This window comes from Allobosea sp. FW305-C-101 (assembly GCF_058783685.1).
On record NZ_JBYSYT010000002.1, the window covers coordinates 218,541 to 272,949 of the forward strand.

Genomic DNA, 54,409 nt, shown 5'->3' on the forward strand with positions numbered 1-54,409 from the left:
TCGTGACGTTGGTGTTGCCGACCGGCGTCATCGTGTCGACACGGGCGTTCAGCGTCGCCCAGTTGGACGTCAGCGGAAGGACCTCCGCGAGCGAGGTCTGGCCGCACCAGGTCGCGGGATATTGCTGCGCGCTGGCCGCATAGGAGCCCGCATCCGACACGTCGTAGTTCTGGTCGCGGTCAGCGATGCAGCCATGGCTCTGCGCCCAGACGGCCTTGGTTAGCGCCTCGGTGCAGGTCCTCACGCCCTTATTGCTGGTCTTACAGCCTGTGAGTGAAGGATCCGGTTCAGCGACACCGCCCGACGTCTTGCAGTTCGCGCCGTTCTTGTCGCAGGTCATCGTCGCCGATCGCGTCATGCCGTAACGGATCCACTGCTCGTCCTTGAGCCCGCGGTCGATGCGGACCTGGGTGTTGAACGGCACGATCGAGATCTTGATCTGGTCGGCATCGAGCGACGCATCCTTCATGATCTGGATCAGATCCTTGGACGCCTGCTTCAACGCCGTCATCTTGCCCGATGACGACATCGAACCGGTATTGTCGAGCACGAGGGCGAGCTCGATCTTGTTGGTTCCCCAGGTCGACTGGCTGTTGGAAGAGACGGGAATCTGGTCGTTGCCGAGCACGCGGGCAATGGTCGTCGGCACATTGGCATTCGCAGCGATCTTGATCGTTCGCGCCGTCCGGTCGATCGTCACGGTGGCGGCCGAGAACTGGTCTTTCACATCGGCCGGCAGGTTGTCGCGGATCCAGGCGTTGATGCGGGCAGTCACCTGCGCGTCCGTCAGCTTCTGGGCATCGCGTGCCGCCATCAGCGCGGCGGAGTCGATCGCCGAACTGAGTGCCTGGCGGGCATTGCTGGCGCGGGAGTAATCGACGGCGACGCCGACGACGCCCATCAGCGGAACAAGCGCGAGCCCGAACATCATCAGGAAGTTGCCGCGCTGATCCTGCCGGAAGCGCCGCATCATCTCAGGCAGGGAACCGAACGTCATCATGTGCCTCATCCAGGGCCGAATTGCCGCATTCGACCCTGGAAGCGTTGGCGGCGGGAGCTTACGAATTGCTAAAACCGATTTGCGGAAGTCGGGCCTATCTGCACATTTTGAATGGAATCTCTCTGCCGTTACGTCATCCTGCGTTTGCCGCAGCAGAAATACAACCAATAAGTGTATCTATGGTTTCTTGCCCGGAAACGATGCTATTTCCGAAACGGAACAAGTGATCGTCATTTTTTCCGGATTTTGCAAAGCACGATTTCACGGAATGATGGCCTCAACCTGATCGGAGAACCATCCATGTCGGACACCCCCACCCTCGCCCTGCCGGCCGGCGTCGTCGTCAAGGGCGCCCTGCAGCCCGGCTTCGACCAAATCCTTTCCACCGAGGCGCTCGCCTTCGTCGCCGACCTGCACCGTCGCTTCAACGAGACGCGCAAGCGCCTGCTCGCGCTCCGTGCCGAGCGGCAGAAGCGCTTCGACGCCGGCGAGACGCCCGACTTCCTGGCCGAGACCAAGCATATCCGCGAAGGCGACTGGAGCGTCGCGCCGATCCCGGCCGATCTGCTGGATCGCCGCGTCGAGATCACCGGCCCGGTCGACCGCAAGATGATCGTCAACGCGCTGAACTCCGGCGCCAAGGTCTTCATGGCCGATTTCGAGGATGCCTCCTCCCCGGTCTGGGCCAATATGATCGAAGGCCAGATCAACCTCCGCGACCGCTGGGCGAACAGGATCGACTTCACCGATCCGACGAACGGCAAGGACTACAAGCTCAAGGACAAGCCTGCCGTCCTGATCATCCGCCCGCGCGGCTGGCATCTGCCGGAGCGGCACATCATCATCGACGGAGAGGAGGCTTCGGGCTCCCTGGTCGATTTCGGCCTCTATGTCTTCCATAACGCCAAGGCGGCGCTGGCCGCCGGCTCGGGCCCGTATTTCTACCTGCCGAAGCTGGAGAGCCATCTCGAGGCCCGCCTCTGGAACGACGTCTTCGTCGCCGCCCAATCGGCGCTCGGCCTGAAGACCGGCACGATCAAGGCCACCGTCCTGATCGAGACCCTGCCCGCTGCCTTCGAGATGGACGAGATCCTCTACGAACTGCGCGAGCACATGGCCGGCCTGAATTGCGGCCGCTGGGACTACATCTTCTCCTTCATCAAGAAGCTCGCCCGCAACAAGGCCTATGTCCTGCCGGACCGCTCGCAGGTCGTGATGTCCAAGGCTTTCCTGCGCGCCTATTCGCTGCTGCTGATCAAGACCTGCCACAAGCGCGGTGCCTTCGCGATGGGCGGCATGGCGGCACAGATCCCGGTCAAGAACAATCCGGAGGCCAATGCCGCCGCCTTCGCCAAGGTCAAGGCCGACAAGGAGCGCGAGGCCGGCGACGGCCATGACGGCACCTGGGTCGCGCATCCCGACCTCGTCCCGGTCGCGATGGAGGTGTTCGACCGGCTGATGCCGCAGACCAACCAGCTCGACAAGAAGCGCGACGATGTCTCGATCGGCGCGAAGGACCTGCTGGAGGTCCACCAAGGTACGCGCACCGAGGAAGGCTTCCGCGAGAACATCCGCGTCGGCGTCCAGTATATCGAGGCCTGGCTGCGCGGCCGCGGCGCGGTGCCGATCTACAACATGATGGAGGATGCCGCGACCGCCGAGATCAGCCGCGCCCAGATCTGGCAGTTCTGCCAGTACGGCGTCGATCTCGAAGGCGGGATCAAGGCCGATGCCGCGCTGTTCAAGCGCTGCCTGCCGGAAGAGATGGAGCGCGTGAAGGGCGAGCTCGGCGCGGAGAACTATGCCAAGGGCCGCTTCCCCGAGGCGATCGCGCTGTTCGAGACGCTCTCGCTGGCGCCGAACTTCGAGGACTTCCTCACCGTTCCCGCCTACGCCAAGCTGAACTGAACCAGGTCGGATCGATGCTCCGAAGGGCGCCGCGGTATCGCGGCGCCCTTTTCATTTGCACGGCTCAGTGTAGATGCCACCAGACCCGCGCGCCGATGAGAATGGCGAGCAGGACGACCGACCCGAACAGATGCAGCAGGTCGGCCTTCCAGCCGCCGGCCGATGTCCGGGGAACGGATCGGTAGATCGCTTCCCTGCGGCGGCGATAGGTCCCGATTGCGGTCATGAAAACCTCCATCCGGTTCGTGGCGGGCGCAGCCGCGCCCGCTCTGGATTCAAAGCCTGCGGGCTGCCGCCACGCCGTTGCCCGTTGGCTTCGTCGCCATGCCGACAAGCGGATGCGGCAGATCCTCGATGGCGTCGCAAAGCAGGGGCACGCATTCCGGGCGCGGAGGCGCGAGCGGCGCGCGGCAGGCAGCGCCAACCTCCGGATGCAGCATCGACAGCGCGAGCTTGATCAGGACCGGATCAGGCTCGCGCGCGAGCAAATCGAGCAGCGGAACCAGCCGCCGCTGCAGGATCTGCGCCTGCCCGTAGAATTCGGAGCGAGCCGCGCTGTCCAGCCGCGCCAGCCAATGCGGCGCGAGATTGCCGACGCTGGTGATCGCCCCGCAGCCGCCCGCGAGCAGATAGGAAGGAATCGTCTCGGCCGCGCCGGTCAGGCGCATGAAACGGCGGTCGCGCGCGCGGGCGATCCGGTCGCAGCGGACCAGATCGCCCCGCCGCTCGAGGATGCCGACGATGTTCGGCGCCCCTTCCAGCATCTGCAGCGTCTCCAGCGCGATCTCGACGCCGCAGCGATCCGGGTCGTTGTCGAGGATGATCTCGAGCCCGGTCGCCTGCGCCGCCGCCAGCGCATGAGCCGCGAGCCCGGCCTGCGTCGGCCGGTTGTAATAGGGCATGCGCAACAGCAGGGCCGAGGCGCCGGCCTTCTCAGCGGCGGCGATCTCGGCGACGGTCCCGGCAGTCGAATAGCTGCCGACGGCGGCGATCACCGGGTAATGCCGGCCGGCGATACGACGGGCGGCGGCACAAAGCGCCTCCCGCTCCGCGCCACTCAGCGTCGGGCTCTCTCCCGTGGCGGTGCCGACCACGATGCCGTCGGCGCCCTGCGCGATCTGCCAGAGAATGAGGCGTTCCAGCGCGCCATAGTCGATCCCGTCCTCGTCGAAAGGCGTGACCAGCGCGGTGAACATGCCGTGAAGCCAGTGGTTCATGGCATGGCCTCAGAGCAGCGAGAGCGTCTTGGCGGTCACCCGGACCGCGCGCGCCCGGTGTCCGGTCTCGAACACGGCATAGCGGAGCGCGGCACTGCGATCGCAGAAAATGCCGCCGCCACGCCCATGCGTCTCGACGGCGAGCCAATGGCCTTCCGCATCGCGCCCGACCAGGAACTGGAGCGGGCCGCCGAAGGATTTGCGAGGGATACTGAACATCATCCTGTTTCCCGAACGGCCTTCAAGGGCCGCCCGGACAAGCTAGGGGCCGCGCCATAGGCGTTCGAGACGACGCAAGGGGCGATACCATCAAGATTCCATAGGGATCGCGCGCCACGCGCTTTGACATCCAGCAGCCGGACGGGCTCAATCCGCGCCCCTCCTTCCGGATTCGCCCGATGCGGTACCGCCTCTTCGCCACCCTCGTCGCAACCAGCCTGCTGGGCGCCTCTATCGCTCAAGCCGCAACGCTCGCACCGGAGCAGCGCTTCAGAACGCTCGGGGATTTCTCCGCGAAGAAGGCGGGCAAGCCGGCGCGCGATGTCAGCGGCCTCGCCTGCATGCCGGCGGCCAACGGCACGCAGCGCTGCCTGCTGATCAATGACGAAGGCTCCTTCGCGCAATTCGCCCGCATCGCCGAGAATCGCATCACCCCGGATGCGACCATGCCCATCATCGGCGCGGATGCCTCGCCCGATACGCTCGGCCAGCCGCCGCAAGGCATCTGCAAGATGCCCGGCCGCTTCGCCGAGCTCGATGGCGAGGCCGTCGCCTATGCCGACGGCGCCTTCTACATCGCCGGTTCGCATGGCTGCTCGCGCAAGAAGGGCGAGTTCCGCCTCTCCTCCTTCCACCTCGCCCGGATCAAGGTCGATGCGGAAGGCTCGCCCGCAGGCAAGGTCGAGCTCACCTACCGCCTGAGCGACATGCTGCGCGCCGCCGGCTCGGCCGCGCCCTTCTTCGGCCGGGGCCTGATGGACGATAACGGCCTGAACATCGAAGGCATCGCGGTCGTCGGCGACACGCTCTGGGCCGGCCTGCGCGCGCCTTCGCTCGGCAATCGCGGCTTCCTCGTCGGCGCCTCGCTCAAGGCCCTGTTCGCGCCGGGCCATGCACCGGCGACGGAGGCGCCGCGCGTCTTCGAACTAGCGGCCGGCAGCAACCGTGGCATCCGCGACCTCGCGCCCCTGCCTGACGGCCGCCTGCTCGCCCTGCTCGGCCCGGCACAGGAACAGGCCCTGCCCTATTCCCTGATGCTGATCGACCCCGCCAGGCCCGATGTCTCAACCTCTCTGGGCGATCTGCCCGGCCGCGGCGGCGACAAGGCCGAATCCCTGACCGTCCTGGGGCAAGACGCCAAGGGCCTCGCGGTCCTCGTCGGCTATGACGGCCCGAAGAACGGCCATTTCGAATCCTACCGCCTGCCGCTTGGACCGCGCTGACCCCATGGATTTCCGCAACGACCTGTTCCGCCTCGTCGAGCGTTATCGCGCCGAGGTCGCCGGCCCGCACGAGCATCTCGCCCTGCTGCGCTGGCAGATGACTGAGGACCACGCGCTCGACCGGCGCGACACTTTCCCAGGTCATCTCACCACCAGCGCCTTCGTGCTCTCGCCCGATCATGCGCAGGTCCTGCTGATCGACCATGTCGTGATCGGCCGCTGGCTCCAGCCCGGCGGCCATTGGGAGGAAGCCGAGCACTTCCATCTCTCGGCGGCGCGTGAGGCGATCGAGGAAACCGGCGTGCAGGACCTTGTCCTGCATCCCTGGCATCAGGGCGGCGACCTGCCCTTCACCATCGACAGCCATGACGTGCCCGGCAAGCCGTCGCGCGGCGAGCCGGCCCATATCCATCACGACCTGCAATATCTCTTCCTGGCCGATCCGATCCTGCCGCTCGCCGCCCAGATCGAGGAGGTCCATGCCGCCGCATGGAAGCCGATCGACGCACTGGCCGGGATCGCGCCGCGCGCGCTGGAGCGATTGTCGAAACTGCCGAAGCCCTGACTGTTGCGGCGCAACAACAGCGGGGCGGATTGCGGAAACGGCTATGGCTCTTTTATCGCGGCAGGGTCAGGCTCCCGACATGGTTCAGTTGAGGATGAAATAGTTATTGCAATTGATTTGCATTAGCGTATCAATCCGAGACCTCCCCGGAGCACACCTATGTCTTCGAAAGCCATCGCTCTCGCCCTGATCGCCGCTGCCCTCTCGGCCCCCGCCATCGCCGCCGACCTCTCGTCCCGCAAGGGCGCGCCCGTTGCACCGCCCCCCGTCGTCTCTGCCTGCACGGAAAGCGAGGGCATCCCGACCGACGCCTTCGGCTTCACCACCGGCTCGGATGTCGCCGATACCGGCTCCTTCGGGACCAGTTTGACCTATGGCGGCGGCTTCGGCACCCGCGGCGGCAGCTCGAACAGCCATGGCTTGACCCTGCAGGGCTCCTACGGCCTCTTCCCCTGCTTCGAGATCGGCCCCTACGTGCTCGGCAACATCACCAGCGCCTCGGCTGGCGGCGTCAGCGCCGACTCGCGCGCCTTCGGCGCCGGCGTCGAGATGAAGTACAAGCTGCTCGGGCGCGACATGCACGGGCTCGGCCTGACTCTGGTCATCGACCCCAGCCTGAACCGCACCGATCCGGACGGCGCCGGCCGCTTCACCACCTACAATACCGGCATCCGCATCTTCGCCGACAAGACGCTGATCCCGAATACGCTCTATGCCGCAATGAACGTGTCGCATGACCTGACCTGGACCGGCCCCTCGCCCTATCAGCGCTCCTCCACCTTCACGGTCGGTGGCTCGCTCGCCTGGCAGGTGCAGGAAGGCCTCTATCTCAGCGGCGAAGTGCGCCATATGCGTGCCCATAACGAGCTCGGCTTCGGCAACGAGGCGGGCTACGCCACCTTCGTTGGCCCCGGCGTGTTCTGGCAGGCGACGAAGCAGCTCGCCCTGTCCGCCGCTTACAACATCCAGGTCTCCGGCAAGGCCAAGGGCGAGGCTGGCAATCTCGACCTCACCAATTTCAGCCAGCATCTCGTCAAGGTGAAGCTCGGCTACAGTTTCTGACCCTCTCCTGACGACACATCGATGAAAGAGCGGCAGCGGCGACGCTGCCGCTCTCTGCGTTTCAGCGCGCCTTGCGCGTTGACATACTCCCCCTCAGTACCATAGCGTCGCGGCAACCGGAGCCTCGGTGCCCATGCCTCACACGCCCGAAGAGAAGAAGCGCGCCGTCACGCGGCTGCGCCGGATCAGGGGCCAGACCGACGCCCTGATCGCCGCCGTCGAACGCGGCGAGGAGTGCGGTGCTCTGCTCCAGCAGCTCGCGGCCCTGCGCGGCGCCGCGACCGGGCTGATGGCCGAAGTGCTGGAAAGCCATCTGCGCGAGACCATGACCCGACCGTCCGAGGCAGCGCCGGCAGAGGACAACGACGAGATCGCCGCGATCATGCGGGTCATCCGCCCCTATCTGAAATGAACGCTCGAAAAGAAGGAAACACCCGATGAAGACCCGCGCCGCCGTCGCCTGGGAAGCCGGCAAGCCCCTCACCATCGAGACCATCGAGATCGGCGGCCCCAAGGCCGGCGAGGTCCTGGTCGAGGTCATGGCGACCGGCATTTGCCACACCGATGCCTACACGCTCTCGGGGCTGGATTCGGAGGGCAAATTTCCCGCGATCCTCGGCCATGAGGGGGCGGGTATCGTGCGCGAGGTCGGCGCCGGCGTGACCTCACTGAAGCCCGGCGACCATGTCATCCCGCTCTACACGCCGGAATGCCGCAGCTGCAAATCCTGCCTGTCGCGCCGGACCAATCTCTGCACCTCGATCCGCGCCACCCAGGGCCAGGGCGTCATGCCGGACGGCACCTCGCGCTTCTCCTGCGACGGCGGCGAAGTGTTCCATTACATGGGCTGCTCGACCTTCGCGAACTTCACGGTGCTGCCCGAGATCGCGCTCGCCAAGGTCCGCGAGGACGCTCCCTTCGACAAGATCTGCTATATCGGCTGCGGCGTGACCACCGGCATCGGCGCGGTGATCTATACGGCCAAGGTCTGGCCGGGCGCCAATGTCGTGGTCTTCGGCCTCGGCGGCATCGGCCTCAACGTCATCCAGGGCGCCCGCATGGTCGGCGCCGACAAGATCATCGGCGTCGACATCAATCCGGCCAAGCAGGAGATGGCGCGCAAGTTCGGCATGACCGACTTCATCAACCCGAGCGAGATCGGCAACGACAAGGTCGTGCAGGCCATCGTCGACCTCACGGGTGGCGGTGCCGACTTCTCCTTCGACGCGACCGGCAACACCAATGTCATGCGCCAGGCACTGGAGTGCTGCCATCGCGGCTGGGGCGAGTCGATCGTCATCGGCGTCGCCGAGGCCGGCAAGGAAATCGCGACGCGCCCGTTCCAGCTCGTCACCGGCCGCGTCTGGAAGGGCACGGCCTTCGGCGGCGCGCGCGGGCGCACCGACGTGCCGAAGATCGTCGACTGGTACATGGAGGGCAAGATCAACATCGACGACCTGATCACCCACAAGCTCTCGCTCGACGAGATCAATACCGGCTTCGACCTGATGCATGAGGGCAAGTCGATCCGCAGCGTGGTCGTCTACTGAGCGGCCGTTCCACTGCCTCATTCGGCAGGCACTGAAGCACCACCTCTGTCATTCCGGGGCAGCGCAACGCGCTGAACCCGGAACCCACGACCGGGTACGACGCTTGAATAAGCCGACCGGGCAAAGGCTCACCCGGTCGTGGGTTCCGGGTTCGGCCTCTGGCCACCCCGGAATGACAAGCGTTATGCCAAGACTTTGAAGGACCCGCCCCATGGAACTGCTCTCCTCCTCCAAGGCCTTCGGCGGCTCGCAGCGCGTCTACCGGCATGACAGCGCGGCCTGCGCCTGCCCGATGACCTTCGCGATCTATCTGCCGCATCAGATCGAGGACGGGCCGGTTCCGCTGCTCTGGTATCTCTCGGGGCTGACCTGCACGCACCAGAACGTCATGGACAAGGGCGAGTATCGTGCCGCGGCAGCAGCCAACGGCATCGCCATCATCTGCCCCGATACGAGCCCGCGCGGCGAGGGCGTGCCGGACGAGCCGGAGAACTGGCAGTTCGGCGGCGGCGCCGGCTTCTATCTCGATGCGACGCAAGAGCCCTATGCGAAGAACTACCGCATGGAGACCTATATCCGCGACGAATTGCCGGAGCTGATCAGCCGGCATTTCCCGGTCGACATGAACCGGCAAGGCATCTTCGGCCATTCCATGGGCGGCCATGGCGCGATCACGCTCGCGCTGAAGAACCCGGACCGCTACCGCTCCGTGTCCGCCTTCGCACCGATCACCCAGCCCTCGACCGCCGGCTGGTCGCGCCCCGCCTTCGAGAAATACCTGGGCCCGGATGAGACAAGCTGGCGCGCCTATGACTCGACCCTGCTGATCGCCGACGGCCACCGTGTCCGTGACCTGCTGATCGACCAGGGCACGGCCGACGGCTTCCTCGAGGAGGGTCTGCGCCCGCAATTGCTCGATATCGCCTGCGCCGCTGCCGGCATCCCGCTCCAGCTGACCATGCGCGACGGCTACGACCACTCCTACAACTTCATCTCGACCTTCATGGCCCAGCACATCGCCTGGCACGCGGAGCGCCTGACTGCATAAAGCTCCTGATGCGGGAACGGCCACCGTCCCGGCCGCGTTGAGAGCAGCACAGCCTCAACCGGCACCGGGGGATCGTTCCATGGCCAAGCGCCGCATGCCGCAGAGCGACCGCTCACTGTTCACCCGCCTGTCGCAAGCCGTCTCGCATTGGGCTGGACGGCCGCAGACCTTCATCGGCGCGGCAGGGCTCATCGTGCTCTGGGCGCTCTCCGGCCCCTTCTTCGGCTATAACGACACCTGGCAATTGGTGGTGAACACCTCGACGACCATCGTCACCTTCCTGATGGTCTTCATCATCCAGAACAGCCAGAACCGCGACACCGCGGCGATGCAGATCAAGCTCGACGAACTGATCTGCCGACTGGAAGGCGCCCGCGAGGAATTGCTCGATCTCGAAGAGCTCGACGAGGACAAGCTCGAAGCCATCCGCAACGAATTCGAGGCGATGGCGGCCAGGGCCCGCAAGGGCGCCGGCGCGGCAGCAGGCGACAAGCCATCAGCTTAGAAGAGCGCTCTGCCGCCCTCTTCCCGCCGCTGGAGATGTCTGCTTCAGCCGTCGTTCAGTCCCCGGTAAGGTTATCGCTTAAGGTTAAGTGTCATTTAAGAAATCACTGCCATGGTCCTTCCCGTTGGTAACACGCGCGGGCTGCGTTCTCTGCGCCGCGCAAACGTGAAGGACACTGCCATGGGCAGCCTGAAAACTCTCGCGCTGGCGGGCGGCTTGGCCCTCGGCGTCTCCGCCGCGGCGCAGGCCGCGGACCTCAACTACGCTCCGCCTCCCCCGCCCGAGCCGCTCGGCCTCAAGGGCACAATCTCCAGCGGCATCTACCTGCGCGGCGATATCGGTGTCGGCGTCCAGAGCGTTGGCAAATATCATCAGGACGACGTCGCGCAGTTCGGCGGCACCTTCTTCGGCAAGAGCGACAACGCCGTCTTCTTCGGCGGCGTCGGTGTCGGCTATCGCTTCAACAACTGGCTGCGTTTCGACGTCACCGGCGAATATCGCGGCGGCGGCTCGATCGGGGTGAACGACATCGTCTTCAACCCGTTCAACAACGGCAACCAGACCAACACCTACAAAGGTAACCTGACCTCGCTGGTCACCCTGTTCAACGGCTATTTCGACCTCGGCACTTGGAACTGCCTGACGCCCTATATCGGCGCCGGTATCGGCTTCTCGCAGAACCGCATCAGCGGGCTGACCGACCAGGGCGCCCTGCTCGGCAACTTCGTCGGCCCGACGCTGGGCTATGCCAATACCGGCAGCAAGACCGACCTCGCCTGGGCCCTGATGGCCGGCGTCGGCTACGAGGTGAACAAGAACCTCACCCTCGAAGTCGGCTACCGCTACCTGAACCTCGGCGACGCCCAGTCGGGCCGTCTGGTCAACGCCTTCACCGGGCAGATCCAGGCTCCGCTCAAGGCCAAGGACATCGAGAGCCACGATTTCCGCATCGGCATGCGCTGGAACTTCGGCGACCCGAACTGCTGCGGCACGCCGGAGCCGGTCGCCTACGCACCGCCGCCGGTGGTGCGCAAGTACTGATCCGAGATATCGGAGAAGAATACGAAACGGCGCGGGTGCTCCCGCGCCGTTTTGCTTTGTCAGCGCAGCAGCGACTGCCCGGTCATCTCGGCCGGCTGCGCCAGCTCCATCAGCGCAAGCAGCGTCGGCGAGATATCGGCGAGGCGCCCATCGGCAAGACCCTTGCCCTGCCCGCCGACCAGCATCAATGGCACCGGATTGGTGGTGTGGGCGGTATGCGGCTTGCCCGTGACCGGATCGACCATAAGCTCGGCATTGCCATGGTCAGCGGTGACCAGCAGCGCCCCACCCTGGCGTCCGATCGCATCGGCAATGGCGCCGAGCCCGGCATCGACCGTCTCGACCGCCTTGATCGCGGCCGCGAGCACGCCGGTATGGCCGACCATGTCGGGATTGGCGAAGTTGAGCACGACGAGATCGTAGCGCCCCGAATCGATCGCCTCGACCGCCTTGGCGGTGAGTTCCGGCGCCGACATCTCCGGCTGCAGGTCATAGGTCGCGACCTTGGGCGAAGGCGCCATCACCCGGTCCTCGCCCGGATAGGGCGTCTCCTCGCCGCCATTGAAGAAATAGGTGACATGCGGATATTTCTCTGTCTCGGCCATGCGGACTTGGGTCCGCCCGGCCTTGGCGACCGTCTCGCCTAGCCCATTCGCCAGTGTCTGGGCTGCGAACAGCATCGGCATGACCTTGTCGAGCTCCGCGCTGTAGGAGGTCATGCTGACCGCCTTGACCAGCAGCGGCCGGCGCGGCCGGGCGAAGCCGGCGAAGTCCGGCTCCAGCACGGCGGCGAGGATCTCGCGGATACGGTCCGAGCGGAAATTGAAGCTGAGCAACCCGTCGCCATCCTTCATCCCGGCATAGGCGCCGATCGCGGCCGGCAGGATGAACTCGTCGGTGACATTCTGCGCATAGGCTGCAGCGATCGCAGCCTGCGCATCCGGGAAGCGCTCGCCCTCGCCCAGCACCATCGCGCGCCAGGCCTTCTCGACCCGCTCCCAGCGATTGTCGCGGTCCATCGCGTAATAGCGGCCGGAGACGCTGGCGATGGTCGCCCCGACAGGCAGCGCCGCGGCGAAGGCCTTCACATACTCGGCCGCCGATTGCGGCGGCGTATCGCGCCCATCGGTGAAGACATGGACATGCACCTGCACGCCCTGCGCGGTCAGGATGCGGGCAAGTGCCACCGCATGGTCCTGATGGGCATGGACGCCACCCGGCGAGACGAGGCCGAGCAGATGGCAGGCGCCGCCGCTAGCCTTCAGTCCCGCGACGAGGCCGGTCGCCTCCAGGGCTTTGGCGATCGAGCCGTCGGCGATCGCCTGGTTGATGCGCGGCAGGTCCTGCATCACCACGCGGCCGGCGCCGAGATTGAGATGGCCGACCTCGGAATTGCCCATCTGCCCCGGCGGCAACCCGACATCGAGCCCGGAGGTGTGCAGGAAGGCATGCGGGTTCGCCGCCCAGAGCCGGTCGAAATTGGGGGTGTTCGCCAGCCGGATCGCGTTATTCTCGCTCTCCTCACGCCAGCCCCAGCCATCGAGGATCATCAGCATCACGGGGCGAGGCGGCATCGGCTTGACCTGTCGGCAATGGTGAAAACTGCTTGTGCGGATACCACGCGCCACGCCGCCGATGCGAGTGTTAAGAGTCGACTCTGGAATTGGAGCCCTCATCCTGAGGAGCGCCGCAGGCGCGTCTCGAAGGATGCTCCAGGAGGCTCCGGAACCATCTGGAGCATCCTTCGAGACGCCGCTATCGCGGCTCCTCAGGATGAGAGCTGAGTTTGCGACGCAGCCGCAACGGAGGATGCCGATGTCGATCAAGGCGCTGGTTTTCGATGCCTATGGCACGCTCTTCGACGTCCAGTCGGTCGCCGCCGTCACCGACGCCGCCTTTCCCGGCCATGGCGCGACGATCACCCAGATCTGGCGGCTGAAACAGCTCGAATACACCTGGCTGCGCGCCCTGATGGATCGCTACGAGGACTTCTGGACGGTCACCCGCGACTCCCTCGATTTCACACTGCGGACGCTCGGCCTCGCCTCCTCTCCCGAACTCGTCGCCAGGATCGCGGCCGCCTATGACGCGCTGCTGCTCTATCCCGAGGCACGCGCCGCGCTCGAAGGCCTCGCCTCCCACCGCCTCGCCATCTTCTCGAATGGCAGCCCGGACATGCTGAAGCGGCTCGTCGCCCATGCGGGGATTACCGACCTCTTGGAGACCGTGATCAGCGTCGACGAGATCGGCGTCTACAAGCCCGATCCGCGCGGCTATGCCCATGTCGAGAAGCGGCTCGGCCTCGCCCGCGACGAGATACTCTTCGTCTCATCCAACGGCTTCGACATTGCCGGCGCCAAGGCGCATGGTTTCCATGTCGCCCGCATCGAGCGCGTGCCCGCCGGCCGGCTGCGCGGCGAGCTTGCCGCTGCCGCGACGATAGACCCGGCATTGATGTTCAAGGCGCTCAGGATGCAGCCGGAGCAGCTCGGTTTCCAGGCCGATGCGACCATTGCCGCGCTGACCGATCTCGTCTCCTATGTCGCCGGACTGAGACAGGCCTGACGCGCCTCGCGTGGAGACCCCGATGATCAAGCTCTACTACCACCCCTCGCCGAACCCGGCGAAGATCGCGCTCTTCCTGGAAGAAGCCGACCTGCCCTACGAGATGGTGCCGGTCGATACCCGCAAGGGCGACCAGTTCAAGCCGGAATTTCTCGCGATCAACCCCAATGCCAAGACGCCGGCCCTCACCGATGGCGACGTCACAATCTTCGATTCCAACGCGATCCTGCTCTATCTCGCCGAGAAGACCGGCCAGTTCCTGCCTGATGACACGCCGAAGGCCCGCGGCGAGATGCTGTCCTGGCTGATGTTCGTCGCGACCGGCATCGGCCCCTATTGCGGCCAGGCCGTGCATTTCAGCCGCTTCGCCCCGGAGAAGCTGCCCTATGCCATCAACCGCTATGCCCGCGAGGCCGAGCGGCACTGGGGCATCGTCAACGACCTGCTCGCAAGCCGCCGCTACATGCTGGGTGACCGCTACACGCTGGTCGACATGTCGATCTGGGGCTGGGCGACGCGGCTCTCCTTCGCCATCGGCGAGACCTGGCCGGAGATGTTCCCGCATGTGAAGCGTCATCTCGACGAGATCTCCGCCCGCCCCGCCGCGCAGCGCGCCGTCGCGCTGAAGGACCAGTTCGCCTTCAAGGCGGATTTCGACGCGGAAGCGCGGAAGTTCCTGTTCCCGCAGAACGCCCATCTCGCGAGCTGATCGCGACCCGGCACCGCCTGTGCATCATGCCTGCCCCGCCGGCGAAAGCGCTGGCGGTGGCGGGCTTTTCGGGCCAGTGTCCGCCCGGTTCCGTGCCTGGAAGGCGCGGGAGGGAATAGCCTCCGAGAGGACGAATGCCGACCGATATCGAGATCGCGCGCGTAGCCACGCTGCAGCCCATCGCCACGATCGCCGCAAAGGCGGGCATCCCCTCCGAGGCCCTGAATCCCTACGGCAAATACATCGCCAAGATCGATACCCACGCGATCCCCGGCTTCCAGGCGAAGCCGGACGGCAAGCTGATCCTCGTCACCGCGATTAGCCCGACGCCTGCCGGCGAAGGCAAGACCACGACGACAGTCGGCCTCGGCGACGGCCTCTCCCGCATCGGCAAGCGCGCGCTGATCGCTTTGCGCGAGCCCTCGCTCGGCCCGAGCTTCGGCATGAAGGGTGGCGCGGCCGGCGGCGGCTATGCGCAGGTCGTGCCGATGGAGCAGATCAACCTGCACTTCACCGGCGATTTCCACGCGATCACCAGCGCCCATAACCTGCTCGCGGCGATGATCGACAACCATGTCTACTGGGGCAACGCGCTCGGCCTCGACACCCGCCACATCGCCTGGCGGCGCGTCCTGGACATGAACGACCGGGCGCTGCGCCAGGTCGTCTCGTCACTGGGCGGCGCCAGCAACGGCTTCCCGCGCGAGGATGGCTTCGACATCACCGTCGCCTCCGAAATCATGGCGATCTTCTGCCTCGCCCGCGACGCCGCCGACCTGGAGGCGCGCCTCGGCCGCATCGTCATCGGCCGCACCCGCGACAAGCGCCTCGTCACCGCCGCCGAGATCAAGGCGACCGGCGCGATGAGCGTGCTGCTCAAGGACGCGCTGATGCCGAACCTCGTGCAGACGCTGGAGGGCACGCCGGCCTTCGTCCATGGCGGCCCCTTCGCCAATATCGCCCATGGCTGCAATTCCGTCATCGCGACCAAGGCCGCGCTGAAGCTCGCCGACTATGTCGTCACCGAGGCCGGCTTCGGGGCCGATCTCGGCGCCGAGAAGTTCTTCGACATCAAGTGCCGCAAGGCCGGGTTGAAGCCCGCCGCCGCCGTGGTCGTCGCCACCGTCCGCGCGCTCAAGATGCATGGCGGCCTCGCCAAGGACGCGCTCGGCCGCGAGGACCTGAAGGCGCTGGAGGCAGGGCTCTCGAACCTGACCCGCCATGTCAACAATATCAGGAAGTTCGGCGTGCCGCCGGTCGTCGCGATCAACCATTTCACGACGGATACCGCAGCCGAGCATGAGCTGATCCGCAACTACTGCCGCAACCACCTCGGCGTCGAGGCGATGATCTGCCGGCACTGGGCGGAAGGCGGCGCCGGCGCCGAGGAACTCGCCCGCAAGGTTGCGGCGCTCGCCGACGAGGGCGAGGCCGATTTCGCTCCGCTCTACCCCGATGCGATGCCGCTTCGGAAGAAGCTGGAGACGGTGGCGCGCGAGATCTACGGCGCCGAGGGCGTCAGCGTCGATGCCAAGCTGCAGGCGCGTTTCGCCGAGCTGGAGGAGGCGGGCTTCGGCGACCTTCCGGTCTGCGTCGCCAAGACCCAGTATTCCTTCTCGGCCGACCCGACGCTCCGCGGCGCCCCCTCCGGCCACATCGTCCCGCTGCGTGAGCTCAGGCTCTCTGCCGGCGCCGGCTTCGTCGTCGCGATCTGCGGGGACATCATGACCATGCCCGGCCTGCCGCGTGAGCCCGCCGCCGAGCGCATCCATATCGACGCGCAAGGACGCATCGAAGGACTGTTCTGAAGGCCGTCATTGTTCTGAAGGGCGTCTTCCCGTGCGCGCTGCAGCGTGAAACGCTGCCGCGCAGACACGGGACCGTCTCCCGGAAAAGGCGCCCTTCCTTCACGCGGTCCCGTGTCTGCGCAGCGGCACTTCGCGCCGCAGCGCGCACGGGATGACAGCTCTGCCTCAGGCGGAATACCGCTCATCCTTCAACGGGTTTCTTAAAGCTTACGCAACGGATCGGCCCCTACCTTGCGCCATCCCGCAAGGAAGCCGACCCGATGAGCCAGGCCGAAACCGGTCTGCCCCGCACACATAGCCTGAAGGCCCGGGTCATGGGCTGGACGCTCGCCATCCTGGTGGCGATCGCGATTCCGGCTGGCGCGGCCTTCCTGTGGATCGTCGACGCGACCGTGGTGAAGCTCGGCACGCTCGTCGCCGAGAAGCAGATCCTGTTCGATCGCTATCGCGGGCTGGAAGCCCTGATGCGTGAGGTCTCGCTGGCCGAGACCGTCGCCCGCGCCCCCGCCATCGTCGACTGGGCCGAGAACGAAGCCGATCCGGATAAGGCCGAGCGCGGCCTAGCCGAGCTGGAGCATTACCGCCAGTCCTTCCGGGACCGCAGCTATTTCACTGTGCTCGCCGGCTCGGGCAACTATTATTTCAACGACAAGGACAACAGCTACGAGCACGCGCGCAAGCGCTATACGCTCTCGGCTGCGAACCCGCGCGACGGCTGGTACTACAAGACGGCGGCGCTCGGCACAGGCTGCCACCTGAACGTCGACAACGACGACAATCTCCGCGTCACCAAGGTCTGGATCAACTGCATTATCCGCAAGGATGGCCGCGTGCTGGGCATCATCGGCACCGGTCTCGACCTGACGCAGTTCATCCGCGAGGTCGTCGATATCCCGCAGACCGGCGTGCAGAGCATGTTCGTCGATCGCAGCGGCGCCGTGCAGGCCCATCGCGACGCCAGCCTCGTCGACTTCCACAGCCTGACCAAGGACATCTCGTCCAAGAAGACGATCTACCAGATCATCGACAACGACCCGGACCGCAGCCTGCTCGGCCAGATGATCGCCCGCGTCGGGGCCGGCGACGACCTCGTGCAGTCGCGCTTCATGAACGTCGATGGCAAGCGCGTGCTCGTCGGCGTCGGTTATCTCGACCGCCTCGGCTGGTTCAACGTCACGGTGATGGATATCGACCGCATCATCGACCGCAGCCTGTTCCTGCCGCTCGGCCTGCTCTTCGGCGCGGTCCTGCTGGCGGCAGCGGCCCTGATGACGCTGCTGTTCAAGCGCGCGGTGCTCGACCGGCTTGCCCGCGTCGAGCATGCCGCCAGCCATGTCCGCGCCCGCGAGTTTCGCGCCGTCGCGATCGATGCCGGGCGCGACGAGATCGGACGGCTATCGCAGGCCTTCGGCACGATGGCGCGCAGCGTCGAGGAGAACACCGCCCGTCTCGAGGAGGCCGTGCGCGAGCGCACCGAGCAGCTTGAGCGCCTCGCCCACGCCGATCCACTGACCGGCGTCTTCAATCGCCGCGGTTTTGAGCGCGCCTTCGCGAAGAGCCGCAGCCGCGCCGGGCGCACCGGCCATCAGGCCGGCCTGCTGCTGGTCGATCTAGACAATCTCAAGCCGCTCAACGACCGCCATGGCCACCAGAGCGGCGACGAGGTCATCGCCGAGCTCGCCCGGCGCATGACGGCGCTGCTGCGCGACCGCGACATCTGCGCCCGCTGGGGCGGCGACGAGTTCATCCTGCTGCTCGACAACGTCGACCGCGACGGAGTGTCGAGCATCGCCGCCGCGATCGTGGCCGCCGCCGCGGAGCGCCCCGTTGCCCTGAGCAGCGGCGCGACCGTCCTGGTCACCACCAGCATCGGCGCGACCCTGCTGGAACCTTCCGACACGCTGAGCGAAGCCACGCGCCGCGCCGACGAGGCGCTCTATGTCGCCAAGCGCAACGGTCGCAACGGCTTCGCCATCAGCCCGCCAGAGGAGCTTCCGTTGCGCCGGCGCAGCAACGGCTGAAGCCGGTCATCCCGTGCGCGCTGCGGCATGGAATGCCGCTGCGCAGACACGGGACCGTCCTCAGAAAGAGGGGCCTTCTCGTCCTACGGTCCCGTGTCTGCACCGCGGCACTTCGCGCCGCAATGCGCACGGGATGACACGCTTCAAGCGAAGTCGAGCTGGACCTTGATCGCCTTCGACTTGTCGGCGGCGAGATCGAAGGCCTCGACCGCCCGGTCGACCGGGATCGACGCCGTGAGCAAAGGCGAGAGGTCGATCGAACCCGAGCCGATCATCGCCACCGCCCAGTCGAACTCCTCGTGGAAGCGGAAGGAGCCGCGCAGGTCGAATTCCTTGGCGACGACGACATTCATCGGCAGCGTGAACTGGCCGCCGACACCGATCTGGACGATGATCCCGCCCGGCCGAACCACGTCGAAGGCGCCGGTCAGCGCATGCTGATTGCCGGAGGCCTCGAACATCACGTCGAAGGCCCCCTTCTCCGCACCGTACTCGGCCTTCAGCCGCTCCGGCTCCGCCGCAACATTGACCGTCGCGGTCGCGCCCATCTTGCGTGCCACCGGCAAGGGCCCATCGACCACGTCGGTCGCGACGATCTCGGAAGCGCCGGCAGCCTTGGCCGCAAGGATGGTCAGCGCGCCGATAGGCCCCGCCCCCGTCACCAGCACGCGCTTGCCGAGCAGCGGCCCGGCGCGCTTGGCGGCATGGAGGCAGACCGAGAGCGGCTCGGCGAAGGCGGCCTCGGCCGCCGTGACACCAGGCGCCACCTTCACCGCCTGCCGCTCCTCGACCACGAGCACGTCGCGGAAGCCGCCCTGCACATGCGGGAAGCGCATCGCCGAGCCGTAGAACAGCATGTCGGTGCAGTGCTGCTGCAAACCCATCTGGCAATAGCGGCAATGGCCGCAGGCGCGGCTCGGGTTGACCGCGACGCGGTCACCCGGCTTCACGCGCGAGACCTCGCCGCCGATCGCCTCGACCCGGCCGGCGATCTCATGGCCGAGGATCATCGGCTCGCGCACGCGGATCGTGCCGAAGCCGCCATGCAGGTAGTAGTGCAGATCCGAGCCGCAGATGCCGCCGGCTTCGATCCGCACGCGCACGTCACGCGGCCCGAGCTCGGGCGCGGTGGTCGGTTCGACCCGCAGATCCTTCTCGGCATGAATCACGACGGCACGCATGGCACGCTCCCGAATTCGCCGCGCGATGGCGCGCGGCACCATTGTCTAATCGATTGAAACCTGCTTACCCAAGACAGCGCCCCCGGCGCAAACCGAAATCGCCGCATTCGGCATTTTGCGAGGATATGCCATGTCGCTGTCGCTGTTCAGTCTCGCCGGCAAGATCGCGCTCGTCACCGGCTCGGGCCAGGGCATCGGCCTCGCGCTGGCTGAAGGGCTCTCGGATGCCGGTGCCCATGTCGTGCTGAACGGCCGCGACAAGGCGAAGCTGGAGCGGGCGCAGCAGGCGCTGGCCGCGGCCGGTCGCAAGGCCTCCATCGCGCCCTTCGACGTCACCGACCACACGGCGGTCGAAGCCGGTGTCGCCATGATCGAGGCCGAGATCGGCCCGATCGATATCCTCATCAACAATGCCGGCATGCAGAAGCGCGCGCCGATCACCGAATTCCCCATCGAGGGCTGGCATGATGTGATCAACACCAACCTGCATTCGGTGTTCTATGTCACCCAGGCCGTGACCAAGCGCATGGTGCCGCGCAAGCGCGGCAAGATCATCAGCATCGGCTCGGTGATGAGCGAGCTCGGCCGCGCTACGATCATCCCCTATACGGCGTCGAAGGGCGCGGTGAAGATGATGACGCGGGGTCTCGCGGCCGAGCTCGGCAAGCACAACATCCAGGCCAATGCGATCGGTCCCGGCTATTTCGCGACCGAGATCAACGCTGCACTGATCGCCGACGAGACTTTTTCGAGCTGGGTCTGCAACCGCACGCCGGCCGGACGCTGGGGCGAGACGAAGGAGTTGGCCGGCGCCGCGATCTTCCTGTCTTCGGCAGCGAGCGATTACGTCAACGGCCACCTGCTGATGGTCGATGGCGGCCTGACCTCCGTGGTGTGAGGTCAAGCCGTCATTCTCGGGCGCAGCGAAGCGCGGACCCGAGAATCTCGTGACGAGAAAGCGCCGGAGCCTCCTCTGGCAAGAGATGCTCGGGTCAAGCCCGAGCATGACGCCCCTGATCAGGCCGCGGCCTTCGTTACCGCCTCGACGACATCGTCGACCGCGCGCTCGACCAGGTCGCGGTCGTCGCCCTCGGCCATGACGCGGATCACCGGCTCGGTGCCGGAGGGACGGATGACCAGGCGGCCGCTCTCGCCGAGAAACTGCCTGGCGGCCTCGATCGCGCTCACGACCGGCTTCTCCTCCAGCGGGCGTCCCTTCTTGTAGCGGACGTTCTTGAGGATCTGCGGCAGCGGCTCGAAGCAATGGCAGACCTCGGAGACCGGCTTGTCCATCCGCTTGACCACGGCGAGCAATTGCAGCGCCGCGACGAGTCCGTCGCCGGTCGTGCCGAAATCCGAGAGGATGATATGGCCGGATTGCTCGCCGCCCAGATTGAAGCCGTGGTTGCGCATGTGCTCCAGCACATAGCGGTCTCCGACAGCCGTGCGCGCCAGCGTGAGGCCGAGGCCCGCGAGGTAACGCTCCAGGCCGAGGTTGGACATGATCGTCGCGACGATGCCCGGCGCCGAGAGCCGGCCATCCTCCAGCCAGGAGCGCGCGATCACCGCCATCAATTGGTCGCCGTCGACGACCTGGCCCTGCTCGTCGACCACCAGCACGCGATCGGCGTCGCCGTCGAGCGCGATGCCGACATCGGCGCGCAATTCCCTGACCTTCGCCACCAGCGTCGCCGGATGGGTCGAGCCGACATCGCGGTTGATGTTGAAGCCGTCGGGCTCGTCGCCGATGACGATGACCTCGGCGCCAAGCTCCCAGAGCGCCTGCGGCGCCACCTTGTAGCCGGCACCGTTGGCGCAATCCAGCACGATGCGCAGGCCTTCGAGGCTCATGTTGCGCGGCATGGTGCGCTTGGCGAACTCGACATAGCGCGCATCGGCGCTGTCGATTCGCTTGGCCCGGCCGAGCTTGGGCGACCCCGACAGGCGGGAGGTCAGATCGCCGTCGATCAGCCCCTCGATCTCGCGCTCGACCTCGTCGTTGAGCTTGTAGCCGTCGGGGCCGAACAGCTTGATGCCGTTATCCTCGTAGGCGTTGTGCGAGGCCGAGATCATCACGCCGAGATCGGCGCGCATCGAACGCGTCAGCATCGCGACCGCCGGGGTCGGCATCGGGCCGAGCAGCATCACGTCCATGCCGACCGAGGTGAAGCCCGCGACCATCGCGTATTCGATCATGTAGCCGGAGAGGCGGGTATCCTTGCCGATCACCACCCGGTGGCGATGCTCGCCGCGGCGGAAGGCGATACCCGTGGCCTGGCCGACCTTCAGGGCGAGATCCGGCGTGATGACGCCGTTCGCTCGCCCGCGAATGCCGTCCGTTCCAAAATATTTGCGCGTCATCGTGATTCGGTTCCCAGCGGCGGCTCGCGCCCGGTTTTGGCCGTTCTATAGCCAAAAAACCTTTCCGCCTCGTCACAAATTGTGACGGAGCGTGACATCGCATTCGAGCGAACGAAAAAGGGCGGCCTCACGGCCGCCCTTTCGCATTCCATCTAGGCCAGCCTCAACCCTGCGGCTGCGGCTGCGGCTCCAGGCCGGCATCCGGCTCGCCGCGCTTGCGGCCCTTGCCGGCGCTCGGCACGGCCGAGCCGCGGGGCGCATGCGGCGTATCGTCGGCATCGCGCACCGGGCGCTTGCCGGCGATCAGGTCGCGGATTTCCTCACCCGTCAGCGTCTCGAACTCGAGCAGCGCCTCGGCCACCGCGACGAACTCGTCATGGTGATCGGTGAGGATCTTCTTGGCGTCGGCATAGCCCTCGTCGACGAGGCGCTTCACCTCGGCATCGATCTTCTGCGCGGTCGACTCGGAGAGCGACTGGCTGCGGCCCATCGACATGCCCAGGAAGACCTCTTCCTGGTTGTCGCCATAGGCGACCATGCCGAGCTCGTCCGAATAGCCCATCTGCGTGACCATGGCCTTGGCCATCTTGGTCGCCTGCTGGATGTCGCCGGTCGCGCCCGAGGTGACGTTCTCGCGGCCGAAGGTGATCTCCTCCGCGACGCGCCCGCCCATGGCGACCGCGAGCTGCGAGGTGAACTCCTTGAACTTCATCGAGTAGCGGTCGCCCTCCGGCAGGAACTTGACCATGCCGAGCGCACGGCCGCGCGGGATGATCGTCGCCTTGTGCACGGGGATGCCGGCCGGGACATAGAGGCCGACGATGGCGTGACCGGCCTCGTGATAGGCGGTCAGCTTCTTCTCCTCCTCCGACATGGCCATGGACTTGCGCTCGGCGCCCATCATGACCTTGTCCTTGGCGTCCTCGAACTCGCCATGGGTGACCATGCGCTTACCGCGGCGGGCTGCCAGCAGCGCCGCCTCGTTGACGAGGTTCATCAGGTCCGCGCCCGAGAAACCGGGCGTGCCGCGGGCGAGGATCTTGAGATCGACATCCGGCGCCATCGGCACCTTGCGGACATGGACGCGCAGGATCTTCTCGCGGCCGGCGACGTCCGGGTTCGGAACGACGATCTGGCGGTCGAAGCGGCCCGGACGCAGCAGCGCGGGGTCGAGCACGTCGGGACGGTTGGTCGCGGCGATGATGATGACGCCCTCGTTCGGCTCGAAGCCGTCCATCTCCACCAGGAGCTGGTTCAGCGTCTGCTCGCGCTCGTCATTGCCGCCGCCGAGGCCGGCGCCGCGATGGCGGCCGACCGCGTCGATCTCGTCGATGAAGATGATGCAGGGCGCGTTCTTCTTGGCCTGTTCGAACATATCGCGGACGCGGCTGGCGCCAACGCCGACGAACATCTCGACGAAGTCGGAGCCCGAGATCGTGAAGAACGGCACATTGGCCTCGCCTGCGACGGCGCGCGCAGTGAGCGTCTTACCGGTACCGGGAGGGCCGACGAGCAGGACGCCGCGCGGGATGCGCCCGCCCAGCCGCTGGAACTTCTGGGGATCGCGCAGGAACTCGACGATCTCCTGCAGGTCCTCCTTGGCCTCGTCGATGCCCGCGACATCCTCGAAGGTGACGCGGCCATGCGCTTCGGTCAGGAGCTTGGCCTTGGACTTGCCGAAGCCCATCGCCCGGCCGGCACCGTTCTGCATCTGGCGGGACATGAAGATCCACAGGCCGATGAAGATGACGAAGGGCAGCGAGTTGACCAGCAGCGCCATGAACCACGGCGTGCCTTCCGACGGAGCCTTGGCCGAGACCTGCACGCCCTTCTGGGCCATGGTCTTCAGCAGGTTCGGATCGCCATAGGGCGCATAGGTCACGAAGCTGCGACCATCCGAGAAGGAGCCGGAAATCTCCTGGCCGGCGACGACGACGTTCGACACGCGTCCGGCCTCGGCCTCGTTGATCAGCTGGCTATAGGGGATTTCATTGGTGCTGGCCCGCTGGCTCGGGCTCTGGAACAGAGTGACGAGCGCCAGGACCAGCAGAAAGATCACCACCCAGAGGGCGAAATTGCGAAAATTCGGATTCATTCCCAGTCCGATCGGGCCTCCCGGAACGCCGGATGAGGCCTAGAGTTTCCCGATGATCAATTTAGGTGTCGCATACGTCCTTGCCAAGGGAAAGCAATGGCGTGGCGGCACTATGACGCCGAAGGGTGAACACCGCGTCTGCGAGGGGGCTCGATTTGCAGCGCCAGGACTCCGTCGCGGCCGAGCGAGAGAATGCAGCCCGACAAGGTCCGCCGCAAGGTCGAACCGGCGCGGGCCGCCTCCATCAAAGCTGCCCCGCAGGCCTCCAGCCGCTCCAGCCGGCCGTAGCCTTCACTTCCCGGCATGGCCCTATCGAGCGCCAGCGACAGTACCCGCAGCACGATCTCTTCCGGTTCGAAGACAAGCGCTGAAAAATTCAGACGCAGACGCCCCCCCGTTGCCTCGTTCGGCAGCACGACCTCTGCGAGAATCTTGCTGGCACGATGCGCGGCGGCCTCGTCCAGTCGCGCCATGCGCTCGGCAAGCCGCCCCAGCCGCTCTGCCGTCAGCCCCTGCTCCGCCAGTACCGGCATCACCTCCCGCCAGCGCACCCGCTCGAACCGCTGGTCGCGATTGCTGGGATCACGGACGAAAGACAACCCGCGTGCTTCTGCCGTCGCGACGAGGCGCGCCTTGGGGATACCGAGCAATGGCCTTGCCAGCGGAACCCCATCGACCTCGCTCCGCTCCCGCATCCCGACGAGCCCGGAAGGGCCGGAGCCATGGGCGAGCCGCATCAGCATCGTCTCGGCCTGGTCGTCGAGCGTATGGGCCGTGACCAGTGCCGCACCGCCGAGCCGCCGCGCTTCGTTGGCGAGCAGGGCATAGCGGGCGCGCCGGGCCTCGGCCTGTACGCCGCTTGCCGGCTTGGCCCCTTCCCAGCGCAGGGTCGCATGGCCAACGCCGAGCTTGGCGCAGAGGCCCGCGACAGCGGTAGCCTCCTCGGCGGATTCCCGGCGCAACCCGTGATCGACCGTCGCAGCATGGAGAGCCGGGCGACCGGGCAGCTGAGCCCAAGCGGCCAACAGCGCCAGCAGCGCTACCGAATCCGGCCCACCGGACACGGCGACAAGCAGTGCGGCCTCACCCGACAGCCCTTCAAAAGCAGCGCCGGCCTCGACGAGCGAGACCGGCGCGATGTCGTCTGCGATCGGGGCCGCGCTCAAGCGCAGCCGGAGCGGCGGCGTTCTCGAACGATACCCTGGCGCACCGTGTTGGAGGCGCTGGGATAGTCGACGCCGACCTTGGCATAGGTGGCGCAGGCCTGTTCCTTGGCGCCGAGCCCATTCAGGGACATGCCGAGCTTGAGCAGGCTGTCCGGCGCCTTGGCCGCCTTCGGCGATTCCCGCGAGATCTTCAGGAACTGCTCGGCCGCCTCGCGATAGCGCTGGCGCTGGAGATAGCTCTCGCCGAGCCAATAGGTCGCATCGACCGCCTGCCGGTCGCGTGGATAGCTCTGCAGGAACTGGCGGAAACCCATCTCGGCCTGCTCGTATTCCTTGCGCTGCAGCGAGGCGAAGGCGAGGTCGTAGGCATCCTTGGCGCTTTGCGGGCCGCTCGCGGCGGCGACACTCGCGCCGCGCGGCCTGTCCTGCGGCAACCCGCCCTGCGGCACCGGGCGGCCGACACCTTGCAGGTCCAGCGGCTGGCCCGTGGCCGGGCCGCCGGCATAATCATCCTCGATGATGCCGGCGATCGCGCCGCCGCCGCCGAGCTGCTGGGGCGCCCCGGCGGCACCCTGCTGCATCGTCGGGTCGAAGGCGTCGCCGCGGCGCTGACGCTGCGGCGCTCCGCCGGCAGGCGGCGCGCCCGTCGGGCCGGGAGCCGCCGTGCTCGGACGCCCGCCACCGCCCTTTTCGCTCAGGCGGAAATCGACGTCTTCCTGGAATTTGCGGAGTTGCTCGGAGAGCCTGCGATTCTCGAACTGGAGCTGCTCGATCTGGCCGGACATCTGGCGCAGCTGGTTTTCCAGCCGCGTCGTGCGGACCAGCAGATCGGCCGCGTCCTGCGCCGTGGCCGGCACAACGCCGCCGGCCAACGCAGCGGAGAGCGCCAAAGCGGCCAGTCCCGGACGGGAGAGATGGCGGGCTAGGAGAGAACGAAGCATCGTTGAGACCGGTTTCCGTACATGTCGCGCGCGTCTCTATACCATCAGCTCACCACGGCCAAAATATGAACATTTTCATGGCGGGCCTGATCAGACGGCGCGCCATGTGCAAACCTAGGGCAAACGCATAAAGAACCACTGGCGCTTTGCCGGCGACGACCCTACATTGGCGGAGCGGGGCTGCCTGGTGCGTGCGAGACAGCATTCCCCGGGCCCATACGACTCCCTAGGGAGCTGTCCCTGACCGGGTCCCTGGATCCGGACACACGGCGCCCACCTACTTCTGTAGGTGTCCCGGGATTCAAAACTCCACGGCCGAGGTGGCTCCGCAACCTTCATGACGATGACGTCCGACACGCACGCTCCGCCCTCCCCGCGCAAAGCGGCCCTCCGCGCGGAAGCGCTGGCCCGCCGCGACGGGCTCGATCTCGACAATCGGCTGGAATGGGATGCGGAGATCGCCGCCCACGCCCTTGCCCTCCCAGTCTGGAAGGGCAGCACCAGCCCCGTCTCGGCCTATTGGCCGATGCGCTCGGAGGCCGATCCCCGCCCGATCCTCGAAGCCCTGCATGAGCGCGGCCTGCCGCTCTGCCTGCCGGCTATCGTCGACAAGCGCATGATCTTCCGGCGCTGGGCGCCCTATGAACCGATCGTGCCCGGCGGCTTCGGCACGCTCGTTCCCGCGCCCGGCCAGGCGGAGCTGAAGCCCACGATCCTGCTCGTGCCGCTCGCCGCCTTCGACCGGCGCGGCTACCGCATCGGTTACGGCAAGGGCTACTACGACCGGGTGCTGACGGAGCTCGGGCCAACCGTCAGCATCGGCATCGGCTACGCCGCGCAGGAGATCGACGCCGTGCCGGACGAGCCGCATGACCGGCGCCTCGACTGGATCGTGACCGAGCGCGAAACCCTTCGTTGCGGTTGATTCCCGCGCGCCTTCGCGCGAGGGAGAAAGCCTTCGCGGTTTTCGAGTCTGTTTCATGCGCCTTCTCTTCCTCGGTGACATCGTCGGCCGTCCCGGCCGGATTGCGGTTCAGGAGCGGCTGCCCGCCCTGCGCGAGGCCTGGAAGCTCGACTGCGTCATTATCAACGGCGAGAACTCGGCCGGCGGCTTCGGCATCACCGAGGCGATCTGCGACGAGATCCTCGCCGCCGGCGCCGATGTCGTGACGCTCGGCAACCATTCCTGGGACCAGCGCGAGGCCCTCGTCTTCATCGCCCGGCAGGACCGGCTGATCCGCCCGGCCAACTATCCGCCCGGTACGCCCGGCCGCGGCGCGACCGTGATCGAGGCCCGCAACGGCGCCCGCGTCCTCGTCGTCAACGTCATGGGCCGGCTGTTCATGGACGCGCTCGACGATCCCTTCGCCGCAGTCGAGCGCGAGCTCTCCGCCTGCCCGCTCGGCGAAGTGGCGGACGCCGTCATCGTCGACGTCCATGCCGAAGCGACCAGCGAGAAGCAGGCCATGGGCTATTTCCTCGACGGCCGCGCCAGCCTCGTCGTCGGCACACATACCCATGCACCGACCTCCGACACGCGCATCCTTCCGGCCGGCACAGCTTATCAATCCGATGCCGGCATGTGCGGCGACTATGATTCCGTGCTCGGCATGCAGAAGGACGAGCCAGTGCGCCGCTTCCTGCAGAAGGTGCCGGGCGCACGGCTGGAGCCTGCCACAGGCGAAGGCACGCTCTCCGGCGTCGCGGTCGATATCGACGATGCCACCGGCCTGGCCAAAGCGGTCTGGGCCGTGCGCGTCGGCCCGCATCTCAGCCAGGCCGTGCCGGAGGCCTGGATTTCCTGACGCTTTCCAACCCGCGCAGCGCTTGCGCGCGGGCGGAGCCGGCGCCTATAAGGCCGGCTTCCAGCGCTTTCCGCCGCAACCCTCGAAGGTAACGAGCTCCCATGGCCGGCCATTCACAGTTCAAGAACATCATGCACCGCAAGGGCAAGCAGGATGCCGTGCGTTCCAAGCTGTTCTCGAAACTGGCCCGCGAAATCACCGTCGCCGCCAAGATGGGCATGCCTGACATCAACATGAACCCGCGCCTGCGCATGGCGGTGCTCGCCGCGCGCGCCGAGAACATGCCGAAAGACAATATCCAGCGCGCCATCAACAAGGCGGCCGGCGGCGAAGGCGACAACTATGACGAGGTCCGCTACGAGGGCTACGGCCCGGGCGGCGCCGCCGTCATCGTCGAGGCGCTGACCGACAACCGCAATCGCACCGCCTCCGCCGTGCGCTCCTACTTCACCAAGTCGGGCGGTGCGCTGGGCGAGAGCAACTCCGTCTCCTTCATGTTCAACCGCGTCGGCGAGATCAGCTATCCGCCCGAGGCAGGCGACGCCGACAAGGTGATGGAAGCCGCGATCGAAGCCGGCGCCGACGACGTGATCTCCGACGAGAACGGCCACACCATCCTCTGCGCCTTCGACGCGCTGAACGAGGTCTCCAAGGCGCTCGAAGCTTCGCTGGGTGCTCCGGCCTCGGCGAAGCCCGTCTGGCGCCCGACGACTTCAGCTCCGCTCGACGAGGACAAGGCCGCCTCGATGATGAAATTGATGGAAGCGCTCGACAACGATGACGACGTCCAGAACGTCTTCGCCAATTTCGAGATCGCCGACGACATCATGGCCAAGCTCAGCGCCTGAGCCGAAGCCAGCGCCTTCTGCATCATGGCCGGGCTCGTCCCGGCCATTTGCGTCTTTGCAACCTCGATACGGCGTCGAGAACGCGGATGCCCGCGACGTCTCTTACCGCCCGATCACCACGTCCCAGAGCGGCAGGCTGATCAGCGCGCTGAGAAAAATCACCAGATAGGCCCCGCGCCGGAACGTCTCCTCCGAGGCCAGCCGGAAGCCATGCGTTCCGGCCCAGAGCCCGACGCCGTAGACCGCGAAAAGCGGCACCGCCATCAGCAGGGCGCCGCCGGTCAGAATCCCCTTCCACCACAGCACCGCGCCGCTGATCAGCGTCGAGACGCCGAAAAAGGCCTGCAGGTTGGCCCGCGTCTTGTGCCGGTCGTTGCGCTGCGCGCCGAGCCAGAACACCGCGAGCGGCATGCCGCCGATCGAGGCCATGCCGTTGAACAGACCGGACAGCGCCCCGACCCCGAGCGAAAGCGGGATCGTCGGCCGCCCGTGATAGCGCCAGCCCGACGCCATCAGCGCGACCGCGATCAGCACGAGCAAGGCCAGCACCCAGCGCATCGTCTCGCGGTCGAGCCAGATCAGCAGCCAGATGCCGGCCGGCAGCGCCAGCGTCGCGGTCAGCAGCAGCGGCAGGATCTCGCGCCATTCCGCCTGCCGGGCGCTGCGCGCCGCGATCGGCAGCGCATAAGGCAGGTCGATGAACCAGATCAGGCCGAGCGCCGCGACCGGCCCCAACACGACCGAGGCCAGCGGCATGAACACCATGGCGAAACCGAAGCCGGTGAAGCCGCGCACGAGCCCGCCGAGCAGCGTCGCGGCCAGCAGGACGGCGATGCCGGAGGCCGAGACGCCCGGCATGAAGGAAGACAGGATCGAGGACATGGAGCCGGCTGGAGAAGAAAGATGTGGCGAACCATGCCCGCGGGCCGGCAGCAAGAACAACTTTCCTTTTTGATGTCATCGATCAGGGGAATTCATCCCGCCCTGTCCCATCGCCCGTCTCGGCGCGGGACAAATCCGAAACATCCGCTAGGTTGAGCCCGTCATGGCACCTCCGATTCGCATCCTCGGCATCGATCCCGGCCTCCGGAAAACCGGCTGGGGCATCGTGATCTCGGAAGGCAGCAAGCTCTCCTTCGTCGCCTGCGGCTGCATCGAGAGCGACGGCGCCCTGTCGCTCGGCCAGCGCCTGCGGCAATTGCACGAAGGCCTGAACAAGGTCCTCGCCGCGCATCGCCCGCATGAGGCCGCCGTCGAGGAGACCTTCATCAACCGCGACCCGCAATCGGCGCTGAAGCTCGGGCAGGCCCGTGGCATCGCGCTGGTCGTGCCGGCGCTCGCCGGGCTCGATGTCGCGGAATATGCCGCCAACCTCGTCAAGAAGACCGTGGTCGGCGTCGGCCATGCCGACAAGAAGCAGGTCCAGGCGATGATCCGCGTGCTCCTGCCCAAGGCCGAGACCTCCTCGGCCGATGCCGCGGACGCACTTGCCGTCGCGATCTGCCATGCCCAGCATCGCGGCATGAAGGCGCTGGTCGCGCAGATGCGAGCGGCGGGTTGAACGAGACGGCCGGGGGAACGAGACTATGATCGGCAAGCTCAAGGGCCTGATCGATTCCTATGGCGAGGACCACGTCATCATCGACGTGCAGGGGGTCGGCTATGTCGTGCAGTGCTCGGCGCGCACCCTCCAGCGCCTGCCCCAGCCGGGCGAGGCGGCCGCGCTCTCGATCGAGACCCATGTCCGCGAGGATGCGATCCGCCTCTACGGCTTCATGTCTGACAATGAGCGCGACTGGTTCCGCCTGATGCAGGTCGTGCAGGGCGTCGGCGCCAAGGTCGCGCTCGCCATCCTCTCGACGCTGGATCCGGGCGCGCTCGCCACCGCCATCGCCACCAACGACAAGGCTGCGATCGCCCGCGCGCCCGGCGTCGGCCCCAAGCTGGCACAGCGCCTCTGCGCCGAGCTCAAGGACAAGGCCCCGGCCTTCGGCCATATCGATCCGGGCGTCACCCAGCTCGCCGGCGCGCTCGAAGACCGCAAGCTGCCTCAACCGATCGCAGACGCCGTGTCGGCGCTCGCCAATCTCGGCTATCCTCAGGCGCAGGCGGTGGCAGCGGTTGCGGCTGCGGCCAAGGCCGCCGGCGATGGGGCCGGCACGGCCCAGCTCATCAAGCTGGGCCTGAAGGAACTGGCGAAGTGAGCGAAGCGCCCGACGAGCTTCAACTGCGCGTCGTCACCGACAAGACCGAGCTTTGCCGCATCATGCTGGCGAGCTGGGGCTCGCACAGCATGATGATCGATCTGCACGTCTACGACGTCGCCGAGATCGACGCGCTCGGCCTGTTCGACGGCTCGGGCAAGACGGCGGCGCTGGCAAGCTGGACCGTGCGGGGCGACAGCGCCTATCTCTGCGCGCTGCATTCGCTGAAGCCGGGCGAAGGCGTCGCCATCCAGATGCTCGACGCCGTCATCTTCGCCGCACGCAAGGCCGGCGCAAAAAAGCTCAAGGCCATGCTGACCAATGACAACATGCCCGGCATGACCTTCTACCAGCGCCGCGGCTTTCGCCTCTCGGGGCTTTATATCGAGGCGATCGACCACTACCGCTCGGTCGTACCTGATATCATCAAGACGGGGTACAAGGACATTCCGATCCACGACGCCATCGAGCTGGAGATCGCGCTGTGAGCGAACCCAAACGCTCCGGTCTGATGACGGCCGAACGCCGCGATGACGACAGCGAAACCTCGCTGCGTCCGCTGTCGCTGTCCGATTTCACCGGCCAGGCTGCAGCGCGCGCCAATCTCCAGGTCTTCATCAACGCCGCCAAGAGCCGTGGCGACGCGCTCGACCATGTCCTCTTCGTCGGCCCGCCCGGCCTCGGCAAAACGACGCTGGCACAGATCGTGTCGCGCGAGCTCGGCGTCAATTTCCGCTCGACCTCCGGCCCGGTCATCGCCAAGGCCGGCGACCTCGCCGCCCAGCTCACCAATCTCGAAGAGCGCGACGTGCTCTTCATCGACGAGATCCACCGTCTGAACCCGGCCGTGGAGGAAATCCTCTATCCGGCGATGGAAGATTATCAGCTCGACCTGATCATCGGCGAAGGCCCGGCGGCGCGCTCGGTCAAGATCGACCTGCCCAAATTCACCCTCGTCGGCGCCACGACCCGCGCCGGCCTCCTGACGACACCGCTGCGCGACCGCTTCGGCATCCCGATCCGGCTGCAATTCTACACGGTCGAGGAATTGCAGGGCATCGTCGCGCGCGGCGCCCGCGTGCTCGGCGTGCCGATGTCCGACGACGGCGCCAACGAGATCGCCAAGCGCTCCCGCGGCACGCCGCGCATCGCCGGGCGCCTGCTGCGCCGCGTGCGCGACTTCGCCATCGTCGACGGCGACCCGATCGTCACCCGCAAGGTCGCCGACAAGGCGCTCTCCCTGCTCGATGTCGACGCCATCGGCCTCGACCAGATGGACCGGCGCTATCTCACTACCGTCGCGATCAATTTCGGCGGCGGCCCGGTCGGGATCGAGACCATCGCCGCCTCGCTCTCCGAGCCGCGCGACGCGATCGAGGAGATCATCGAGCCCTTCCTGCTCCAGCAGGGCTTCATCCAGCGCACCCCGCGCGGGCGCCTGCTGACGCCCCATGCCTTCCGCCATCTCGGCATGCCCGAGCCCTCGCGCGAGACGGCGCAGTTCGGGCTGTTCGGCAGCGATGAGGACGGCGAATAGGACCGGGTTATCGTCCCGCTTACGAAGGACGCAGGCATTGCGTCCTTCGCGCTTGATCGCATCGGATCGGTCGCTTTCGGAGTCCGCCCATGTCCGCCACCCACTTCGCCGCATCGACTGCTCTCGCTCTCGGCCTGCTGACCGTCGGCGCGGCAATCGCCGCCGACACCACCCCGGACGGGCCGGTCAAGGACGCCTATGAGATCACGATTAAGACGCTGGCCGCCTCGGGCGAGCCACCCTGGCGCCCGCCACATCGCAACAAGCTGATGAGCAAAGACTTCGCCGCTCTCTTCGCCCGCGACGATCTCTATCAGGACGAGGCCGGCGAGATGGGCCATATCGGCGCCGACCCCTTCATCAACGGCCAGGATGGCGAGGTGAAGAATCTCAAGATCACGGTCACCGAGAAGCCCGCGAACGGCCGGGCGCTGGTGAGCGCCGCCTTCCGCAGCTTCAAGCAGCCGGTCACGGTGCGCTTCCGCATGGTCGAGGAAGGCGGCGGCTGGCGCATCGACGACATCGTCAACAGCTTCGAGGGCAAGGCCTATTCGGTCCGCGACGAGCTGTCGAAGCCCTATGACTGCGGCTCCTTCATGAACAAGCCCTGCAAGCGCTGAGCGCCTGCAGGGCCGGATACTTTGTTAGGACTGACGCGCGATCTTCGAGCGCATCATCGCCGGTCGCGCGCCGGCATCGTTCAGCGCACCTGATTTCACCGCCTTCGGATTCTCGACCGGCCGCATGCCCTTGCCGGCCGTGCGGCTGGCAGGCCTCTCGGCCGCGAGCTGGCGCTGTTTGAGGGCGAGCGCCTTCCGAGCGAGGCTGCGCTGGCTCGGCAACTTGGCCTTCTCCTCGCGACGCGTGCGCTCGGCGCCGACGCGCTTCAGCGCGGCCGTCAGCGCATCGGCCTTCGCCTTCGTGCCGGTATTGTCGGTCGCGGCCCTAGCACCCTTCGGCTCGGCCTTGCCGCGCATCTCGCGCTTCTGACGCCGCGCGCCGTCGCGGGCCTTGTCGCGGCGCTCGCGCAGCTTGCTGGCCAGATCGCGCAGCTCATCGTCCGGAAGAGCCCCGATCGCGCTGCGATGGGTCCGGGCGACGAGATCGGCCTCGGCCTTGTCGAGCAGCCTCGCGGTCGCCTTGCTGGATTGCGCCATGACGGATCCTCCCTTGCTGTGATCACGCAACGGGCAACGTCCCGCCGGCAAAGCAGTTCCAGCCTTTCCGAAGCCATACCTCCTGGTTTATGCAGCCGCAGCCATTTTGAACCGCTCCGGAGCGCCATGAGCAGGGTCCATCGCCTCGAGGTCCGCGTCTATTACGAGGACACCGATTTCTCCGGCGTCGTCTACCACGCCTCCTATCTGCGTTTCATGGAGCGCGGCCGCACGGAACTGATCCGCGCGCTCGGCGTCGAACAGCGCGAACTCTTCGACGGCGAGACGGCGCTCGGCTTCGCCGTGCGCAAGATGACCATCGACTTCCTGCGACCGGCCGTGATGGATGACTTGCTGACCGTCGAGACCCGCTCGGTCGAGGCGCGGGGCGCCACCATGGACCTCGAACAGCGCGTGCTGCGCGGCGAGGAGGTGCTGATCACCGCCGCGGTCAAGGTCGCCTGCGTCGGCGGCGGACGTGCCCGCCGCATCCCCGACGGCTTGCGCAAGCGCCTGATGCTCGACGACTGAGAACCTCCGCGACAGTCGACGCAGCCCCACCCGCATGTTAGCGCTCCTTACATGAGCTGGAAGCGCGACCGCCCCGAGACACCCCGCGGCTATCACCATGGCAACCTCAAGGAGGAGCTGGTGAAGGCCGCCCTCGGGCTGATCGGCGAGAAGGGTCCGAACGGTTTCACCTTCGCCGAGGCCGCGCGCATGGCAGGCGTCAGCCCGGCCGCGCCCTATCGCCATTTCCGCGACCGCGACGAACTCCTGGCCGATGTCGCGGCCCGTGGCTTCCAGGCTTTCGAGGCGGCTTTGTCGCACGCCTGGGACCAGGGCCGGCCCGATCCCGAGACCGCCTTCCACCGGCTGGGGCGCGCCTATCTCGCCTTCGCCCATGACGAGCCCGCCTATTACTCGGCGATGTTCGAGGCCGGCGTGCCGCTCGACGCCAGTCAGGAACTGCGCGCCGCCGCCGACCGCGCCTTCGCCGGCTTGCGCCAGGCCTCCGAAGCGCTGATCGCGCAATTGCCGCAGGGCAAGCGCCCCCCGGCCCTGATGATGGCCCTGCATGTCTGGGCGATGTCGCATGGCGTCGCCGCCCTGTTCGGCCGCGCCGATGGCGGGCGCCGGCCCCTGCCGATGTCGGCCGCGGAGCTGCTGGAGGCCGGCATGCTGATCTACCTCCAGGGCCTGGGCATCGGCCGCAACGGCCCCTCCACGTCCGGCTGATTCTTTTTGCCGAGCCCACTTCTTGACAAGCGGCAGGGTCAGGCGCATCTATGTAAATGTGATTTACATTCACGCTGGTTCAGTGAGGGAGCAATGCCGATCGTCGAGAAGCTGGACGAATATGGAAAGGGTGCCTGGATCGCCTTCGCGGTTCTCGGCTTCATCCTGTTCTGGCCGTTGGGTCTGGCGACCCTGGCCTTTCTTTTCTGGAGTCGACGCATGGGTTGTGGATATGCCGGGGACCGGTACGAACACCGGATGAGCCGCCTGCAGGGCAAGATGGACCGCCTGCGCGAGCGCATGGCCGGCCGCGAAGGCGGCTTCGGCAGCGGCTTCGGCGGCTGGGGCCGCGGCGGCCCCTCCAGCGGCAACCGCGCCTTCGACGAGTACCGCGCGGAGACGCTGCGTCGCCTCGAGGACGAGCAGCGCGAATTCCACGACTTCCTGGGCCGCCTGCGCATGGCCCGCGACAAGGCCGAATTCGATCAGTTCATGACCGAGCGCCGCAACAACCCGCCGGCCAACACCCCGGCGCAGCCCGACGCGGCCTGAGAACGGCCCTGCCCATCATCGGGACATCATCCAGCCCGCCTCGATCCTTCGAGGCGGGTTTTTTCTTTCGGGATCACTGGGATCAAGCGCCCTCGCTTCGAAGGTCAGCCATGGATCGGGAGCGAACGCTGACCGGCATTATGCCACCTTGGAGCGTACCGCCTCCAATAATCGCAATTACTTCTTGCTATTCGTGTAATTGAGGCGCCTTGTATGAGCAGTGCTGCCTTTGCGCACCGCCCTCCCGCCCGAGCATTTCGGCCGGCAATCATAATCGAGAGAATTATGCAACCCGGCCACGGCAGGTTGATCCTGCGCGACGGTACGGATCTTCTTGTCGGTTATTGCCTTTTGCGTTCCCACGCAGCTAGCGGCTGCCGCGGCATTCTTATTGGCAACATCCGGTCAATCGATCAGAGCACTTTCCTCAAGCCCATTAAAATCGCCTTGGGCGAGGGCAATGCGTTCGTTGCGCATGTCGTCAGCCACTCCGAGCGTCATATCCGGTTTGCAACGGACCTCGGCCAACTCATCTCTCGAGCCAAGGGGCGCTTTGGCCGCCGTTCAGGCCGGCCGCTCGCGGTCAAGTCTTAAGGCTCGGCTCACAGCAGCCTCAGGCGTAAACCCCGCTGGGCGGAGCCGTGGGCGCCTCCAGCCGGAGAAACTCACCATGCTCAACGGAATTGGTTCAGTCACCTTGCGAAGCGGTCGGACGCTGCCTGTCACGTACCAGTTTGGCTCTCATCAGGAGCATCATTGGGTCGGGTATCTGATTGTCGAAACGGAGCACACCGATCCCAGCGAGTTTTCCTACAAGGTCCTCCTTCATTGCGAGGGCGGCACAGCAGTGGAACTCGCAGTAACCAACTGGACTGACCGGTACATGACGGTGGTCGGGCGCCCGTTGCCGCAGCTGGACAGGGTGGCTTGAAAGCGTCCTGTGCCCGAGCGAGCCCTTGCTGCACTCGCCTTCACAAAGGGAGCGCAGCTGTGAATTCAGATGGATGATAACGGAACGAAGCGGTCTCCGCTTTGCAGGAGTTTCTACCAGGCCGGCGTCACGGTGCAGGTGGAGATTTATCAGCTGGCCTAGTCTGACGGATGGACGCTCGAGCTTGTCCACACCGACGGCAGCTGGACCATCTGGCTATCTGAATTTGCGACGGATGAAGCGGCAATGGCCGAGTTCACCGCTCAAATCGCGAAGACTGGCTTACCAAGCTTGATAGCGGGAACGCAGCTCCACTTTCCGACGATCCATTGACGGCTCGAGTTCCCGCCTCGGCCTTTCCAAAGGACGTTCAGCTCGCTCTCGGCTGCAGGGGGCTTTCAAATCGAGGAGCGAGACATGTCGCATCTTTTCAAGGTCGGAGACCGAGTCAGCCTGGCATTTGGCTTTCATGACCAGAATGCCACCGGCACCTACGCTGTCACCCGACTTCTGCCGACGCGCATGAATGGCGAGCCCCAGTATCGCGTGAAGGGTAGCGACGGTCGCGAACGCGTCATTGGCGAAGGACAGGTCGCCGTGCCAGGGAAAACCCGTTCATTTGGGCGGCAAAATAACGGCCATAATCCAATCACCGGTGCCTTGAACGATATCGCGAGCAAAATGCGAAACATCACTGACTGACACATTGGGTTTCCTGCGGCTGAGAAGGGCTGCCGGGCCCCGAACACCGCCATCTTGCCCCGTCATGCCCATTCGGTGAGGATTTTTCGTTTTGAACAACGTCAGCTAAGAGGCGTCAGCAGACATCGCGCGTCCGCCGATCTACGATGCTGCCCCCAACAGCACGACGAAACCGCCCCCATGAGCCTGCGCGACATCCGCAATCTCGACTACACCGTCATACTCTGCGATCGCATGGCCGAGACGCGCGCCTTCTATCGCGATATCATGCGCTTCCCCATCGAGACCGACCGCGAGACCTGGGTCGATTTCCGCGTCGGCGCGAGCTTCCTCGCCCTGCGCCCGCGCGGGGTCTGGCCGGTCTGCGACGATGGGCCGATCCCGCCCGCATCGGCGCCGGTCCAGCTCGCCTTCCGCGTGCCGCTCGCCGCGTTCGAGCGCTGCCATGAGGAGCTGATCGCTGCGGGCGTGCCGATCCTGCGGCCGCCGACCGACATTCCCGCCTGGCGACACCGCACCCTGTTCTTCCGCGATCCCGAAGCGACGATCATCGAGATCTACGCGGAATACTGACCACCTGCCGAAAAGCGCCCCCGCCTAGATCCGCTCGTGAAAGACGCCCGCGGCTTTTTCCGCCGTCGCGCCCGCGCCGCATCTCCGGCGTATACCCCACATTAACCTTGCCGGATGCTTAACTCGGTCTGGAGCATGCGTTCCGTGGGAAACCCCGTTTCGGCCCATCTTTCGCCGGATTCACGCGCGATTGGAGGGATACGGCATTTCCCCGGATCGCGGATCGGGCGGCGGCGTGGGTCTCCCGCGACGCAAGCGGCGGGGTTTGGGCCGGGGCTGGAGCCTTGAAGCCTCCAGCATCGGCCGTACCGCCTGGGTTGAGAAGGATGACAGGATGAACCCCGCCGACGTCGCGCAGGCCGCGCCGCAGATCGACATGTCGTTCTGGACGCTGTTCTGGCACGCACACATCGTCGTCAAGCTGGTCATGATCGGCCTGCTCGGCGCTTCGGTCTGGTGCTGGTCGATCATCGTCGACAAGACCCTGCTCTATCGGCGCACGCGCAAGGACATGGACGCCTTCGAGGAGGTGTTCTGGTCCGGCCGCTCGCTCGAGGAGCTCTATCGCGACCTCGCCAGCAAGCCGGTCAACGACATGGCCGCCGTCTTCGTCGCGGCGATGCGCGAGTGGAAGCGTTCCTTCGAGAATGGCGGGCGCTCGGTCGCCAGTCTCCCCCAGCGCATCGACAAGGTGCTCGACGTCACCATCCAGCGTGAGACGGAACGGCTGGAATCGGGGCTGCTCGTGCTCTCGACCATCGCCTCGGCCGCGCCCTTCATCGGCCTGTTCGGTACGGTCTGGGGCATCATGACCTCGTTCACCGCGATCGCGGTCTCCAAGAATTCCTCGCTCGCGGTCGTCGCGCCCGGCATCGCCGAAGCGCTCTTCGCCACCGCGATCGGCCTTTTCGCCGCCATCCCCGCGCTGATGGCCTACAACAAGCTCCAGGCCGAGGTCTCCAAGGCCCAGGGTCGTCTCGAAGCCTTCGCCGACGAGTTCTCCGCGATCCTGTCGCGGCAGATCGACGAGCGCATGGCAGCGTGAGGACCTGACCGATGGGTATGTCAGCCGCTTCAGGCGCAAAGGGCGGTTCCGGCCGCCGGGGCCGGCGCGGACGCCGCCATGGCGCCATCGCCGAGATCAACATGACGCCGTTCATCGACGTCATGCTGGTGTTGCTCATCATCTTCATGGTCGCCGCGCCGCTGATCGCGACCGGCGTCCCGCTCGACCTGCCGCAGACCGGCGCCAAGCCGATCAATGTCGATCAGAAGCCTCTGACCATCGCCATCGACAGCAAGGGCCAGATCTTCCTGCAGGACGAGCCGACGCTCGAGCCCGACCTCGTCGCCAAGCTCCAGGGCCTGGCCAAGCAGGGCTTCGACGAGCGCGTCTATGTTCGCGGCGACAAGCAGGTCGATTACGGCCGTGTCGCCTCGGTGATGTCGACCATCACCGCCGCCGGCTTCAAGCGGGTCGCGCTCGTCACCGAGCCGAGCCGCTGAGAGCTGATAGTTAGAGAGTAAGGACGTTAAGGGCGTGAAGCTTTCGACCTCCGAACCTGGCATGCTGGTGTCGGCGCTCGGCCACGCGACGTTCCTCGTCGCGGGGCTGCTGGCGTTCTCGTCGCCTGCGCCGCTGCCGGATAACGAGGAGGCGATCGCCGTCGAGGTGATCGACCCCAGCGCGCTGAACCAGGTGACGCGCGGCGAGCGCAGCGCCGAGAAGGTCCAGGCCCAGCCGACCCCGCGCGCCGAGCGCCAGTCCGAAACCGTCGAGCGCAAGGAAGCAGGCGAGGCCAAGGCCGACACGCCGGCCCCGCCCTCGCGCCCGCCCGAATTGAAGACCGCCGAGAACAACGCGGTCGCGCCCCCGCCCCCGGCCCGCCCTGTCGAGCAGCCGAAGCCCGAGGCCAAGCCGCCCGAGCCCGCCAAGCAGCCCCCGCAGAAGAGCGAGGCCGCCGCCGCGCGTGAGGCCGAGCAGAAGCGCGAGGAACTGGCCAAGCTCGCCGAGGAGGCCGAGCTCGCCTCCAAGGCAAAGAAGGCCGAGGAGGAGGCGAAGGCCGCCGCCAAGGCCAAGGCGGAAGCCGATGCCCAGGCCGCCAAGCGCGCCGCCGATGCGAAGGCCAAGGCCGAGGCTGTCGCCAAGGCCGAAGCTGAGAAGGCCGCGAAGGAAAAGGCGGAGGCTGCCGTCAAGGCGAAGGCCGAGGCCGAGCAGAAGGCGAAGATCGCGGCCGAAGCGAAGGCCAAGCAGGAAGCCGAGGCCAAGGCGAAGAAGGAGGCGGAGATCGCCAAGAACTTCAACGCCAGCGATATCGCCAAGCTGCTCCAGTCGAAGGAGAAGGCGCAGTCCTCCGGCTCCTCCGCGCCGCAGGTCAACCGCACCGCCTCGCTCGGCACCGAGCGCGGGTCGTCGCAGAAGCTCAGCCCCTCGCTCCGGGCCCAGCTCATCGGCATCATCCAGGACCAGCTCCTGAAGTGCTGGAACGTGCCGATCGCGCTCGCCAACGCCCATGGCAGCGGCAATGTCGTGCCTTCCGTGCGGATGAAGCTGAACACCGACGGCTCGCTCATCGGCCAGCCCGGCGTGATCAACTCGTCCGCGGATCCGCTCTTCCGGGTCGCCGCCGATTCGGCGCTGACCGCCACCCGCCGCTGCGCGCCGTTGCGCATCCCGGCTCAGTTCGCCTCCTATTACGACGACTGGCGCGATGTCGTCGTCAATTTCGACGCCAGGGACGTCATGTGACCCCGATGATCGACAGAAGCCCCCTCCCCTTCCTCGCGGCCGCGCCGACGCGCCGCCGCCTCCTCGCCACCGCCGGCGCGGCACTGCTCGTGCCGGCCGCGGCCAAGGCCGAGCTCGTCATCGACCTGCGCGGCGGCGCCTTCCAGCCGATGCCGATCGCCATCGCCGATTTCGGCGGCGAGGGCGGCGTGCTCGTCTCCGGCGTGATCACCAACAACCTGAAGCGCTGCGGCTACTTCACGCCCGTCGACAAGGGCCGCTTCCCGGAAGCAAACCCGCCCTTCGACGCCGCCCCGCGCTTCGACGCCTGGAAGGCGGCGGGCGTGCAGGCCCTCGTCACCGGCCGCGTCGCGCGCGATGCCGGCCGCATCCGCGCCGAGTTCCGGCTCTGGGACGTCGCGACCGGCACCCAGACCGACGGCCAGCAATATTTCACCGACCCGAGCAATGCCCGCCGCGTCGGCCACATCATCTCGGACGCGATCTTCTCGAAGGTCACTGGCCTCGGCGGTTTCTTCGACACCCGCGTCGTCTTCGTCGACGAATCCGGCCCGAAGGAGACGCGCCGCAAGCGCCTCGCCATCATGGACCAGGACGGCGCCAATGTGCGCTACCTCACCAATGGCGACACCTCGGTCGTGACGCCGCGCTACTCGCCGGTCTCGCAGGACGTCACCTTCATGACCCAGCGCCTGGGCGAGCAGCCGCGCGTGCAGGTCCTGAACATCGAGACCGGCCAGCGCCAGGTCGTCGGCAACTTCCCCGACATGAGCTCGAGCCCGCGCTTCGCGCCCAACGGCCAGCGCGTCGTGCTCTCGCTGCAGCAGGGCGGCAACGCCAATCTCTACGCCATCGATATCGGCTCGCGCTCGACCACGCGCCTGACCTCGACGGCGGCGATCGACACCTCGCCTTCCTATGCGCCGGACGGCTCGCGGATCGTCTTCGAGAGCGATCGCGGCGGCCAGCAGCAGCTTTATGTGATGCCTGCCGGCGGCGGCGAGGGCCAGCGCATCTCCTTCGGCCAGGGCCGCTATTCGCAGCCCTCGTGGTCGCCGCGCGGCGACCTCATCGCCTTCACCCGTCAGGGCGGCGGCGGCTTTGCTATCGGCGTGATGCGGCCGGACGGCTCGGGCGAGCGCATCCTGACCGAGGGCTTCCATAACGAAGCCCCGAACTGGGCGCCGAACGGCCAGTACCTGATGTTCTTCCGCGATCCCGGCGGCCAGTCCGGCGGCAAGCTCTATATGGTCGACATCACCGGCCGCGTCGAAGTGCCCGTGCCGACCCCGGCCTTCGCATCCGACCCGACCTGGTCGCCCCTGCTCAGCGGCCAGCGCTGAGACGGAAAGCGCTCGTCAGTCACATTCTCTTCGAAGCCGTCCGACAGTTCCGGGCGGCTTTTTCTTTGGCAATCCTGCCGGCTCAGTCGCGATAGACCGGCTCCTCGGTGTCGAGCTGCCGGCGGATCGAGGCGAGATGCAGGCGCCCCGATTCCGGATCGCCCTCGCGCATCTGGCGATAGGCCGCCTCGGCGATCTCGGGTTTCACCGGCTTGACCTGCCGCCCCGTCGAGAGCGCCAGCGTCTGCACCTCGCAGGCCCGCTCCAGATAGTAGAGATCGTCCCAGGCCTCGGCGATATTCGGCCCGAGCACCATGACGCCGTGATGCTTCATGAAGACGATATCGGCATCGCCGACCGCAGCGGCGATGCGGTCGCCCTCGCGCTCATCCAGTGCCAGCCCGTTATAGTCGCGGTCGACGACGGTGCGGCCGTAGAACTTCAGCGCCGTCTGGCCGGCGAAGATCAGCGGATCGCCTTCGGTCATCGAGAGCGCCGTCGCATAGGGCATATGCGTATGGAACGCGACCTTGGCGCGCGGGATGTTCTTGTGGATGCGGGCATGGATGTAGAAAGCCGTCGCCTCCGGCTGCCCCTCGCCTGAAACGACACTGCCGTGGAAGTCGCAGATCAGGAGCTTCGAGGCCGTCAGCTCCCGGAAGGCCCAGCCATAGGGATTGACGATGAAGAGGTCGTCATGGCCCGGCACCAGCGCCGAGAAATGATTGCAGATGCCCTCCTCGAAGCCATAGCGCGCCGCCATCCGGAAAGTCGCGGCGAGGTCCCGGCGCGCTTCCCAGACGATCTCGGAATCGAGATCGGGCTGGTTCGGACCACGCAGTGGCGTCACGCTCGCGGCGCCGGACTTGAGGGAATGGGCCATCGCGATCTCCGGTCGGAACAGGAAGGCGGACCGAGGCAGTAATCGGGCCGCATGTCCCCTACGATAGACCGGTGTCAGCGAAAGTTGCGCTCCAATTCCGCTGCTCGTTTGCGCGATTTTTTCGCGCCCGGCTGAAGAGTTGAGCTTACCCCGCGAGCCGGCGACGATCACGCCACCTGGCGGCGTAAGGCAGGATGAACAGGTAGAGCCCGCTGAACATCAACAGGAAGAGCGGCAGCAGGGGCGAGTAGACGATCCAGGCCGGCGGCTCGCCGCGCGCCATCGCGACGAAATTCGCAAGCACGGTGGTCGTGAAGATGATCGACAGCCAGCGATGGCCTTGCCGGATCGCAGTGTTCCAAATCAAGGAAACCTCCTTTGGTGAGAAGCAGAGGTGAGGCGCTGCCCTAGCCGGCGCGCGCCGCGACCTCTTCCAGCTTGGCGAAGAACTGCTGCCAGCCCGCCTTGGCACCGCCGAAGGCCTGCTTCTGCTCCGGCCGGAACCCGACCTGCTCCATGCGCAGATGCGTGCCCCGGGGCGACGGCGTCAGCGTGAAGGTCACCACGCTCTTGAGGGCAAAGGCCGGGTCGTCATGCGCGAAGTCCCAGCTATAGGACAGCGAACGATTGGGCTCGACGGTCAGCACCTCGCAGTCGAGCACGCCACCCCAGTCGCCGCGCAGGTTGAAGCGGTGGCCGACGCTCGGCACGAAGTCGTTCTTCATCAGCCATTCCGCGATCAGATGGGGCTGGGTCAGCGCCCGCCAGAGCTTTTCCGGTGGATGGGGCATCTCGCGCTCGACGATGACGGAGCGGGTTTCGGTCATTGGTCCATCCTCTTGAGCAGGTCTTCGAGATCGTCGAACCGGCTTTCCCAGTATCCGGCCATGCGGTTCGTCCAGTCGGCGAGAGGTGCGAGCGCCGCGAGCTGCGCGCTGTAATGCGTCTGGCGGCCCTGATGCCGGTCCCGCACCAGCCCGGCCTGTTTCAGGACGGCCAGATGCTTCGAGACCGCCGGCTGCGACACGCCGGCCTGCGCCGTCAGCGCCACGACCGTCTGCTCGCCCTGACTGCACAGGCGTTCGAAAATTCCGCGCCGGGTCGGATCGGCCAGGGTTTTGAAGAGCAGGTCATGTGTGTCGGGCATCGAAAATCCATAACCAGGTGGCTATGAATTATTCCATAACCATCCAGCTATGAATTCGTCAACCGAAAACCGCAGCTCCTTTTGGCCCTTAGGCGCAGGGACCACGATAGAAGCGGGACGAGACGACAGCCGCGACGCATTTCCGCCCGAAGCGCAGGCTATCCCTGTGTTCGCAACGCAACAGCCAGTGCCGCAAACATCTTTCGCCATAATTGGTTAACCATAAGCCGCAATGCCGCCACTTCGCCCTGATTTGGCAAGGTCTCGTTTAGGTTGACACTTCATTGATGAGGCATCGCGAAGCCTTCCCCGAAGTGCCCCGCCACATCATTCGATTGCCCGGAGTCCAGCCATGTTGACCACTTTTGTTTCCGGCGGCCGTGCCGTCCGTTTCGCCGCCGCCATCGCCGCCACGCTCGCGCTCGGCGCCTGCGCCAAGGACCAGAACGCCGACGGCTCGGGCTTCGGGGCAGGCGGCGCCGCGACCCCGGGCAGCGCGCAGGACTTCGTCGTCAATGTCGGCGACCGCGTCTTCTTCGAGACCGACTCGACCGACCTGACCTCGACCGCGACCGCCACCCTCGACAAGCAGGCCGGCTGGCTGCAGCGCTACCCGCGCTACAGCTTCACCGTCGAAGGCCATGCCGACGAGCGCGGCACCCGCGAGTACAACTATTCGCTCGGCGCCCGCCGCGCCCAGACCGTGCGTGACTACCTCGCCTCGCGCGGCATCCAGGCCAACCGCATGCGCACCATCTCCTACGGCAAGGAGCGCCCGGTCGCGGTCTGCAACGACATCTCCTGCTGGTCGCAGAACCGCCGCTCAGTCACGGTGCTGGACGGCGCCGGTGGCGCCCCCGGCGTCTGATCCGCGCATCACGACAAAAGAAAGGCCCCGGATGGAAGCATCCGGGGCCTTTTTCATTTTTCCGGAGCCGTCACTCTCGGGCGAAGCGAAGCGGAGACCCGAGAATCTCCGGCAGGATGAGGCGCCTCTTCTTCACGAGATGCTCGGGTCAAGCCCGAGCATGACGCTCGTCTCTATCACCCCACCGCGGTCGGGATCAGGCTCCGCGCCACGCCCTCGATGCGCTCGGCCGCAGCGACCAGCGCTTCCGCCGCCCGGTCCTCGACCTCGCTGAGGCGCTCGTCGGCAGCGCCGGCATCGCCCTGCGTCGCCGCGAGATCGGCTTCCAGCTTGGCCAGTCGCTGCTTCAGTTCATGGACCTCGTCGGCCACCATCAGCGCCGCCATGACGTGCAGCCGCATGTCGCCGATCTCGCCGAAGGCCTGCCGCATCTCGCCGATCTTCTCGTCATAGAACCGGGCGAGCCCTTCGAGATGGGCCTCCTCGCCCTCTCCGCAGGCCATGCGGTAGGCCTTCCCGGAAATCATGACGTTGACTTGCGGCATTCGGTCTCCAGTTCCGCTTTAGCTTTGAGTGGCCTCGGGCTCCGGCGGCTGCTGCGCCTCGACCCGCGCGATCACCGCGCCGACGACGTTCATCGCCCGCTCCAGCCGCTGGTCGACATCGGCCGCGGCCGTCTCGACCTGCCCGAGGCGCGACATCGCGCCGTCGAGCTCGGCCGCCAGCCGCGCCCGGTCGTCCTGCATCAGGGCGAGTTCGGTTTCGAGATTGCCACGTCCACGCTCAGCCTCGACCCGCCGCCGCGCCGCCGCCTCCAGCTGCCCGAGCGCCGTATCGAGACGGGCCAAGGCATTGTCCAGCATCAGGCTCGCCACCGTCGCTCTCCTTTCAGATCGAAGCCGGCTCACACGATTCGTGCCACAATTTACAGCAAAGCGCCGGAAAACAGGAATCGATCTCACAGCTTGCAAACACGTCCTCGCAACGGCTTGCCCGAAGCAGCTGAGGCGCCGCCTGCGGAAAACCGACCAAAAGCGTTGCCTGCGACCCCGAAAGCAGGGTTTGGCGAATTGACTCGCAGGGAGGGCCGGGCCTAATCCACCCCGTCCTTTCCAAGCCTGCCGCAAGCGGCGGCAAGACTGCCTTCCCCCCTCGCCGGCCCGCTGTCGCGCAGGCCGGCCCGGTCCTCCCGCCCGCCAGACGGAGCCCTGTGAGATCATCATGACCACCATCGATCGCGCCCAGCACGACAAGCTCGCCAACGCCATCCGCGGCCTGGCGATGGACGGCGTCGAGAAGGCCAAGTCCGGCCATCCCGGCCTGCCGATGGGCGCCGCCGACATCGCCGCCGTGCTGTTTACCCGCGTGATGAAGTATGACGCCGCCGACCCGCGCTGGCCGGACCGCGACCGCTTCGTACTCTCCGCCGGCCACGGCTCGATGCTGCTCTACGCCCTGCTCTATCTCACCGGCGCGCCCGGCATGCAGCTCGACGACCTCAAGGCCTTCCGCCAGCTCGAGTCGAAGACTCCCGGCCACCCCGAGAACTTCATGACCTCGGGCGTTGAGACCACCACCGGCCCGCTCGGCCAGGGGCTGGCCACCGCCGTCGGCATGGCGATGGCCGAGCGCATGCTCGCCGCCGAGTTCGGCAAGAAGGTCGTCGACCACCACACCTATGTGCTGGCGTCCGACGGCGACCTGATGGAGGGCATCAGCCAGGAGGCGATCGCGCTTGCCGGCCACCAGAAGCTCAACAAGCTGATCGTGCTCTGGGACGATAACGGCATCTCGATCGACGGCCCGCTCTCGATCACCGACAATGTCGACCAGGTCGCGCGCTTCAAGGCCTGCGGCTGGCGCTCCGAGCGCGTCGACGGCCATGATCCCGAGGCGATCGAGGCCGCGATCAACCGCGCCCGGAAGTCGAACAAGCCGACCATGATCGCCTGCAAGACCGTGATCGGCTTCGGCGCGCCGAAGAAGGCCGGCACCTCCAAGGCGCATGGCGAGCCGCTCGGCGCCGAGGAGCTCGCCGCCGCCAAGCAGAAGCTCGGCATCACCGGCGGCGCCTTCGAGGTCGCGGCCGATGTGCTCAAGGCGTGGCGCGGCTTCGGTGCGGCCGGCGCCGCCGCCCACAAGGATTGGAGCGAGCGCTTCGCCACCCTCTCCGAGCGCAAGCGCGGCGAGTTCGACCGCCGCTTGGCCCTTGCCGTCCCGGCCAAGCTCGAAAAGGCGATCCTCGCCCATAAGAAGGCGCTGATCGCCGCGCCGCAGGCTGTCGCCACCCGCAAGGCCTCGGAGCTGGCTCTCGAAGCCATCACCCCGATCATGCCCGAGCTGGTGATGGGCTCGGCCGACCTGACCCCGTCGAACAACACCCGCACCAAGGCTGCCGAGGACTTCACCCCGAAGACCCCGAAGGGCCGCTATGTCCGCTACGGCATCCGCGAGCACGGCATGGCTGCCGCGATGAACGGCATCACGCTGCATGGCGGCTTCCGCACCGGCGGCGGCACCTTCCTGGTCTTCGCAGACTATGCCCGCCCCTCAATGCGCTTGGCCGCGCTGATGAGCCTGCCGGTCGTGTATGTCATGACCCATGACTCGATCGGCCTCGGCGAGGACGGCCCGACCCATCAGCCGGTCGAGCAGGTCGCAAGCTTGCGCGCCATGCCGAACATGCGCGTCTTCCGCCCGGCCGACACGATCGAGACCGCCGAGGCCTGGCAGGCCGCGCTGGAGCGCACCGACGGCCCGACGGTCCTCGCGCTCTCGCGCCAGAACCTGCCGCAGCTGCGCACCGACGCCACCGCCAAGAACCGCTCGGCCACCGGCGCCTACGAACTGCTGGCGGCCGAGGGCGGCAAGGCCCAGGTCTCGCTCTTCGCCTCGGGCTCCGAGGTCGAGCTCGCCGTCGCCGCGCGCAAGCTCTTGGCCGAGAAGGGCGTCCGCGCCCGCGTCGTCTCGGTGCCGTCGCTCGAGCTTTTCCTTGAGCAGGACGAGGCCACTCAGGCCTCGGTCATTGGTTCGGCTCCGGTCAAGATCGCCGTCGAGGCCGGCGTGCGCTTCGGCTGGGATGCCGTCATCGGCCATGACGGAACCTTCATCGGCATGAACTCCTTCGGGGCCAGCGGCCCCTACAAGGAGGTCTACAAGCATTTCGGCATCACGGCGGAGGCGATCGCCGACGCCGCGATGAAGAAGCACAACGCCTGACGGCCTATTTGCCGCAGGCAGGGCTGATTTTCCCGAAAGACATCTTGCGTTCGGCCATTCTTTGGCCGAATTGCCCGCGTGGATAGCGACGGCTTACGCCGGACGCTCGGCGAAGGAGAGGAAGACATGACGGTCAAGGTGGCGATCAACGGCTTCGGCCGCATCGGGCGCAACGTTCTGCGCGCGATCATCGAGTCGAAGCGCAAGGACATCGAGGTCGTGGCGATCAACGATCTCGGCCCGGTCGAGACCAACGCCCATCTCTTCCGCTTCGACTCCGTCCACGGCCGCTTCCCCGGCACGGTGACCGTCTCCGGCGACACGATCGATGTGGGCCGCGGCCCGATCAAGGTCACCGCGATCCGCGATCCCAAGGACCTGCCGCACAAGGCGCTCGGCGTCGATATCGCCTTCGAGTGCACCGGCATCTTCACCACCCGCGACAAGGCTGCCGCCCATCTCGCGGCCGGCGCCAAGCGCGTGCTGGTCTCGGCCCCCTGTGACGGCGCCGACCTCACCGTCGTCTTCGGCGTCAACCATCACGAGCTGACCAAGGACCACCTCGTCGTCTCGAACGCGTCGTGCACCACGAACTGCCTCGCGCCGGTCGTGCGCGTGCTCCACGACACCGTGGGCATCGACAAGGGCTTCATGACCACGATCCATGCCTATACCGGCGACCAGCCGACGCTGGATACGATGCACAAGGATCTCTATCGCGGCCGCGCCGCTGCGCTCTCGATGATCCCGACCTCGACCGGCGCCGCCAAGGCGATCGGCCTCGTCATCCCCGATCTGAAGGGCCGCCTCGACGGCACCTCGATCCGCGTTCCCACGCCGAACGTCTCGGTCGTCGATTTCAAGTTCATCGCCAAGCGCAAGACCACGGTCGAGAAGGTCAACGAGGCCATCATCAAGGCTTCGAAGCGCGGCCCGCTCAAAGGCATCCTCGCCGTCACCGACCAGCCGAACGTCTCGATCGACTTCAACCACGATCCGGCGTCCTCGACCTTCGCCCTCGACCAGACCAAGGTCATGGACGACAAGTTCGTGCGCGTCCTGTCCTGGTACGACAACGAGTGGGGCTTCTCGAACCGCATGAGCGACACCGCCGTCGCCATGGGCGCCCTGCTCTGAGCCATCACCTTTCTGCCCTTCTCTGAGGGCATGACACATGAATGCGAGGCCGCGCTGCCAAAGCGCGGCCTCGCCCGACATCTCCCAGTTACGGAGCGCCCATGGCCAAGATCGAGCCGACCGTCGTGACCCCGGCAAACACCGAGCCCGTTACGACGCCGCCCCCCGCCTTCGGCCCCACGCTCGTGGCGACGACGCCAGCCGCCGAGGCCGCGGCGCCTGTCACCGATCCGCGCAAGCTCGACCAGCTCTCCCGCATCGAGGAGAAGGCGGCGCGCATCGAGGAGAAGTTCGCCCGCTACGAGGCCGTGCTGACCCGCGCGGAAGCCTCGCTGGAGCGGAGCGCCCACAAGGTCGACGCCGCTGCCGGCACCATGGATTTCGCCTCGATCCGCGGCGAGATTACCGCTTTGCGCAACCGCGTCGATGCGACGCCGCGCGCCGGCACGCTGTTCATGACGGCGATCATCACGGCCGTGCTGACCGTGATCCTCACCATCCTCGTGCTGAAATTCGGCGTGCCCGGCCTGTTCGGAGGCCTGCTCGCCCGATGAGCTTTCGGGACGTCGCCCTCCTCGCCGTGCCGCGCAGCCTGCGCTGGCGACCGGTCGAGGGCGTCGGACTGGAGCATCTGACGCTGGCGACCACGCAATCCGGCATCCGTGCCGAGGCCGTGGTCATCGGCGAGCGCGGCGAACCGCCGTATGGCGTGTCCTATCGCATCGACTGCACGGCGGATTTCACGGTCACCAGCTTCGCCATCGCGACGACCGATGGCCGCCGCCTCGCGATGGAGCGTCGCGCCGGCCGCTGGCATGACGCCGCCGGCACGCGGCTTCCCGCTTTCGACGACTGCATCGACATCGACCTGCAGGGCTCGCCTTTCACCAACACCCTGCCGATCCGGCGGGAGCGCTGGGAGATCGGCCAGAGCCGCAGCTTCGCGATGCTCTACATCCCCTTCGACGATTTCGTGCCGACCATCGACCGGCAGACCTATACCTGCCTCGCTCCGCGCCTGTTCCGCTACCAGGCGGCCGATGGCAGCTTCGAGGCCGAATTGCCTGTCGACGAGGACGGCCTCGTCGTCGATTATCCCAGCCTGTTCGAACGCATCCGATAAGAGAGCCCGATGACTGCCTTCCGCACCCTCGATGACGCCGATCTCTCGGCTAAGCGCGTGCTTGTCCGCGTCGACCTCAACGTTCCCATGGAGGATGGCAAGGTCAGCGACACCACCCGCATCGACCGTATCCTGCCGACAATTCGCGAGATCGCCGACAAGGGCGGCAAGGTCGTGCTGCTCGCGCATTTCGGCCGCCCGAAGGGCCGCGACGACAAGAACAGCCTGCGTCAGGTCGTGCCGGCTCTGACAGAGGCGCTCGGCCGCCCCGTCACCTTCGTCGACGACTGCATCGGCGATGACGTCGCCAAGGCGCTGACCGCCGCGAAGAACGGCGACGTGCTGCTGCTGGAGAACACCCGCTTCCACGCCGGCGACGAGAAGAACGACCCCGAATTCGTGCGGGCGCTCGCCGCCAATGGCGATCTCTATGTCAACGACGCCTTCTCGGCCGCGCACCGCGCGCACGCCTCGACCGAGGGCCTCGCCCATGTTCTGCCGGCCTATGCCGGGCGCACCATGCAGGCGGAGCTCGAAGCTCTTTCCGCCGGTCTCGACAACCCCGCCCGCCCTGTCATGGCGATCGTCGGCGGCGCCAAGGTCTCGACCAAGCTCGAATTGCTCGGCAATCTCGTGAAGAAGGTCGACGTGCTCGTCATCGGTGGCGGCATGGCCAACACCTTCCTGGCGGCGCGCGGCGTCGATGTCGGCAAGTCGCTCTGCGAGCATGACCTCGTCGGCACCGCCCGCGAGATCGAGGAGAAGGCCAAGGCCGCCGGCTGCGAGATCGTCCTGCCGGTCGATGCGCTGGTCGCCCGCGAGTTCAAGGCCCATCCCGGCCATCGCGTCGTAACGGTCGGCGAGGTCGCAGCCGACGAGATGATCCTCGATGCCGGCCCACTCAGCGCCGCCGATGTCGTGCTGCGCCTGGACAAGATCAAGACGCTGGTCTGGAACGGCCCCTTCGGCGCCTTCGAACTGCCGCCCTTCGACACCGCGACGGTCGCCGTCGCGAAGGCCGCGGCCAAGCGCGTCAAGGCTGGTGGGCTCGTCGCCGTCGCCGGCGGCGGCGACACCGTCGCGGCCATGAACCATGCCGGCGTCGCCGACGACCTCTCCTATGTCTCGACCGCGGGCGGCGCCTTCCTCGAATGGATGGAAGGCAAGGCCCTGCCGGGCGTCGAGGCGCTCAGGAAGCGCTGATCCAGCCGACATGGGCTGCCCTTGCGGCAGTTCATGTTTATGCTATGTTCTCTTCATGAGCGAGAATGTGCAGAGCGCGATGTTCGAGATCCTGAAGAAGATTCAGGCGGACCTGTCTTCGTTCAGGGCCGAGGTGAATACGCGCTTCGAGCATCTGGAGCAGCGCTTCGACACCATGGGTGACCTCGTCCGCAAGCAGCGCCGTGACACCGCCGGCCTGCTCGTCATGGCGAAATCGGTCACCGGCAATTTCGCCGAGGAACTCGCCGCGATCGAGGAGCGCGTCGCCGCTCTCGAGGCCCGCGGGCGCTGATCTTAAGCGCGAATTCCGCTTTCGCTTTACCTTCGTCGCTTTTCGCCGCTAAACCCGGCTTCTGTCTGTTTGTCCAAAGGGGAGTGCCATCGTGGCCCGTATCACGCTTCGCCAGTTGCTCGATCATGCCGCCGAGAATGACTACGGCGTGCCCGCCTTCAACATCAACAACATGGAGCAGGCGCTGGCGATCATGGCGGCGGCCGATGCGACCGACGCGCCCGTCATCATCCAGGCCTCGCGCGGCGCCCGGTCCTACGCCAACGACATCATGCTGAAGCACATGATGGACGCGGTCACCGAGATCTACCCGCATATCCCGGTCTGCGTGCATCTCGACCATGGCAATGAGCCAGCGACCTGCATGACCGCGATCCAGGCCGGCTTCACCTCGGTGATGATGGACGGCTCGCTCAAGGCCGACGGCAAGACCCCGGGCGACTGGGACTACAATGTCGGCGTGACCAAGACCGTCACCGACATGGCCCATCTCGGCGGCATCTCCGTCGAGGGCGAGCTCGGCGTGCTCGGCTCGCTTGAATCCGGCGAGGGCGAGAAGGAGGACGGCCACGGCTTCGAGGGCAAGCTCAGCCACGATCAGCTCCTGACCAATCCCGACGAAGCCGTGAAGTTCGTCGCCGAAACCAAGGTCGATGCGCTCGCCATCGCCATGGGCACCTCGCATGGCGCCTACAAGTTCACCCGCAAGCCCGACGGCGCGATCCTGGCGATGCATGTCATCGAGGCGATCCACAAGCTGCTGCCGAACACGCATCTCGTCATGCACGGCTCGTCCAGCGTTCCGCAGGACCTCCAGGACATCATCAACCAGTATGGCGGCAAGATGCCCCAGACCTGGGGCGTGCCGGTCGAGGAAATCCAGCGCGGCATCAAGCACGGCGTGCGCAAGATCAACATCGACACCGACAACCGCATGGCGATGACCGGCCAGATCCGCAAGATCCTGTCGGACAACCCCGGCGAGTTCGATCCGCGCAAGTACCTGAAGCCCGCCATGGAAGCGATGACCAAGCTCTGCAAGCAGCGCCTTGAGGAGTTCAATACCGCCGGCCAGGCCTCGAAGATCAAGCGCGTCATCACGCTGGCCGATATGGCCAAGCGCTACGCCAAGGGCGAGCTCGACCCGACCTTCGGCGCCAAGAAGGCGGCCTGATTGGGACGTCATTCTCGGGCCGCGCATCGCGCGGACCCGAGAATCTCATGCCGGCCAGTAAAAACGCCCGGCAATGCCGGGCGTTTCCATTTTCAAGAGATGGTCGGGTCAAGCCCGACCACGACGGCTTCGCTCACACCCCGATCTTGCCTCCACCCTTCCGGGTGATCGCCACCACGGAGGGCCGCACCGGCATGTCCGGCTTGAAGTCCGGCCAGCGGGTCGAGAGATCCTCATAGTAGGACCGGCGGCCGAATTCGGGCCAGTCCGGACCGTCATCGCCGGGATGCTGCACGGCGACGAAGGCGGTGGTGTCGTCCGGCGTGAAGCAGGGCCCGCACAGCTCCGCGCCATGCGGCACGCGGTAGAACAGCTTCGAGGTCCGGCGCGCGCCGCCCTCGGTATCGACGGCCCAGAGCCCGTCCGTGCGCCCGGTCACATCGATGCCGTTGCCATCGGTCGCAACCCAGAGCCGCCCGGCGGAATCGACTACGGCATTGTCGGGCATGCCGAACCAGCCGTTCTTCGTCGTCTCGGTCGAGAAGCTCGCACCGACCTCAGCGACCGACGGGTCGCCGCATTTCAGCAGGATTTCCCAGCGCCCTTTCGTCGCCGTGTGATCGCCATCGGCCTCGGCGATCTCGATGATATGGCCGAAGGCGTTCTTGGCGCGCGGATTGGCGGCGTCGACCTCGCCGTCCTTGCGGCTCGTATTGTTGGTCAGCATCACATAGACGCGCCCCGTCACCGGGTTCGGCGTGATGTCCTCCGGCCGGTCCATCTTGGTCGCACCGAGCAGGTCACCGGTGCGGCGCGCCTCGATCAGCACATCCGCCTGGCTCTGGAAGCCGTTGGCCGCCGTGAGCGGGCCCTGACCGAAGACCAGCGGCAGCCATTCATGTGTGCCGTCCGCCGCGAATTTCGCGACATACAACGTGCCGGCATCGAGCAGGTCGAGATTGCTGGCGCGGTTGTTCGGGTCGAAGCGGCCGGCCGTGACGAACTTGTAGACATAGTCGAAGCGCTCGTCGTCGCCGAGATAGGCGACCACGCGCCCGTCCTTGGCGACAATCATATCGGCGCCCTCATGCTTGAAGCGGCCGAGCGCGGTACGCTTCTTCGGCACCGAGTTCGGATCGAACGGGTCGACCTCGATCACCCAGCCGAAGCGATTGGCCTCGTTCGGTTCCTTGGCGAGATCGAAGCGCTCCTCGAAGCGGCCCCAGGCGTAAGGCGAGGACGGCACGGCAAGGCGCTTGTAGTTCGCCTCCTCGCGATGGCCGTCCGGCAGCTTGCCGGAGAAATAGCCGTGGAAGTTCTCCTCGCCCGAGACGAAGGTGCCCCAGGGTGTCAGCGCGCCCGAGCAGTTGTTGAGCGTGCCCAGCACCTTGCGGCCGCTGGCATCGGCCTTGGTCTGCACGCGCTCGGTGCCGGCGACCGGCCCCGAGAGCTGCATCTCGGTCGCCACGGTGATGCGGCGATTGTATTTGGAATCCTTGACCAGCGCCCATTGGCTG

General features: G+C 66.5%; 60 protein-coding genes and 1 other RNA gene (2 of these 61 only partly in view). 42 read left to right on the top strand and 19 right to left on the bottom strand.

Annotated elements, in window-relative coordinates; genetic code table 11:
* Nucleotides 1-1,000, bottom strand: partial view of a TadE/TadG family type IV pilus assembly protein gene (locus tag AC3WMA_RS08525; protein WP_492284968.1) — the 5' portion only. It extends 359 nt beyond the left edge of the window; only the first 1,000 of its 1,359 coding nucleotides appear in the window; the start codon lies at nt 998-1,000; its stop codon lies beyond the left edge, outside the window.
* A gap of 300 nt (nt 1,001-1,300) precedes the next feature.
* Here AC3WMA_RS08525 and aceB point away from each other — a divergent pair, with 300 nt between their 5' ends.
* Nucleotides 1,301-2,908, top strand: coding sequence for a malate synthase A (gene aceB, locus AC3WMA_RS08530; RefSeq protein WP_492284969.1), 1,608 nt, complete (start codon nt 1,301-1,303; stop codon nt 2,906-2,908).
* A gap of 64 nt (nt 2,909-2,972) precedes the next feature.
* On the opposite strand, the gene AC3WMA_RS08535 is transcribed toward aceB, so the two are convergent.
* From AC3WMA_RS08535 to AC3WMA_RS08545, 3 genes are read right to left on the bottom strand one after another with little or no spacing between them, the layout of a single operon-like run.
* Nucleotides 2,973-3,134, bottom strand: coding sequence for a hypothetical protein (locus tag AC3WMA_RS08535; protein ID WP_377840414.1), 162 nt, complete (start codon nt 3,132-3,134; stop codon nt 2,973-2,975).
* A 49-nt stretch (nt 3,135-3,183) separates the two neighbouring features.
* The gene (locus AC3WMA_RS08540; RefSeq protein ID WP_492284970.1) at nt 3,184-4,125 is read right to left on the bottom strand and encodes a dihydrodipicolinate synthase family protein; all 942 of its coding nucleotides are present in this window, start codon (nt 4,123-4,125) and stop codon (nt 3,184-3,186) included.
* 9 nt (nt 4,126-4,134) lie between these two features.
* Nucleotides 4,135-4,344 carry a hypothetical protein gene (locus AC3WMA_RS08545; RefSeq protein ID WP_257731202.1) on the bottom strand — a complete coding sequence of 70 codons (210 nt, stop codon included), beginning with the start codon at nt 4,342-4,344 and terminating at the stop codon, nt 4,135-4,137.
* Between the two features lie 179 nt (nt 4,345-4,523).
* On the opposite strand from AC3WMA_RS08545, the gene AC3WMA_RS08550 reads away from it, so the two are divergent.
* From AC3WMA_RS08550 to AC3WMA_RS08585, 8 genes are all read left to right on the top strand, one after another.
* Nucleotides 4,524-5,567 carry a DUF3616 domain-containing protein gene (locus tag AC3WMA_RS08550; protein ID WP_492284971.1) on the top strand — a complete coding sequence of 348 codons (1,044 nt, stop codon included), beginning with the start codon at nt 4,524-4,526 and terminating at the stop codon, nt 5,565-5,567.
* 4 nt (nt 5,568-5,571) lie between these two features.
* Nucleotides 5,572-6,132 (top strand): NUDIX hydrolase, encoded by a 561-nt coding sequence (locus AC3WMA_RS08555; RefSeq protein ID WP_492284972.1) that lies wholly within the window; start codon nt 5,572-5,574, stop codon nt 6,130-6,132.
* Nucleotides 6,133-6,291: 159 nt separating this feature from the next.
* The gene (locus AC3WMA_RS08560; RefSeq protein ID WP_492284973.1) at nt 6,292-7,194 is read left to right on the top strand and encodes a DUF6662 family protein; all 903 of its coding nucleotides are present in this window, start codon (nt 6,292-6,294) and stop codon (nt 7,192-7,194) included.
* Between the two features lie 133 nt (nt 7,195-7,327).
* On the top strand, nt 7,328-7,606 hold the full coding sequence (locus AC3WMA_RS08565) for a metal/formaldehyde-sensitive transcriptional repressor (RefSeq protein ID WP_492284974.1): 279 nt from the start codon (nt 7,328-7,330) through the stop codon (nt 7,604-7,606).
* A gap of 25 nt (nt 7,607-7,631) precedes the next feature.
* Entirely contained in the window at nt 7,632-8,744 is a 1,113-nt protein-coding gene (locus AC3WMA_RS08570; RefSeq protein ID WP_492284975.1) for an S-(hydroxymethyl)glutathione dehydrogenase/class III alcohol dehydrogenase, read from the top strand.
* Between the two features lie 211 nt (nt 8,745-8,955).
* Nucleotides 8,956-9,792 (top strand): S-formylglutathione hydrolase, encoded by an 837-nt coding sequence (gene fghA / locus AC3WMA_RS08575; RefSeq protein ID WP_492284976.1) that lies wholly within the window; start codon nt 8,956-8,958, stop codon nt 9,790-9,792.
* A gap of 79 nt (nt 9,793-9,871) precedes the next feature.
* The gene (locus AC3WMA_RS08580; protein ID WP_492284977.1) at nt 9,872-10,297 is read left to right on the top strand and encodes a low affinity iron permease family protein; all 426 of its coding nucleotides are present in this window, start codon (nt 9,872-9,874) and stop codon (nt 10,295-10,297) included.
* Between the two features lie 180 nt (nt 10,298-10,477).
* On the top strand, nt 10,478-11,338 hold the full coding sequence (locus AC3WMA_RS08585) for an outer membrane protein (protein ID WP_492284978.1): 861 nt from the start codon (nt 10,478-10,480) through the stop codon (nt 11,336-11,338).
* A 59-nt stretch (nt 11,339-11,397) separates the two neighbouring features.
* Here AC3WMA_RS08585 and gpmI read toward each other — a convergent pair whose 3' ends face one another.
* A complete protein-coding gene (gene gpmI, locus AC3WMA_RS08590; RefSeq protein WP_492284979.1) occupies nt 11,398-12,912 on the bottom strand; it encodes a 2,3-bisphosphoglycerate-independent phosphoglycerate mutase in 1,515 nt (504 codons plus the stop codon).
* A 241-nt stretch (nt 12,913-13,153) separates the two neighbouring features.
* On the opposite strand from gpmI, the gene AC3WMA_RS08595 reads away from it, so the two are divergent.
* From AC3WMA_RS08595 to AC3WMA_RS08610, 4 genes are all read left to right on the top strand, one after another.
* Nucleotides 13,154-13,903, top strand: coding sequence for a haloacid dehalogenase type II (locus AC3WMA_RS08595; RefSeq protein ID WP_492284980.1), 750 nt, complete (start codon nt 13,154-13,156; stop codon nt 13,901-13,903).
* Nucleotides 13,904-13,925: 22 nt separating this feature from the next.
* Nucleotides 13,926-14,612, top strand: a complete 687-nt coding sequence (locus AC3WMA_RS08600; protein ID WP_492284981.1) for a glutathione S-transferase family protein — start codon at nt 13,926-13,928, stop codon at nt 14,610-14,612.
* 134 nt (nt 14,613-14,746) lie between these two features.
* Nucleotides 14,747-16,420 (top strand): formate--tetrahydrofolate ligase, encoded by a 1,674-nt coding sequence (locus AC3WMA_RS08605; RefSeq protein WP_492284982.1) that lies wholly within the window; start codon nt 14,747-14,749, stop codon nt 16,418-16,420.
* 260 nt (nt 16,421-16,680) lie between these two features.
* Nucleotides 16,681-18,441, top strand: coding sequence for a sensor domain-containing diguanylate cyclase (locus tag AC3WMA_RS08610; RefSeq protein WP_492284983.1), 1,761 nt, complete (start codon nt 16,681-16,683; stop codon nt 18,439-18,441).
* A gap of 143 nt (nt 18,442-18,584) precedes the next feature.
* Here the strand turns inward: AC3WMA_RS08610 and AC3WMA_RS08615 are convergent, their stop codons facing one another.
* A complete protein-coding gene (locus AC3WMA_RS08615) occupies nt 18,585-19,622 on the bottom strand; it encodes an L-idonate 5-dehydrogenase (protein WP_492284984.1) in 1,038 nt (345 codons plus the stop codon).
* Nucleotides 19,623-19,752: 130 nt separating this feature from the next.
* Between AC3WMA_RS08615 and AC3WMA_RS08620 the strand changes: the two genes are divergently transcribed.
* Complete coding sequence (locus tag AC3WMA_RS08620; protein ID WP_492284985.1) at nt 19,753-20,520, top strand: SDR family NAD(P)-dependent oxidoreductase; 768 nt, start codon at nt 19,753-19,755, stop codon at nt 20,518-20,520.
* Between the two features lie 119 nt (nt 20,521-20,639).
* Here AC3WMA_RS08620 and glmM read toward each other — a convergent pair whose 3' ends face one another.
* The 4 genes from glmM to ybgF form a co-directional block, all read right to left on the bottom strand.
* Nucleotides 20,640-21,983: a phosphoglucosamine mutase gene (glmM, locus tag AC3WMA_RS08625; RefSeq protein WP_492284986.1), complete on the bottom strand. Its 1,344-nt coding sequence runs from the start codon at nt 21,981-21,983 to the stop codon at nt 20,640-20,642.
* Nucleotides 21,984-22,146: 163 nt separating this feature from the next.
* The gene (ftsH, locus tag AC3WMA_RS08630; RefSeq protein WP_492284987.1) at nt 22,147-24,078 is read right to left on the bottom strand and encodes an ATP-dependent zinc metalloprotease FtsH; all 1,932 of its coding nucleotides are present in this window, start codon (nt 24,076-24,078) and stop codon (nt 22,147-22,149) included.
* Between the two features lie 110 nt (nt 24,079-24,188).
* Nucleotides 24,189-25,244 carry a tRNA lysidine(34) synthetase TilS gene (gene tilS / locus AC3WMA_RS08635; protein WP_492284988.1) on the bottom strand — a complete coding sequence of 352 codons (1,056 nt, stop codon included), beginning with the start codon at nt 25,242-25,244 and terminating at the stop codon, nt 24,189-24,191.
* Complete coding sequence (ybgF, locus tag AC3WMA_RS08640) at nt 25,241-26,185, bottom strand: tol-pal system protein YbgF (RefSeq protein WP_492284989.1); 945 nt, start codon at nt 26,183-26,185, stop codon at nt 25,241-25,243. Before ybgF ends, tilS begins: the two co-directional genes overlap by 4 nt.
* Nucleotides 26,186-26,359: 174 nt before the next feature.
* Here ybgF and ssrS point away from each other — a divergent pair.
* From ssrS to AC3WMA_RS08660, 4 genes are all read left to right on the top strand, one after another.
* A non-coding RNA gene (gene ssrS, locus AC3WMA_RS08645) (6S RNA) lies at nt 26,360-26,516 on the top strand.
* A gap of 6 nt (nt 26,517-26,522) precedes the next feature.
* Nucleotides 26,523-27,110 carry a 5-formyltetrahydrofolate cyclo-ligase gene (locus AC3WMA_RS08650; protein WP_492284990.1) on the top strand — a complete coding sequence of 196 codons (588 nt, stop codon included), beginning with the start codon at nt 26,523-26,525 and terminating at the stop codon, nt 27,108-27,110.
* A 55-nt stretch (nt 27,111-27,165) separates the two neighbouring features.
* The gene (locus AC3WMA_RS08655) at nt 27,166-27,990 is read left to right on the top strand and encodes a TIGR00282 family metallophosphoesterase (protein ID WP_492284991.1); all 825 of its coding nucleotides are present in this window, start codon (nt 27,166-27,168) and stop codon (nt 27,988-27,990) included.
* A 101-nt stretch (nt 27,991-28,091) separates the two neighbouring features.
* Nucleotides 28,092-28,838 (top strand): YebC/PmpR family DNA-binding transcriptional regulator, encoded by a 747-nt coding sequence (locus tag AC3WMA_RS08660; protein ID WP_492284992.1) that lies wholly within the window; start codon nt 28,092-28,094, stop codon nt 28,836-28,838.
* A 102-nt stretch (nt 28,839-28,940) separates the two neighbouring features.
* Here the strand turns inward: AC3WMA_RS08660 and AC3WMA_RS08665 are convergent, their stop codons facing one another.
* Nucleotides 28,941-29,720 (bottom strand): TSUP family transporter, encoded by a 780-nt coding sequence (locus tag AC3WMA_RS08665; protein ID WP_492284993.1) that lies wholly within the window; start codon nt 29,718-29,720, stop codon nt 28,941-28,943.
* Between the two features lie 163 nt (nt 29,721-29,883).
* Here AC3WMA_RS08665 and ruvC point away from each other — a divergent pair, with 163 nt between their 5' ends.
* From ruvC to AC3WMA_RS08690, 5 genes are all read left to right on the top strand, one after another.
* Nucleotides 29,884-30,399: a crossover junction endodeoxyribonuclease RuvC gene (ruvC, locus tag AC3WMA_RS08670; RefSeq protein ID WP_492284994.1), complete on the top strand. Its 516-nt coding sequence runs from the start codon at nt 29,884-29,886 to the stop codon at nt 30,397-30,399.
* Nucleotides 30,400-30,424: 25 nt separating this feature from the next.
* Nucleotides 30,425-31,042, top strand: a complete 618-nt coding sequence (gene ruvA / locus AC3WMA_RS08675) for a Holliday junction branch migration protein RuvA (RefSeq protein ID WP_492284995.1) — start codon at nt 30,425-30,427, stop codon at nt 31,040-31,042.
* On the top strand, nt 31,039-31,530 hold the full coding sequence (locus AC3WMA_RS08680) for a GNAT family N-acetyltransferase (RefSeq protein ID WP_492284996.1): 492 nt from the start codon (nt 31,039-31,041) through the stop codon (nt 31,528-31,530). The genes ruvA and AC3WMA_RS08680 overlap by 4 nt, the downstream gene beginning before the upstream one ends.
* Nucleotides 31,531-31,553: 23 nt before the next feature.
* A complete protein-coding gene (ruvB, locus tag AC3WMA_RS08685; protein WP_492286076.1) occupies nt 31,554-32,579 on the top strand; it encodes a Holliday junction branch migration DNA helicase RuvB in 1,026 nt (341 codons plus the stop codon).
* Nucleotides 32,580-32,668: 89 nt separating this feature from the next.
* A complete protein-coding gene (locus tag AC3WMA_RS08690; RefSeq protein WP_492284997.1) occupies nt 32,669-33,199 on the top strand; it encodes a DUF3828 domain-containing protein in 531 nt (176 codons plus the stop codon).
* 24 nt (nt 33,200-33,223) lie between these two features.
* Here AC3WMA_RS08690 and AC3WMA_RS08695 read toward each other — a convergent pair whose 3' ends face one another.
* On the bottom strand, nt 33,224-33,736 hold the full coding sequence (locus AC3WMA_RS08695) for a hypothetical protein (RefSeq protein WP_492284998.1): 513 nt from the start codon (nt 33,734-33,736) through the stop codon (nt 33,224-33,226).
* Between the two features lie 126 nt (nt 33,737-33,862).
* Here AC3WMA_RS08695 and ybgC point away from each other — a divergent pair, with 126 nt between their 5' ends.
* From ybgC to tolB, 11 genes are all read left to right on the top strand, one after another.
* Nucleotides 33,863-34,267, top strand: coding sequence for a tol-pal system-associated acyl-CoA thioesterase (gene ybgC / locus AC3WMA_RS08700; RefSeq protein ID WP_492284999.1), 405 nt, complete (start codon nt 33,863-33,865; stop codon nt 34,265-34,267).
* Between the two features lie 51 nt (nt 34,268-34,318).
* A complete protein-coding gene (locus tag AC3WMA_RS08705; protein WP_492285000.1) occupies nt 34,319-34,975 on the top strand; it encodes a TetR/AcrR family transcriptional regulator in 657 nt (218 codons plus the stop codon).
* A 93-nt stretch (nt 34,976-35,068) separates the two neighbouring features.
* Nucleotides 35,069-35,527 carry a DUF2852 domain-containing protein gene (locus AC3WMA_RS08710; RefSeq protein ID WP_492285001.1) on the top strand — a complete coding sequence of 153 codons (459 nt, stop codon included), beginning with the start codon at nt 35,069-35,071 and terminating at the stop codon, nt 35,525-35,527.
* A gap of 285 nt (nt 35,528-35,812) precedes the next feature.
* A complete protein-coding gene (locus AC3WMA_RS08715; protein WP_492285002.1) occupies nt 35,813-36,121 on the top strand; it encodes a hypothetical protein in 309 nt (102 codons plus the stop codon).
* A 76-nt stretch (nt 36,122-36,197) separates the two neighbouring features.
* Nucleotides 36,198-36,458, top strand: a complete 261-nt coding sequence (locus tag AC3WMA_RS08720; protein WP_492285003.1) for a hypothetical protein — start codon at nt 36,198-36,200, stop codon at nt 36,456-36,458.
* 417 nt (nt 36,459-36,875) lie between these two features.
* Nucleotides 36,876-37,160, top strand: a complete 285-nt coding sequence (locus tag AC3WMA_RS08725; RefSeq protein ID WP_492285004.1) for a hypothetical protein — start codon at nt 36,876-36,878, stop codon at nt 37,158-37,160.
* Nucleotides 37,161-37,340: 180 nt separating this feature from the next.
* A complete protein-coding gene (locus AC3WMA_RS08730; RefSeq protein ID WP_492285005.1) occupies nt 37,341-37,733 on the top strand; it encodes a VOC family protein in 393 nt (130 codons plus the stop codon).
* A 334-nt stretch (nt 37,734-38,067) separates the two neighbouring features.
* A complete protein-coding gene (tolQ, locus tag AC3WMA_RS08735) occupies nt 38,068-38,778 on the top strand; it encodes a protein TolQ (RefSeq protein WP_492285006.1) in 711 nt (236 codons plus the stop codon).
* A 17-nt stretch (nt 38,779-38,795) separates the two neighbouring features.
* The gene (gene tolR, locus AC3WMA_RS08740) at nt 38,796-39,239 is read left to right on the top strand and encodes a protein TolR (protein ID WP_374678693.1); all 444 of its coding nucleotides are present in this window, start codon (nt 38,796-38,798) and stop codon (nt 39,237-39,239) included.
* Between the two features lie 34 nt (nt 39,240-39,273).
* On the top strand, nt 39,274-40,482 hold the full coding sequence (gene tolA, locus AC3WMA_RS08745) for a cell envelope integrity protein TolA (protein ID WP_492285007.1): 1,209 nt from the start codon (nt 39,274-39,276) through the stop codon (nt 40,480-40,482).
* Nucleotides 40,483-40,487: 5 nt separating this feature from the next.
* Nucleotides 40,488-41,825: a Tol-Pal system beta propeller repeat protein TolB gene (gene tolB / locus AC3WMA_RS08750; RefSeq protein ID WP_492285008.1), complete on the top strand. Its 1,338-nt coding sequence runs from the start codon at nt 40,488-40,490 to the stop codon at nt 41,823-41,825.
* A gap of 82 nt (nt 41,826-41,907) precedes the next feature.
* Here tolB and AC3WMA_RS08755 read toward each other — a convergent pair whose 3' ends face one another.
* From AC3WMA_RS08755 to AC3WMA_RS08770, 4 genes are all read right to left on the bottom strand, one after another.
* A complete protein-coding gene (locus AC3WMA_RS08755) occupies nt 41,908-42,708 on the bottom strand; it encodes an aldolase (RefSeq protein ID WP_492285009.1) in 801 nt (266 codons plus the stop codon).
* A 145-nt stretch (nt 42,709-42,853) separates the two neighbouring features.
* On the bottom strand, nt 42,854-43,075 hold the full coding sequence (locus AC3WMA_RS08760; RefSeq protein ID WP_492285010.1) for a hypothetical protein: 222 nt from the start codon (nt 43,073-43,075) through the stop codon (nt 42,854-42,856).
* A 40-nt stretch (nt 43,076-43,115) separates the two neighbouring features.
* The gene (locus tag AC3WMA_RS08765) at nt 43,116-43,535 is read right to left on the bottom strand and encodes an SRPBCC family protein (RefSeq protein WP_492285011.1); all 420 of its coding nucleotides are present in this window, start codon (nt 43,533-43,535) and stop codon (nt 43,116-43,118) included.
* Nucleotides 43,532-43,855 carry an ArsR/SmtB family transcription factor gene (locus AC3WMA_RS08770; RefSeq protein WP_492285012.1) on the bottom strand — a complete coding sequence of 108 codons (324 nt, stop codon included), beginning with the start codon at nt 43,853-43,855 and terminating at the stop codon, nt 43,532-43,534. Before AC3WMA_RS08770 ends, AC3WMA_RS08765 begins: the two co-directional genes overlap by 4 nt.
* Nucleotides 43,856-44,207: 352 nt before the next feature.
* Between AC3WMA_RS08770 and pal the strand changes: the two genes are divergently transcribed.
* Nucleotides 44,208-44,723 carry a peptidoglycan-associated lipoprotein Pal gene (pal, locus tag AC3WMA_RS08775; protein WP_257731164.1) on the top strand — a complete coding sequence of 172 codons (516 nt, stop codon included), beginning with the start codon at nt 44,208-44,210 and terminating at the stop codon, nt 44,721-44,723.
* Between the two features lie 176 nt (nt 44,724-44,899).
* On the opposite strand, the gene AC3WMA_RS08780 is transcribed toward pal, so the two are convergent.
* Together AC3WMA_RS08780 and AC3WMA_RS08785 are read right to left on the bottom strand one after the other, a co-directional pair.
* Nucleotides 44,900-45,268, bottom strand: a complete 369-nt coding sequence (locus tag AC3WMA_RS08780) for a cell division protein ZapA (protein ID WP_492285013.1) — start codon at nt 45,266-45,268, stop codon at nt 44,900-44,902.
* Between the two features lie 18 nt (nt 45,269-45,286).
* Nucleotides 45,287-45,598, bottom strand: a complete 312-nt coding sequence (locus AC3WMA_RS08785) for a DUF4164 family protein (RefSeq protein ID WP_492285014.1) — start codon at nt 45,596-45,598, stop codon at nt 45,287-45,289.
* Between the two features lie 346 nt (nt 45,599-45,944).
* Between AC3WMA_RS08785 and tkt the strand changes: the two genes are divergently transcribed.
* The 7 genes from tkt to fba all read left to right on the top strand — a co-directional run bounded on the left by tkt (nt 45,945) and on the right by fba (nt 52,892).
* Nucleotides 45,945-47,942 carry a transketolase gene (gene tkt, locus AC3WMA_RS08790; protein ID WP_492285015.1) on the top strand — a complete coding sequence of 666 codons (1,998 nt, stop codon included), beginning with the start codon at nt 45,945-45,947 and terminating at the stop codon, nt 47,940-47,942.
* A gap of 126 nt (nt 47,943-48,068) precedes the next feature.
* Complete coding sequence (gene gap, locus AC3WMA_RS08795; RefSeq protein WP_492285016.1) at nt 48,069-49,079, top strand: type I glyceraldehyde-3-phosphate dehydrogenase; 1,011 nt, start codon at nt 48,069-48,071, stop codon at nt 49,077-49,079.
* A gap of 101 nt (nt 49,080-49,180) precedes the next feature.
* Complete coding sequence (locus AC3WMA_RS08800; RefSeq protein WP_492285017.1) at nt 49,181-49,633, top strand: hypothetical protein; 453 nt, start codon at nt 49,181-49,183, stop codon at nt 49,631-49,633.
* Nucleotides 49,630-50,202 (top strand): putative glycolipid-binding domain-containing protein, encoded by a 573-nt coding sequence (locus tag AC3WMA_RS08805; protein WP_492285018.1) that lies wholly within the window; start codon nt 49,630-49,632, stop codon nt 50,200-50,202. Before AC3WMA_RS08800 ends, AC3WMA_RS08805 begins: the two co-directional genes overlap by 4 nt.
* A gap of 9 nt (nt 50,203-50,211) precedes the next feature.
* Complete coding sequence (locus AC3WMA_RS08810) at nt 50,212-51,405, top strand: phosphoglycerate kinase (RefSeq protein ID WP_492285019.1); 1,194 nt, start codon at nt 50,212-50,214, stop codon at nt 51,403-51,405.
* Between the two features lie 55 nt (nt 51,406-51,460).
* Complete coding sequence (locus AC3WMA_RS08815; RefSeq protein WP_293806078.1) at nt 51,461-51,718, top strand: hypothetical protein; 258 nt, start codon at nt 51,461-51,463, stop codon at nt 51,716-51,718.
* A gap of 91 nt (nt 51,719-51,809) precedes the next feature.
* A complete protein-coding gene (fba, locus tag AC3WMA_RS08820) occupies nt 51,810-52,892 on the top strand; it encodes a class II fructose-bisphosphate aldolase (RefSeq protein WP_310091380.1) in 1,083 nt (360 codons plus the stop codon).
* Nucleotides 52,893-53,025: 133 nt separating this feature from the next.
* Here the strand turns inward: fba and AC3WMA_RS08825 are convergent, their stop codons facing one another.
* A protein-coding gene (locus AC3WMA_RS08825; RefSeq protein WP_492285020.1) for a PhoX family protein crosses the window boundary here: on the bottom strand, nt 53,026-54,409 show its 3' portion. It continues 617 nt past the right edge of the window; the window shows 1,384 of its 2,001 coding nt (coding positions 618-2,001); its start codon lies beyond the right edge, outside the window; its stop codon occupies nt 53,026-53,028.

Bases quoted from the DNA above. Each gene is read 5' to 3' on its own strand.
- aceB (WP_492284969.1), top strand. From the start codon at position 1,301: ATGTCGGACACCCCCACCCTCGCCCTGCCGGCCGGCGTCGTCGTCAAG.
- AC3WMA_RS08535 (WP_377840414.1), bottom strand. From the start codon at position 3,134: ATGACCGCAATCGGGACCTATCGCCGCCGCAGGGAAGCGATCTACCGA.
- AC3WMA_RS08540 (WP_492284970.1), bottom strand. From the start codon at position 4,125: ATGAACCACTGGCTTCACGGCATGTTCACCGCGCTGGTCACGCCTTTC.
- AC3WMA_RS08545 (WP_257731202.1), bottom strand. From the start codon at position 4,344: ATGTTCAGTATCCCTCGCAAATCCTTCGGCGGCCCGCTCCAGTTCCTG.
- AC3WMA_RS08550 (WP_492284971.1), top strand. From the start codon at position 4,524: ATGCGGTACCGCCTCTTCGCCACCCTCGTCGCAACCAGCCTGCTGGGC.
- AC3WMA_RS08555 (WP_492284972.1), top strand. From the start codon at position 5,572: ATGGATTTCCGCAACGACCTGTTCCGCCTCGTCGAGCGTTATCGCGCC.
- AC3WMA_RS08560 (WP_492284973.1), top strand. From the start codon at position 6,292: ATGTCTTCGAAAGCCATCGCTCTCGCCCTGATCGCCGCTGCCCTCTCG.
- AC3WMA_RS08565 (WP_492284974.1), top strand. From the start codon at position 7,328: ATGCCTCACACGCCCGAAGAGAAGAAGCGCGCCGTCACGCGGCTGCGC.
- AC3WMA_RS08570 (WP_492284975.1), top strand. From the start codon at position 7,632: ATGAAGACCCGCGCCGCCGTCGCCTGGGAAGCCGGCAAGCCCCTCACC.
- fghA (WP_492284976.1), top strand. From the start codon at position 8,956: ATGGAACTGCTCTCCTCCTCCAAGGCCTTCGGCGGCTCGCAGCGCGTC.
- AC3WMA_RS08580 (WP_492284977.1), top strand. From the start codon at position 9,872: ATGGCCAAGCGCCGCATGCCGCAGAGCGACCGCTCACTGTTCACCCGC.
- AC3WMA_RS08585 (WP_492284978.1), top strand. From the start codon at position 10,478: ATGGGCAGCCTGAAAACTCTCGCGCTGGCGGGCGGCTTGGCCCTCGGC.
- gpmI (WP_492284979.1), bottom strand. From the start codon at position 12,912: ATGCCGCCTCGCCCCGTGATGCTGATGATCCTCGATGGCTGGGGCTGG.
- AC3WMA_RS08595 (WP_492284980.1), top strand. From the start codon at position 13,154: ATGTCGATCAAGGCGCTGGTTTTCGATGCCTATGGCACGCTCTTCGAC.
- AC3WMA_RS08600 (WP_492284981.1), top strand. From the start codon at position 13,926: ATGATCAAGCTCTACTACCACCCCTCGCCGAACCCGGCGAAGATCGCG.
- AC3WMA_RS08605 (WP_492284982.1), top strand. From the start codon at position 14,747: ATGCCGACCGATATCGAGATCGCGCGCGTAGCCACGCTGCAGCCCATC.
- AC3WMA_RS08610 (WP_492284983.1), top strand. From the start codon at position 16,681: ATGAGCCAGGCCGAAACCGGTCTGCCCCGCACACATAGCCTGAAGGCC.
- AC3WMA_RS08615 (WP_492284984.1), bottom strand. From the start codon at position 19,622: ATGCGTGCCGTCGTGATTCATGCCGAGAAGGATCTGCGGGTCGAACCG.
- AC3WMA_RS08620 (WP_492284985.1), top strand. From the start codon at position 19,753: ATGTCGCTGTCGCTGTTCAGTCTCGCCGGCAAGATCGCGCTCGTCACC.
- glmM (WP_492284986.1), bottom strand. From the start codon at position 21,983: ATGACGCGCAAATATTTTGGAACGGACGGCATTCGCGGGCGAGCGAAC.
- ftsH (WP_492284987.1), bottom strand. From the start codon at position 24,078: ATGAATCCGAATTTTCGCAATTTCGCCCTCTGGGTGGTGATCTTTCTG.
- ybgF (WP_492284989.1), bottom strand. From the start codon at position 26,185: ATGCTTCGTTCTCTCCTAGCCCGCCATCTCTCCCGTCCGGGACTGGCC.
- AC3WMA_RS08650 (WP_492284990.1), top strand. From the start codon at position 26,523: ATGACGATGACGTCCGACACGCACGCTCCGCCCTCCCCGCGCAAAGCG.
- AC3WMA_RS08655 (WP_492284991.1), top strand. From the start codon at position 27,166: ATGCGCCTTCTCTTCCTCGGTGACATCGTCGGCCGTCCCGGCCGGATT.
- AC3WMA_RS08660 (WP_492284992.1), top strand. From the start codon at position 28,092: ATGGCCGGCCATTCACAGTTCAAGAACATCATGCACCGCAAGGGCAAG.
- AC3WMA_RS08665 (WP_492284993.1), bottom strand. From the start codon at position 29,720: ATGTCCTCGATCCTGTCTTCCTTCATGCCGGGCGTCTCGGCCTCCGGC.
- ruvC (WP_492284994.1), top strand. From the start codon at position 29,884: ATGGCACCTCCGATTCGCATCCTCGGCATCGATCCCGGCCTCCGGAAA.
- ruvA (WP_492284995.1), top strand. From the start codon at position 30,425: ATGATCGGCAAGCTCAAGGGCCTGATCGATTCCTATGGCGAGGACCAC.
- ruvB (WP_492286076.1), top strand. From the start codon at position 31,554: ATGACGGCCGAACGCCGCGATGACGACAGCGAAACCTCGCTGCGTCCG.
- AC3WMA_RS08690 (WP_492284997.1), top strand. From the start codon at position 32,669: ATGTCCGCCACCCACTTCGCCGCATCGACTGCTCTCGCTCTCGGCCTG.
- AC3WMA_RS08695 (WP_492284998.1), bottom strand. From the start codon at position 33,736: ATGGCGCAATCCAGCAAGGCGACCGCGAGGCTGCTCGACAAGGCCGAG.
- ybgC (WP_492284999.1), top strand. From the start codon at position 33,863: ATGAGCAGGGTCCATCGCCTCGAGGTCCGCGTCTATTACGAGGACACC.
- AC3WMA_RS08705 (WP_492285000.1), top strand. From the start codon at position 34,319: ATGAGCTGGAAGCGCGACCGCCCCGAGACACCCCGCGGCTATCACCAT.
- AC3WMA_RS08710 (WP_492285001.1), top strand. From the start codon at position 35,069: ATGCCGATCGTCGAGAAGCTGGACGAATATGGAAAGGGTGCCTGGATC.
- AC3WMA_RS08715 (WP_492285002.1), top strand. From the start codon at position 35,813: ATGCAACCCGGCCACGGCAGGTTGATCCTGCGCGACGGTACGGATCTT.
- AC3WMA_RS08720 (WP_492285003.1), top strand. From the start codon at position 36,198: ATGCTCAACGGAATTGGTTCAGTCACCTTGCGAAGCGGTCGGACGCTG.
- AC3WMA_RS08725 (WP_492285004.1), top strand. From the start codon at position 36,876: ATGTCGCATCTTTTCAAGGTCGGAGACCGAGTCAGCCTGGCATTTGGC.
- AC3WMA_RS08730 (WP_492285005.1), top strand. From the start codon at position 37,341: ATGAGCCTGCGCGACATCCGCAATCTCGACTACACCGTCATACTCTGC.
- tolQ (WP_492285006.1), top strand. From the start codon at position 38,068: ATGAACCCCGCCGACGTCGCGCAGGCCGCGCCGCAGATCGACATGTCG.
- tolR (WP_374678693.1), top strand. From the start codon at position 38,796: ATGTCAGCCGCTTCAGGCGCAAAGGGCGGTTCCGGCCGCCGGGGCCGG.
- tolB (WP_492285008.1), top strand. From the start codon at position 40,488: ATGATCGACAGAAGCCCCCTCCCCTTCCTCGCGGCCGCGCCGACGCGC.
- AC3WMA_RS08755 (WP_492285009.1), bottom strand. From the start codon at position 42,708: ATGGCCCATTCCCTCAAGTCCGGCGCCGCGAGCGTGACGCCACTGCGT.
- AC3WMA_RS08765 (WP_492285011.1), bottom strand. From the start codon at position 43,535: ATGACCGAAACCCGCTCCGTCATCGTCGAGCGCGAGATGCCCCATCCA.
- AC3WMA_RS08770 (WP_492285012.1), bottom strand. From the start codon at position 43,855: ATGCCCGACACACATGACCTGCTCTTCAAAACCCTGGCCGATCCGACC.
- pal (WP_257731164.1), top strand. From the start codon at position 44,208: ATGTTGACCACTTTTGTTTCCGGCGGCCGTGCCGTCCGTTTCGCCGCC.
- AC3WMA_RS08780 (WP_492285013.1), bottom strand. From the start codon at position 45,268: ATGCCGCAAGTCAACGTCATGATTTCCGGGAAGGCCTACCGCATGGCC.
- tkt (WP_492285015.1), top strand. From the start codon at position 45,945: ATGACCACCATCGATCGCGCCCAGCACGACAAGCTCGCCAACGCCATC.
- gap (WP_492285016.1), top strand. From the start codon at position 48,069: ATGACGGTCAAGGTGGCGATCAACGGCTTCGGCCGCATCGGGCGCAAC.
- AC3WMA_RS08800 (WP_492285017.1), top strand. From the start codon at position 49,181: ATGGCCAAGATCGAGCCGACCGTCGTGACCCCGGCAAACACCGAGCCC.
- AC3WMA_RS08805 (WP_492285018.1), top strand. From the start codon at position 49,630: ATGAGCTTTCGGGACGTCGCCCTCCTCGCCGTGCCGCGCAGCCTGCGC.
- AC3WMA_RS08810 (WP_492285019.1), top strand. From the start codon at position 50,212: ATGACTGCCTTCCGCACCCTCGATGACGCCGATCTCTCGGCTAAGCGC.
- AC3WMA_RS08815 (WP_293806078.1), top strand. From the start codon at position 51,461: ATGAGCGAGAATGTGCAGAGCGCGATGTTCGAGATCCTGAAGAAGATT.